We start from the raw sequence: 56,544 nt of genomic DNA on the forward strand, positions 1-56,544 counted from the left end.
GCACCACGACGAGGTGCTTGCCGCCACCAGTCACCTGCCGCACCTGCTGGCTTTCGGCCTGGTCGACTCGCTGGCGCACCAGAGCGAGAACCTGGAGATATTCCGCTACGCGGCAGGCGGTTTCCGCGATTTCACCCGGATCGCCGGCAGCGATCCGTTGATGTGGCACGACATCTTCCTCGCCAACCGCGAGGCGGTGCTGCGCATTCTCGACCGTTTCCGCAGCGACCTCGACGTGCTGCGCGAGGCGGTCGACCGTGGGGACGGGCATCATCTGCTGGGCGTATTCACCCGCGCCCGCGTCGCCCGTGAGCATTTCAGCAAAATCCTGGCCCAGCGGGCCTATGTGGACGCCATGCATTCCAACGATCTGATCTTCCTGGCCCAACCGGGCGGCAGCCTGAGCGGACGGATTCGCGTCCCGGGCGACAAGTCCATCTCCCATCGCTCGATCATGCTCGGCTCGCTGGCCGAGGGCACCACCGAGGTGGAAGGCTTCCTCGAAGGCGAGGACGCCCTGGCCACCATCCAGGCGTTCCGCGACATGGGCGTGGTCATCGAGGGCCCGCACCATGGCCGCGTCACCGTGCACGGCGTCGGCCTGCACGGCCTCAAGGCGCCGGCCGGCCCGCTGTACATGGGCAACTCCGGCACCTCGATGCGCCTGCTCTCCGGCCTGCTCGCCGCCCAGCCGTTCGACACCGTGCTGACCGGCGATCCGTCGCTGTCCAAGCGGCCGATGAACCGCGTGGCCAAGCCGCTGCGCGAGATGGGGGCGGTGATCGATACCGGCCCCGAGGGCCGTCCGCCGCTGAGCATCAAGGGCGGCCAGCGCCTGACCGGCATGCACTACGAGATGCCGATGGCCAGCGCCCAGGTGAAATCCTGCCTGCTGCTCGCTGGTCTGTACGCCGAAGGCCCGACTGCGGTGACCGAGCCGGCGCCGACCCGCGACCATACCGAGCGCATGCTGCGCGGCTTCGGCTACCCGGTCGAGGTGCAGGGCGCTACCGCCCAGGTGGAGAGCGGCCACAAGCTGACCGCCACCCACATCGAGGTGCCGGCGGATATCTCCTCGGCAGCCTTCTTCCTGGTCGCTGCCTCGATTGCCGAGAACTCCGAGCTGGTGCTGGAGCACGTCGGCATCAACCCGACCCGTACCGGGGTGATCGACATCCTCAAGCTGATGGGCGGCGATATCACCCTCGAAAACCAGCGCGAGGTCGGCGGCGAGCCGGTGGCCGATATCCGCGTGCGCAGCGCCCGCCTCAAGGGCATCGAGATCCCCGAGGATCTGGTGCCGCTGGCCATCGACGAGTTTCCGGTGCTGTTCGTCGCCGCCGCCTGTGCCGAGGGCCGCACCGTGCTGCGCGGCGCCGAGGAGCTGCGGGTCAAGGAGTCCGACCGCATCCAGGTGATGGCCGACGGTCTGCAGGCCTGCGGCGTCAAGGCCGAGCCGACGCCGGACGGCATCGTCATCGACGGCGGCCCGATCGGCGGCGGCGAAGTGTGGGCCCATGGCGATCATCGCATCGCCATGTCCTTCAGCATCGCCTCGCTGCGCGCCAGCGCGCCGATCCGCATCCACGACTGCGCCAACGTGGCCACCTCGTTCCCCAACTTCCTCGCCCTGTGCGCGCAGGTCGGCGTGCGCGTGGCTCGGGAAGGCGAGCAATGATCGGTCTGGCGCCGGTCGTCGCCATCGACGGGCCGAGCGGCTCGGGCAAGGGCACCGTCTGCAGCCGGCTGGCCCGCCAGCTCGGCTGGCACTTGCTCGACTCCGGCGCGCTGTACCGTCTGCTGGCGCTGGCCGCGACCCGTCACGGCATCGCCCTGGACAACGAGGCGGCGCTGGAGACCCTGGCCGCCAATCTCGACGTGCAGTTCGTCGCTGCGGTCGAAGGGCTGCACGGCCAGCGCATCCTGCTGGAGGGCGAGGAGGTCGGCGACGAGCTGCGCACCGAGCAGGCCGGCGCCGGCGCCTCGCAGGTCGCCGCCCTGCCGGCGGTGCGCAGCGCGCTGCTGCAGCGCCAGCGCGATTTCCGCGTGGCGCCCGGTCTGGTGGCCGACGGCCGCGACATGGGCACGGTGGTGTTCAGCGATGCGCCGCTGAAGGTATTCCTCACCGCCAGCGCCGAGGAACGCGCCCGGCGGCGCTACCTGCAGTTGAAGGACAGGGTGCCCGGTGTTACCCTGTCAAGTCTGCTAGAAGAGATACGTGTGCGTGACGAGCGCGACACGCAACGAGCTGTGGCTCCGCTGAAGCCGGCGCACGACGCCCTCCTGCTGGACTCCACCGCACTCTCCATCGAGCAGGTACTGGAGCGTATCCTCGCCGAAGTCGCAGCCCGCGGCCTGGCAGGATGACCCAGAGAGGCCGACGGAAAACCAGTCCAACTTCCGCCCGCCTCCTTATGACAACGAACCCGCACAGACTGGTGGTGCGGATCGGGCATACTTCCATGCCCTTGATCAACAGGTATAAACATGAGCGAAAGCTTTGCAGAACTTTTTGAAGAAAGCCTGAAATCCCTCGACATGCAGCCGGGTGCCATCATCACCGGCATCGTGGTCGACATCGACGGTGACTGGGTCACCGTGCATGCCGGCCTCAAGTCCGAGGGCGTCATCCCGGTCGAGCAGTTCTACAACGAGCAGGGCGAGCTGACCATCAAGGTCGGTGACGAAGTCCACGTTGCGCTGGACGCCGTGGAAGACGGCTTCGGCGAGACCAAGCTGTCCCGCGAGAAGGCCAAGCGCGCCGAGTGCTGGATCGTTCTGGAAGCTGCTTTCGCTGCCGAAGAAGTGGTCAAGGGCGTCATCAACGGCAAGGTCAAGGGCGGCTTCACCGTCGACGTCAGCGGCATCCGTGCGTTCCTGCCGGGTTCGCTGGTCGACGTGCGTCCGGTGCGTGACACCACCCACCTGGAAGGCAAAGAGCTGGAGTTCAAGGTCATCAAGCTCGACCAGAAGCGCAACAACGTTGTCGTTTCCCGTCGCAGCGTGCTGGAAGCCGAGAACAGCGCCGAGCGCGAAGCCCTGCTGGAATCCCTGCAGGAAGGCCAGCAGGTCAAGGGTATCGTCAAGAACCTCACCGACTACGGTGCGTTCGTCGACCTGGGCGGCGTCGATGGCCTGCTGCACATCACCGACATGGCCTGGAAGCGCATCAAGCATCCGTCCGAGATCGTCAACGTCGGCGACGAGATCGATGTCAAGGTGCTGAAGTTCGACCGCGAGCGCAACCGCGTCTCCCTGGGTCTGAAGCAGCTGGGCGAAGATCCGTGGGTCGCCATCAAGGCGCGCTACCCGGAAGGCACCCGCGTTCAGGCTCGCGTCACCAACCTCACCGACTACGGCTGCTTCGCCGAGCTGGAAGAGGGCGTCGAGGGTCTGGTTCACGTGTCCGAAATGGACTGGACCAACAAGAACATCCACCCGTCCAAGGTCGTTCAGGTCGGCGACGAAGTGGAAGTCATGGTTCTGGACATCGACGAAGAGCGTCGTCGTATCTCCCTCGGCATCAAGCAGTGCAAGCCGAACCCGTGGGAAGAGTTCTCCGGCCAGTTCAACAAGGGCGACCGCATCTCCGGCACCATCAAGTCGATCACCGATTTCGGTATCTTCATCGGTCTGGACGGCGGCATCGACGGTCTGGTTCACCTGTCGGACATTTCCTGGAACGAAGCTGGCGAAGAAGCCGTGCGTCGCTTCAAGAAGGGCGACGAGCTGGACACCGTGATCCTGTCGGTCGATCCGGAGCGCGAGCGCATCTCCCTGGGCATCAAGCAGCTGGAAGACGATCCGTTCTCCAACTACGCCGCCCTGAACGAGAAAGGCGCCATCGTCCGCGGTATCGTCAAGGAAGTCGACGCCAAGGGTGCCATCATCACCCTGGCCACCGAAGTCGAAGGTCAGCTGAAGGCTTCCGAAATCAGCCGCGACCGCATCGAAGACGCGCGCAACGTGCTGAAGGAAGGCGACGAAGTCGAAGCCAAGATCATCAGCATCGACCGCAAGTCCCGCGTCATCGGTCTGTCGGTGAAGTCGAAGGACGTCGACGACGAGAAGGAAGCGATGAAGGAACTGCGTAAGCAGGACGTCAGCGCTGGCCCGACCACCATCGGCGACCTGATCAAGGCTCAGATGAGCAACCAGAACTAAGTTCTGCTTGATTGAGAAAAAGGGCGACTGCGGTCGCCCTTTTTTGTGCCTGCGATTTGCCGTAGAGCGGCGGGTCATGTGGTGTTCGGGCGCTGCCTTGGCAGGCACTCGCCGATACGGCTGCGCCAGGGCCCGGGAAGCGCCCCGCGCAGCGCTCGTCAGCCGCCCAGATAGGCCTTGCGCACCTGCGGATTGGCCAGCAGTGCCGCGCCGCTGTCCTGCAGCACGATCCGCCCGTTTTCCAGCACATAGCCGCGGTCGGCCAGGCGCAGCGCCTGGTTAGCGTTCTGCTCGACCAGGAAGATGGTCACGCCATCGGCCCGCAGTTGTTCGATGATGGCGAAGATCTGCTGGATGACGATTGGTGCCAGGCCCAGCGACGGTTCGTCGAGCAGCAGCAGGCGCGGCCGGCTCATCAGCGCGCGGCCGATGGCGAGCATCTGCTGCTCGCCGCCGGACATGGTGCCGGCGCGCTGGGCGAAGCGCTCCTTCAGGCGCGGGAACAGTTCGAGGACCCGCTCCAGTTGGGCCTGGTAGTCCTCTCTGGCGGTGAAGAAGCCGCCCATCGCCAGGTTCTCCTCCACGCTCAGGCGGGCGAACACCCGTCGCCCTTCGGGAACGATGGCGATGCCCTTGCGCATGATCGCGCAGGTTTCCTGGCCGACCAGCTCCTCGCCCAGATAGCGAATGCTGCCGCCGGCTGCGCGCGGCGAGCCGCACAGGGTCATCAGCAGGGTCGACTTGCCGGCGCCGTTGCAGCCGATCAGGGTGACGATCTCGCCCTGGCGCACGGCGAGGCTGACCGTGTGCAGGGCCTGGATCTTGCCGTAGAAGGTGGAGACATCGCGCAGTTCGAGCATCGCTCAGGCTTCTCCCAGGTAGGCCTTGATCACCTCGGGGTGGCCGCGGATCTGTTCCGGGCTGCCGTCGGCCAGGGGCTGGCCCTGGTTGATCACATAGATGTGGTCGGAAATGCTCATCACCAGTTTCATGTCGTGCTCGATCAGCAGCACGGTGACGCCCTGTTCGTCGCGCAGGCGGCCGATCAGCGCCTTGAGGTCTTCGGTTTCGCGCGGGTTGAGGCCGGCAGCCGGTTCGTCGAGCATCAGCAGTTGCGGGCGGGTCACCATGCAGCGGGCGATTTCCAGGCGGCGCTGCTGGCCGTAGGCGAGGGTGCCGGCCGGGCGGTTGGCCACGTCGAGCAGGTCGACCCGCTCCAGCCACTCGGCGGCGCAGTCCAGGGCCTGGCGCTCGCTGCGGCGGAATGCCGGGGTCTTCAGCAGGCCGGCGAGGAAACCGGTGTCGAGATGGCGGTGCTGTGCCACCAGCAGGTTCTCCACGGCGGTCATCTCGCGGAACAGGCGCACGTTCTGGAAGGTGCGCACCACGCCGAGGCGGGCGATGCGATGGCCGGGCAGGCCATGGATCGGCGTGCCGCGCAGGCGGATGCTGCCGCCGCTGGGCCGGTAGAAGCCGGTCAGGCAGTTGAACACCGTGGTCTTGCCGGCGCCGTTGGGGCCGATCATCGACACCACCTGGCGTTCCGGCACGTCGAGGGACACGCCGTCGACCGCCAGCAGGCCGCCGAAGCGCATGGACAGGTCGCGCACCTCCAGCAGCGCGTTCATCGGCGCACCTCCAGGTGCGGGCGCTGCATCGGCAGCAGGCCCTGCGGGCGCCAGATCATCATCAGCACCATCAGCGCACCGAACAGCAGCATGCGGTACTCGCTGAACTCGCGCATCAGTTCCGGCAGCAGGATCATCACCACGGCGGCGAGGATCACCCCGAGCTGCGAGCCCATGCCGCCGAGCACCACGATGGCGAGGATGATCGCCGACTCGATGAAGGTGAACGACTCGGGGCTGACCAGGCCCTGGCGGGCGGCGAAGAAGCTGCCGGCGAAACCGGCGAAGCCGGCGCCGAGGGTGAAGGCCGACAGCTTGATCAGCGTCGGGTTGAGGCCCAGCGCGCGGCAGGCGATCTCGTCCTCGCGCAGCGCTTCCCAGGCGCGGCCGATGGGCATGCGCAGCAGGCGGTTGATCACGAACAGGGTGAGCAGTGCCAGCAGCAGGGCGATCAGGTAGAGGAAGATCACCTTGTGGCTGGAGTCGTAGGGTATGCCGAAGAACTGGTGGAAGGTCTGCAGGCCCTCGGGTGCGCGGCGGTCGAAGCTGAGGCCGAGCAGGGTCGGCTTGTCGATGCCGCTGATGCCGTTGGGGCCGCCGGTCAGCGAAGTCAGGTTGCGCAGCAGCAGGCGGATGATCTCGCCGAAGCCGAGGGTGACGATGGCCAGATAGTCGCCGCGCAGGCGCAGCACCGGGAAGCCGAGCAGGAAGCCGAACAGCGCGGCCATCGCCCCGGCGATCGGCAGGCAGGTCCAGAAGCCCAGCCCGTAGTAGTGCGAGAGCAGCGCGTAGCTGTAGGCACCCACCGCGTAGAAGCCGACGTAGCCCAGGTCGAGCAGGCCGGCCAGGCCGACCACGATGTTCAGGCCCAGGCCGAGCATCACGTAGATCAGAATCAGGGTGGCGATGTCCACCGCGCCGCGCGAGGCGTAGAACGGCCAGACCAGGCCGACCAGCACCAGGGCCAGCACCGCCCAGAGCTGGGTTGTGGGCCGGGCGAGGAACTGCCCGGCGCCCTGCGGCAGGCCGGGCAGGCGCGGCACGCCGGAGCAGGCGGCGACGATGCGCTGGCGAAACAGCTGCCAGAAGAACATCGCCAGCGCGCAGGCGGCGATGCTCCACAGGGTCGCGGGGCCTGCGCCATGCACCTCGACGCGGATGCCTACGGTGGTCAGCTTGAGGCCGAGCACCGGCCAGGCCACGGCGAGCACCAGCAGGGCGCTGAACAGGGCGGTTCTGAGGTTGCTGGCGGGCGTCGGGCTCATACCTTTTCCACCTCCGGGCGGCCGAGGATGCCGGTCGGGCGCAGCAGCAGCACCAGCACCAGCAGGGCGAAGGCCACCACGTCCTTGTACTGGTCGCCGAAGAAGTCGGCGCCGAATGCCTCGGCGACGCCGAGCAGCAGGCCGCCGAGCATGGCGCCGGGGATGCTGCCGATGCCGCCGAGCACCGCGGCGGTGAACGCCTTGATCCCGGCGAGGAAACCGATGTGCGGGTTGATCACCCCGTACTGCATGCCCAGCAGCACCGCCGCCACTGCAGCCAGCGCGGCGCCGATGACGAAGGTCAGGGCGATGATGCGGTTGCTGTCGATGCCCAGCAGGTTGGTCATCTTCAGGTCTTCGGCGCAGGCGCGGCAGGCGCGGCCCAGACGCGAGCGGGAAATGAACAGGGTCAGGCCGAGCATGGCGGCCAGGGTGACGGCGAAGATCAGCAGCTGCATGTAGGCGATCGACACCCCGTAGCCGGCGGCGTCGCCGAATACGAGGTTGCCCGGCAACAGGCTGGGGATCGCCTTGTCCTTGGAGTCCTGGGCGAGCAGCACCTGGTTCTGCAGGAAGATCGACATGCCGATGGCGGAAATCAGCGGGATCAGCCGGTTGCCGCCGCGCAACGGGCGGTAGGCGACTCGCTCGATGCTGTAGCCGTAGGCGCTGGTGACCACGATGCTGGCGGCGAAGGCGGCGATCATCAGCAGCGGCAGGCTGTCCAGGCCCAGCAGCGACAGGCCGACGAGGACGATGAAGGCCACATAGGAGCCGATCATGTACACCTCGCCGTGGGCGAAGTTGATCATGCCGATGATGCCGTAGACCATGGTGTAGCCGATGGCGATCAGCGCGTAGGTGCTGCCCACCGTGAGGCCGTTCAGCAGTTGCTGCAGGTAGTGATAGAGGTCGGGCATGGGGCGTCTCCTGCGTCGGGGCGCGCGGCAGGTGCCGGCCGCCTGTGGCGGCGGCCGGCCTTCCCGAGCCGCAGCGCGGGCTGCCCGTTACTTCGCTTCGCTCTTGCTACCGTCTGCATGCCACTCGTAGACGACGAAGCTGAAGTCCTTGAGATCGCCCTTGTCGTCGAAGGCGAGGGTGCCGGTCGGGGTGTCGAAGCGCATGCTGCGCAGCGCGGTAGCCACTTCCTCGGTGTCGGTGCCGCCGGTCTTGTCGATGGCCTCGGCGATCACCTGCACGGCGGCATAGGCGGGGAACACGAAGGGACCGGAGGGATCCTGCTTCTTGGCCTTGAAGGCCTCGACCAGTGCCTGGTTCTTCGGGTCCTGGTCGAAGGCGCGCGGCAGGGTGACCAGCAGGCCTTCGGCGGCGGCCCCGGCGATGGCGGAGATTTCCGAGTTGCCGACGCCTTCCGGGCCCATGAAGCGCACCTTCAGGCCCTTTTCCGCGCTCTGGCGCAGCAAAAGGCCCAGCTCCGGGTGGTAGCCGCCGTAGTAGACGAAGTCGACCCCCTCGCGCTTGAGCTTGGCGATCAGCGCGGAGAAGTCCTTGTCGCCGGCGTTGATGCCCTCGAACAGCGCGACCGGGATGCCGGCCTTCTCGACGGCGCTCTTCACCGCCGTGGCGATGCCCTCGCCGTACTGCTGCTTGTCGTGGATCACCGCGACCTTGGCCGGCTTGAGCGTCTCGACGATGAAGCGCCCGGCGGTCGGGCCCTGCAGGCTGTCCAAGCCGATGGTGCGGAAGATCATCCGGTAGCCGCGCGCGGTGATCTCCGGGCTGGTGGAGGCGGCCGTGATCATCAGGATGCCCTCGTCCTCGTAGATGTCCGAGGCCGGCTGGGTGGAGCTGGAGCAGAGGTGGCCGACGACGAAGGAGATGCCGTCGTTGACGATGCGGTTGGCCACCGCGACCGCCTGCTTGGGATCGCAGGCGTCGTCGTAGACCACCGCTTCGAGTTTCTGGCCGTTGACCCCGCCGGCCTGGTTGATGCGCTCGATGGCCATCTGCGCTCCGATGAACTGCATTTCGCCGTACTGTGCGACGGCGCCGGTCACCGGGCCGGCGAGAGCGATCCGGATGGTGTCGGCGGCCAGCGCGTGACCGGCGGCGCCGGCCAGGGCGAGGGCTGCGAACAGCCGGGAGAGCTTGCGGTTAGCCTGTTTCATAGGTGCTCCACTGTGGTCTGGTCAGCGTTATTGTTCTTCGACACGACTCGACAGCCGCAGGGACGGTCGAGGTCCTGCAGGGCAACTCAGATACGCCGTCGACGTTGCCGTGTTCCCCGGAAAAAATCCACCCCCCGCTGGGGCCGCCATCCCCGCGCGGCGGCGTTTGCCTGCCTGCCGCCCGGCGCTATCATGGCCGCCCCGATTCACAGGTGAGCCTCCATGTCTGAACAACCTAGCACCCTCTATGCCAAGCTGCTTGGCGAAACCGCGACCCTCACCTGGCAGGAACTGCAGCCGTTCTTCGCCCGCGGCAGCGTGTTGTGCGTGGCTGGCAGCCTGGATCTGGTCGGCGTGGCCGAGGCCTTGGCCGAGGATCGCAAGGAGACGGTGGGCGTCTGGCTGGCCAGCGGCGAGCTGCGCCGGATGGACGTGGCCGAGGCCGAGGATTACCAGCGCCGCACGCCGCAGCTGTGGGCGGTGGTGGTGGCGCCCTGGGTGCTGGTGCAGGAACGCGAGGCGGCGCCGGCGCTGCATTGAGGCGCGCGGCGCCCGCTGCAATGCACAAGGCCCCCGCGCAGCGCTGCTGGCGGGGGCCTTGTGTTTAGCGGCGTGCAGGCACGGCGGGCGTCAGTGGCTGACCCAGCGCTGGCGCGCCCAGCCGCTCAGCGCGTCCACCGCCAGCACCAGCAGCAGCATGGCGAGGATCACCGTGGCGGCCTGGGCCTGCTGGAACAGGCTGAGGCTGACGTAGAGCATCTGCCCGAGGCCGCCGGCGCCGACGAAGCCGAGCACGCTGGCCATGCGGATGTTGTTTTCCCAGCGGTACAGCAGGTAGGCGACCAGTTGCGGCCACACGCCGGGCAGGGTGCCGTAGACGAAGGCCGCCACGCGCCCGCCGCCGGCCAGGCGAATCGCCTCGGCGGGCTCGTGTGGGGTGTTCTCCAGCGCCTCGGCGAACAGCCGGCCAAGCACTCCGGCGGTGTGCAGGGCCAGCGCCAGGGTGCCGGCGTTAGGGCCGAGCCCGGCGGCCAGCACCATCAGCGCCGCCCACACCAGCTCCGGAATCGAGCGCAGCGCGTTGAGCAGCAGACGCGCCAGCGCTCCGGCGGCGTGGCCCAGGCGTCCTGCGGCGGGCAGTGCCAGCAGCAGGCCGAGCAGGGCGGCGAGCAGGGTGCCGATGGCCGACATGGCCAGGGTTTCCAGACTGCCGCGACCGATGGCGGCAAGGTGCGCGGAGGAGACGTCGGCGGGGAAGAAGCCGGCGGCGTAGTCGGCCATCAGCGCCAGGCTGCGCGCGCTGGTCAGCCCGGAGAAGTCCAGGCCGAGGCCGGCGAAGGACGCGCCGACGGCGGCGAGGATCGCCAGCAGCAGGCCGTAGTTGAGCGCGCGCTTCATGTCAGCCGGCTCCGCAGCAGGCGGCTGAACTGGTCGGCGAGCAGCACCAGGGCGAAGAAGGTCAGCAGCATGCTGGCCACCTCGCCACCGGCGAACATGCGCATCGACAGGTCGATCTGCTGGCCGAGGCCGCCGGCGCCGACGAAGCCCATCACCACCGAGGCGCGGATCGCGCACTCCCAGCGGTACACGGTGTAGGAGAGCATCTCCGCCGCCGCGTTGGGCAGCACGCCGTAGGCGAACGCCGCCAGCCGCGGGCTGCCGGCGGCGAGCAGGGCGCGCGCCGGGCGCGGGTCCACCGACTCGCAGATTTCCGCGTAGACCTTGCCGAGCATGCCGCCGTAGGTGATGGCGATGGCCAGCACCCCGGCGGTGGGGCCGAGGCCGACGGCGCGCACGAACAACAGCGCCCAGACGATTTCCGGGATGCTGCGCAGCACGATCAGCAGCGCGCGCACCGGCCCGCGCAGGGCCGCGCTCCACCAACGCGGGCGACCGCCGCGGGTCACGGCGGACACCGACAGCACGCGGGTGGCGGCGAGCGCGCAGGGCACGGCGATCAGCCAGGCCAGGGCCATGCCGGCGGTGGCGATGGCCAGGGTTTCCAGGGTGGCGCGGCCGAGCAGGGCGAGGAACTCGCCGCCGTGCTCCGGCGGCCAGAAGGCGGCGACGAAGCTGCCCATGGTGGCGGCGTTGCCGGCATCGAACAGCACGGCGAGATTCAGCTCGCTGAGCGACAGCCCCGGCCACAGCAGGGCAACGGCCAGCACGGTCAGCAGCAGGCGCGGCAGGGCGGCGGGGTCGTGCGGGGCGGCCGCGCCGGCGGCAGACGGAGAACGGGTCAGCATCGCGGAATGGTCACGATCTGCGGCGCAGGGGCCGGCGAGGCGGGCGATGGCTGGTCCAACTGCTCGTTGGCGTACAGGGCGTCCAGCGCCTGCGGGGTCACCTCGTGCGCCGGCAGGTCGAAGGCGATGCGCCCGTCGCGCACGCCGACGATGCGCGGAAAGTGGTTGAGCGCCAGATCGACGGCATGCAGGCTGGCCAGCAGGGTGACGCCGCGGGCCTCGGCCTCGCGGGTCAGTACGCCGAGGGTATGGCCGGCCAGCACCGGGTCCATGGCCGACACCGGCTCGTCGGCGAGGATCAGCTCGGCCTGCTGGTACAGCACGCGGGCGATGCCGACCCGCTGCAGCTGGCCGCCGGACAGCTGGTCGCAGCGCTCGAACAGCTTGTCGGCCAGATCCAGGCGCGCCAGGGCGTCGCGCACGCCGCCGGTATCCAGCGGATGGACGAGGTTGAGCAGGCCCTTCCACAGCGGCCACTGGCCGAGACGACCGGCGCTGACCGCCGCGACCACGCGCTGGCGCGGCGGCAGCGGCGGGCTCTGGTGGATCAGGCCGAGGCGCGCGCGCAGCCGCCGGCGTGCGCCGGCGGCCAGGTGCCAGGGTTCGGCGCCGAGCAGCTCCAGACGTCCTTCGCCGGGTTGCAGGCTGGTGGCCAGCAGGCGCAGCAGGGTGGTCTTGCCGGCGCCGGACGGGCCGATGATGGCCAGCCGCTCGCCGCGGCCGACCGAGAGATCCACGTCCTGCAGGGCGCGCCGACCGTTGGCGTGGGTCAGGCCCACGCCGGTCAGGCGCACGGTCACTTCAGCAGGCCGGCGGCGCGGGCGGCTTCCTCGATGCCGGCGTAGTTTTCCGGCTGGGTCTCGATGAAGCGGCTGGCGGCCTGCAGGTCGAGGATCGCCTTGTGCTCCGGGTTGGCCGGGTCGAGGGCGAGGAAGGCGGCCTTGATCTTGGCGGTCAGCGCCGGATCGAGGGTGCCGCGCACGGTCCAGTTGTAGTCGTAGTAGGTCGGGGTGGTGGCGAACACGTGCACCTTGGCGGTGTCGACCTTGCCGGCAGCGACCAGCTTGTCCCACACCGAGGCGTTCAGTACGCCGGCGTCGACCTTGCCGGCCTGCACCCAGGCCACGGTGGCGTCGTGGGCGCCGGAGAAGGCCACGCGGGAGAAGAACTGCTCGGGGACGATGCCGTCCTTCTGCATGAAGTAGCGCGGCATCAGGCTGCCGGAGGTGGAGGACACCGAGCCGAAGGCGAAGGTCTTGCCCTTGAGGTCCTGCAGCGACTTCACGTTGGCGTCGGCGCTGATGAACTTGCTGGTGAACTTCTCGTCCTGCTCGCGCTGCACCAGCGGAATGGCATTGCCGGTCTTCAGGCGGGTCTGCACGAAGGTGAAGCCGCCCAGCCAGGCCAGATCGACGCGGTCGGCGGCGATGCCCTCGACCACCGCAGCGTAGTCGGACACCGGCACGAATTGGACCGGCATGCCCAGCTCCTTCTCCAGGTAGGCGCCCAGCGGCTTGAACTTGCGCTGCAGTTCGGTGGGCGCCTCGTCGGGGATGGCGGACACCTTGAGCACATCGGCGGCCTGGGCGGCCAGGGCGGAAACGGACAGGGCAATGCCGGCGGCGAGCGCCAGGGTACGCTTGAGCATGGGGAGTCTCCGGTTCAATAGCGGAAAAGTCGGGCGCGGATTATAAGGGCAGTCGCGCGGCTTTGCTGGCCCATATGGCCGCTACAGGTCGAGCCCATGGAGCGACCGAGGCCCGCTGGCCGACGCTGGCGGACTGTCGCGGCGAGGGCGCAGCCGTCACGGCGGCGCCGGGCACTCCGGCGCTTGCCCGGGTCTTGGCGGGCAGCGACGGTCGGCCGGGCGCGGGGCTGTTGCTAAGATGCGGCTTTTCCCCGCTGCGGAGATGGACATGAGCGATACCTTGCCCGCCCTGGCCTTTGCCGGCATCGGCCTGATGGGGCTGCCGATGGGCCGCCGCCTGCTGGCCGCAGGCTTTCCCCTGAGCATCTGGAACCGCAACCCGGCCAAGTGCGAGCCGCTGGTGGACGCCGGCGCCGGGGTGGTCAACCACCCCGGCGACCTGTGCCGCGAGGCGGACATCGTGATGCTCTGCCTGGCCGACACCGCCGCCGTGCGCGAGGTGGTGTTCGGCCCCGGCGGCATCGCCGAGCAGGGCCTGCCGGGGCAACTGCTGGTGGACTTCTCCAGCTGCGAACCGGCGGCGACCCGCGCGATGGCCGCCGAGCTGGAGGCGCGCTGCGGCATGCGCTGGGTGGATGCGCCGGTGTCCGGTGGCACCCCGGGCGCCGAGGCGGGCACCCTGGCGATCATGGCCGGCGGCGCGGCGGAGGACATCGAGCGGCTGCGGCCGATCCTCGCCCATCTCGGCCAGCGTTTGACGCGCATGGGCGAGGTCGGCGCCGGTCAGGTGACCAAGGTGTGCAACCAGATGATCGTCGCCTGCAACGCCCTGGTGATCGCCGAGGTGGTGGCGCTGGCCGAGCGCGCCGGGGTGGATGCCGGGCTGATCGCCCCGGCACTGGCCGGCGGCTTCGCCGATTCGAAACCGCTGCAGATCCTCGCCCCGCAGATGGCCGAGAGCCGCTTCGAGCCGGTCAAGTGGCATGTGCGCACCCTGCTCAAGGACCTCGACACCGCGGTGAAGCTGTCCCGCGAGCAGGGCTCGTCCACGCCGCTGAGCGGCCTGGCCGCGCAGCTGATGCGCCTGCACGGCAGCCAGGGCAACCTGGAGCGCGATCCGGCCACCCTGGTCGAGCTGTATCGCGGGGAGGACGAGGCATGAAGCTCTGCGCCAACCTGTCGATGCTGTTCACCGAGCTGCCGCTGCCGGAGCGCATCGGCGCGGCGGCCGAAGCCGGCTTCGCCGCGGTGGAAATCCAGTTTCCCTACGCGCTGCCGGCCGAGGCGCTGCGCGCGGCACTGGACGCCGCCGGCCTGCCGCTGCTGCTGATCAACCTGCCGGCCGGCGATCTGATGGACGGCGGCCCGGGACTGGCGGCGGTGCCCGGGCGTCAGGCCGAGTTCGACGCGGCGCTGGCCGAGGCGCTGGCCTATGCCCGGGTGGTGCGTCCGCAGTGCGTCAACGTGCTGCCGGGGCGGCTGGCCGACGGGGTGAGCCACGCGGCGGCACGGGAAACCCTGGCCGGCAACCTGCGCCGCAGCGCCGAGGCCTTCGCGCCGCTGGGCATCCGTGTGCTGGCCGAGGCGATCAACCCGCTGGACATGCCGGGCTTTCTGGTCAACACGCCGGAGGATCTGCTGGCGCTGCTGGCGGCGGTCGACCATCCCAACTGCGCCGCCCAGCTCGACCTCTATCACATGGCTCGCCAGGGACTCGACCTGCCGACGTGCATCGCCGCGCTGGCCGGGCGTATCGGTCATGTGCAGTTCGCCGACTGCCCCGGACGCGGCGCGCCGGGCACGGGGACGATGGACTTCGCCGCGGCGCGGGCGGCGCTGCGCGAGGCGGGCTACGCCGGCTGGCTGGCCGCCGAGTATCGGCCGGGGGAGGCGGGCACCGCCGCCAGCCTGGCGTGGCTGGCGCAGTGGCTGGCGCAGTGGCAGTCGCAGTGAATCTGTAGGGGGCGCTGCGCGCAGCGCACTGACGGAGATGCGCAGTTGCGCCGCGCACGCCCTGCGAAGGAAGGCGGGCAACGCGCAGCCGGGCAGGCTAGGCAACCTGCTCCGGCGAGCGGCCACCGTCAGGTTGCCGCGCGGGCTAGGGGGAGAACGTCGCTGCGCGGGTTGTCCCGCCCGCGCAGGGGAGTCCTGCCGGAGGCCCGATCTCCGGCAGGACTCCCCTGCGGTGGAGCGTTAGAGCGGCCGATCCGCTCGTGTGGTCGCTCAGCCGGCCACCAGTACGCGGATCGCTTCCAGGCGCAGGCCGGCCTTGTCGAGCATCGCCAGGCCCAGTTCGCGCTGGCGGCGCAGGCTGTCCAGCTCGCTTTCGCGCACGCTGGGGTTGACCGCGCGCAGCGCTTCCAGGCGCGCCAGTTCCTCGTCCAGTTCGGCGGCGAAGCGGTGGGCGGCGTCGGCCACGCGCTCGGCATGGCGCGGGGCGATCTTGCCCTCGGCGACGGCGATCTGCCGGGCCAGCACCTCGCGCTGGGCCTGGACGAACTTGTTGGCGCTGGCGCGCGGCACGCTTTCCAGCTGGTCGTTGAGGGTCTCGAAGCCGACCCGCGCGGCCAGGTCGTTGCCGTTGGCGTCGAGCAGGCAGCGCAGCGCCGCCGGCGGCAGATAGCGGCCCAGCTGCAGGGCGCGCGGCGCCACCACCTCGCTGACGAACAGCAGTTCGAGCAGCACGGTGCCGGGCTTGAGCGCCTTGTTCTTGATCAGCGCCACCGAGGTGTTGCCCATGGTGCCGGACAGCACCAGGTCCATGCCGCCCTGCACCATCGGGTGTTCCCAGGTGAGGAACTGCATGTCCTCGCGGGCCAGCGCCAGCTGGCGGTCGTAGGTGACGGTGACGCCCTCGTCGTCGCCGAGCGGGAAGCCGGCATCCAGCATCTTCTCGCCGGGGCGCAGGATCAGCGCGTTGTCGGAGTGGTCCTCGCTGTGAACGCCGAAGGCGTCGAGCAGTTCTTCCATGTAGATCGGCAGGGCGAACTGGTCGTCCTGTTCGAGGATGGCCTCGACCAGCCCCTCGCCTTCGCCAGCGCCGCCGGAGTTGAGTTCCAGCAGGCGGTCGCGACCCTTGTGCAGTTCGCTTTCCAGCGCCTCGCGGGCGGCGCGGCCCTCGGCCAGCAGTTGCGCCCAGTCGCTGTCGTGGCCGCCTTCGAGCAGCGCCAGCAGGCGCGGGCCGAACTGCTGCTGCAGCGCGTTGCCGGTCGGGCAGGTGTTGAGGAAGGCGTTCAGCGCCTGGTGGTACCAGTGGAACAGGCGCTCCTGGGCGCTGTTCTCCAGGTAAGGCACGTGCAGCTGGATGGCGTGCTTCTGGCCGATGCGGTCGAGGCGGCCGATGCGCTGCTCGAGCAGGTCCGGGTGGGCCGGCAGGTCGAACAGCACCAGATGGTGGGCGAACTGGAAGTTGCGGCCTTCGGAGCCGATTTCCGAGCAGATAAGCACCTGGGCGCCGAACTCCTCGTCGGCGAAGTAGGCGGCGGCGCGGTCACGTTCGAGGATGCTCATGCCCTCGTGGAACACCGTGGCCGGGGTGCCGGCGCGCACGCGCAGGGCCTCCTCCAGGTCGAGGGCGGTTTCCGCGTGGGCGCAGATCACCAGCACCTTGGTCTTCTTGAGCATCTTCAGGGTGTCGATCAGCCACTCGACGCGCGGATCGAAATGCCACCAGCGCAGTTCGGCGCCGTCGTCCTGGGTCTGCGCCTGATAGCCGACTTCCGGGTAGAGGTCGGCATGCTCGCCGACCGGCAGCTCCAGGTACTCGACCGGGTTGGCCAGCGGGTAGGGGTGCAGGTGGCGCTCGGGGAAGCCCTGCACGGCGGCGCGGGTGTTGCGGAACAGCACGCGGCCGGTGCCGTGGCGGTCGAGCAGCTCGCGGATCAGCCGGGCGCGGGCTTCCTCGTCGCCGCTCTCGACGCTGGCCAGCAGGCTGTCGCCCTCGCTGCCGAGGAACTCGTGGATGGCGGCGCGCGCCTGCGGGGACAGCTTGCCGTGGTCGAGCAGCTCCTGTACCGCCTCGGCCACCGGCTGGTACTGGGCGCTCTCGGCGCGGAACGCCTCCAGGTCGTGGAAGCGGTCGGGGTCGAGCAGGCGCAGGCGGGCGAAGTGGCTTTCCAGGCCGAGCTGCTCGGGGGTGGCGGTGAGCAGCAGCACGCCGGGAATGTGCGCGGCCAGTTGCTCGACCAGGCGGTACTCGGCGCTGGCGCCTTCCGGATGCCAGACCAGATGGTGGGCCTCGTCGACCACCAGCAGGTCCCAGTCGGCGTCCAGCACCGCCTGCTGGGCGCGGGCGTCGCCCTGCAGCCACTCGAGAGCGACCAGCGCCAGCTGGCAGTCCTCGAAGGGGTTGTCGGCGTCGCTCTCGATGAAGCGCTCGGCATCGAACAGCGCGACCTGCAGGTTGAAGCGCCGGCGCATTTCCACCAGCCACTGGTGCTGGAGGTTTTCCGGCACCAGGATCAGCGCGCGGCTGGCCCTGCCGCAGAGCAGCTGGCGATGCAGGATCAGGCCGGCCTCGATGGTCTTGCCCAGGCCCACTTCGTCGGCCAGCAGCACCCTCGGGCTGGCGCGGTCGGCCACTTCGCGGGCGATGTGCAGCTGGTGGGCGATCGGCTGGGCGCGCGCGCCGGAGAGGCCCCACAGCGAGGACTGCAGCAGGCGCGAGCGGTGTTCGAGGCTGTGGTAGCGCAGCGCGAACCAGCCGCGCGGGTCGATCTGCCCGGCGAACAGGCGGTCGCTGGCCAGGCGGAACTGGATGAAGTTGGACAGCTGGGTTTCCGGCAGCGAGCAGGGCTCGTGCTGGGCGTTGATGCCGTGATAGACCAGCAGGCCGTCGACGTCCTCGACCTCCTGGACGGTCAGCTTCCAGCCCTCGAAGTGGGTGATCTCGTCGCCCAGGGCGAAGCGCACGCGGGTCAGCGGCGCGTTGCGCAGGGCGTACTGACGGGTATCGCCGGTCGCCGGATAGAGGACGGTGAGCAGGCGGCCGTCCTGCGCGAGAATGGTGCCCAGCCCCAATTCCGCCTCACTGTCGCTGATCCAGCGTTGTCCCGGTTGATACTGCGCCATGCCTGTCTCCCGCCACGAAAAGTGGCGTATGGTAACGGAACGCCGGAGACAGGCCAAAGACAACCGTGCGGCCTGTCGTCGCCTGCCGGCGGTTGTCCAGGGAGCGGCCCGGCGGGCATCATGCACCTCCCTCCGGCCTGCGGATTTTCGGGAGTACCGCCATGAGCGACGACACGCTGATCGATTTTTCCGCCGAACGTGAGCGGCGCATCCACGACCTGCATGAGAAACGCCTGCAGGAGATGCGCCAGGCCTTCGAGCAGGCCCTGCCGCTGGCCAAGCCCGGCAAGAAGGCCAAAAAGCGCCCGAAGAAGCGCTGAAGCACCGTCCTGCCATCCTTCCACCCGCCGGATGCCACGATGCCCGTGCGTGGCGCGCCACCGACTCCCTCCCGTTTCCGCCCGGACCGCCCCGGGCGGAGGCGTTCCGTTGACCTGCGTCAGGATTTTCCGGCCTTGGCCGGGCGGCGCTTGGCGCTTGTTGATCCCGGTCAATTTCCTGCAGCAGTGTGTGGGTAATCTGGCTTCAACACAGATTGCAAGACAGGGGAGGCTCATCATGTTTATGGATGAGGTAGTAGTTGCAGGCATCGTCATTGTGGTTCTGACAGCCGGCTTCCTGGGTGGATTCGCATATTTCGTCTGGAAGGATGCTCAGAAAGGCAAGAAGCCACACTGACCCTTTCCGATGCGTGGGCACGCAAGGCATTTGAGGCGACTTAGGTCGCCTTTTTTTTGTGCGCGAAAAAAGCCGCGCTACAGCGGAGGCCGCGATTCGGCGGCCTCCACTGCGGGACTCAGCCGACGGTGATCGGCGGCAGCTGCGGCAGTTCGATGCGCAGCTTCTCCTGCGGGGCCATCACCTCGGCCTCGCCTTCCACCACCGGCTTGCCCTGCTGGTTGATCACCCGGGTGCCGATGCGCACGCGGTTCTTCGGCAGCTTTTCGAGCACCTCCAGCTCCACGGTCAGTTCGTCGCCGAGCTTGACCGGGCGGGTGAAGCGCAGGTTCTGCCCCAGGTAGATGGTGCCCGGTCCCGGCAGGGTGCATGCCAGGGCGGCACTGACCAGCGCGCCGGTGAGCATGCCGTGGGCGATGCGCTCCTTGAAGGCGGTGCCGGCGGCGTAGTCGGCATCCAGGTGAACCGGATTGCGGTCGCCGGACACCTCGGCGAACAGCTGCACGTCGCGCTCTTGCACGGCGCGGATGAAGGTCGCCTTCTGGCCGACCTGCAGTTCGTCGTAGGGGGTGTTTTCTACCAGGCTCATTGGGGCTCCTTGTCAGCCGGTGGTTGCGAGTCTGCGCCGGATGCCGCGTGGGCAGTCGGCGGGCAGCGGCTAAGGTAGCAGGATTCCGTGTCATTCAGTGTGAGCCGACCTGCGCCGGGGCGTTTCTGGAAGGCCCCCGGGGGAGCTGTTATCCTCGCTGCAGGCCCTGACCGAAACGGACGGCGGCACCCATAACAACACCCGCCCGCGAGAGGGAGGCCGCTCTCCTCGACAGGCGCAGTCAGGCTGCTGCTCAGGAGGAACCTCCATGACCGCGAGCTTCTGGACCGACAAGTACCCCGCCGGCCTTGCCGCCAGCATCGACCCCGACTGCTACCCGAACATCCCCGCCGTCCTCGAAGACGCCTGCCGACGCTTTGCCGACTGCCCGGCCTTCAGCAACCTCGGCCGCACCCTGAGCTATGCCGAGCTGTACGAGCTGTCCGGCGCCTTCGCCGCCTGGTTGCAGGAGCACACCGAACTGCAGCCGGGCGACCGCATCGCCATCCAGCTGCCCAACCTGCTGCAGTTTCCCGTCGCGGTGTTCGGCGCCCTGCGCGCCGGGCTGGTGGTGGTCAACACCAACCCGCTGTACACCGCGCGAGAGATGGAGCACCAGTTCAACGACTCCGGCGCCAAGGCGCTGCTCTGTCTGGCCAACATGGCCCATCTGGCCGAGGCCGTGCTGCCGCACACGGGCCTTAGGGTGGTGATCGTCAGCGAGGTGGCCGACCTGCTGCCGGCGCCCAGGCGCTGGCTGGTCAACGCCGTGGTGCGCCATGTGAAGAAGATGGTGCCGGCCTACCGCCTGCCCCAGGCGGTGCGCTTCGTCGACGTGCTGGCCCGCGGGCGTGGCCGGCCGGTGCGCGAGCAGCGCGCGCGCAGCGAGGACATCGCCGTCCTGCAGTACACCGGCGGTACCACCGGGATCGCCAAGGGCGCGATGCTCAGCCACCGCAACCTGATCGCCAACATGCTGCAGTGCCGCGCGCTGATCGGCCAGACCCTCGGTGAGGGCTGCGAGACGCTGATCACTCCGCTGCCGCTCTACCACATCTACGCCTTCACCTTTCACTGCATGGCGATGATGCTCACCGGCAACCACAACGTGCTGATCACCAACCCGCGCGACCTGCCGGCGATGGTCGCGGAGATGGGCAAGTGGCGCTTCAGCGGTTTCGTCGGCCTCAACACCCTGTTCGTCGCCCTGTGCAACCACGAGGGCTTCCAGCGTCTGGACTTCTCCGCCCTCAAACTCACCCTGTCCGGCGGCATGGCCCTGCAGCGGGCGGTCGCCGAGCGCTGGCAGCGCCTCACCGGCTGCGCCATCTGCGAAGGCTACGGACTGACGGAAACCAGCCCGGTGGTATCGGTCAACCCGATCCAGCGCATCCAGCTCGGCACCATAGGCCTGCCGCTGCCCTCGACCCAGTGCAAGGTGGTCGACGACGCCGGCAACGACCTGGGCGTCGACGCGGTCGGCGAGCTGTGCGTCAAGGGCCCGCAGGTGATGAAGGGCTACTGGCAGCGCCCGGAGGCCACCGCCGAGGTGCTCGACGCCGAGGGCTGGCTGCGTACCGGCGACATCGCGCTGATCCAGCCCGACGGCTACATCCGCATCGTCGACCGCAAGAAGGACATGATCCTGGTCTCCGGCTTCAACGTGTACCCCAACGAATTGGAGGAGGTGCTGGCCGCGCTGCCGGGGGTGCAGGTCGCCGCCGCCATCGGCGTGCCGGATGCGCGCAGCGGCGAGGCGATCAAGCTGTTCGTGGTGCGCAAGCCCGGTGCCGAGCTGAGCGAGGAGCAGGTGCTGGATCACATGCGCGAGAACCTCACCGGCTACAAGGTGCCGCGCCAGGTGGAGTTCCGCGACAGCCTGCCGACCACCAACGTCGGCAAGATCCTCCGCCGCCAGCTGCGCGACGAGGAGCTGCGCCGCGCGGCCGGCGCCTGAGTCGCCCGACTCAGGGCGCCGGCCTGCCCGCGCCCAGCCCGGCGCGGGCCAGCACTCGTTCCAGTTCGACCAGCAGCTCGCGGGTCGCCGCCGTGGGATCGTGCGGCCAGATGGCATAGACCCGCCGGCTGGGCGCATCGCACACAGGCACCCGCGGCAGGCCGTGGAAGGTGGCGGCGGTGCTGGTCGGCGCCAGGCCGACCGCCAGCCCGCGGCGGACGAAGCGCTCCAGCAGGTGGATATGACTGATCTCGAAGCGTACCCGGCGGCTCAGGCCGAGGGCGGCGAAGGCCGTGTCGGTCTGCTGGCGGGCGCTGCTGCCGGCGGGGAAGTCCACCAGCGGCAGCGCCAGCAGTTCCTCCAGATGCAGGCGCGCGCGCCCGGCCAGCGGGTGGCCGGCCGGCAGCACCGCGACCAGTTCCTCCTTGGCCAGCAGGCGTTGCTCCACGCCGTCCAGCGCGGTGCTGGGCGGCACGCCGACGAAGGCCAGGTCGATGCTGCGCTGCCGCACCGCTTCCAGCAGGCTCTCGCTGTGTTCCTGGCGCAGGGCGATGTCGATCTGCGGAAAGCGCCCGTGGAAGGCGGCCAGCAGCTCGACGATGTCGAACAGGTCGAGGGAGGAGATCATCCCCAGGGTCAGGCTGCCGCGCACCTCGCCGCTGACCGCGGCGACTTCGGCGGGAATCCGCCGGGTCGCTTCCAGCGCCAGGCGCGCCTGGCCGAGCAGCGCCTCGCCGGCCGGCGTGACCCGCACCTGGCGCGGCCGGCGCTCGAACAGCCGGGTACCCAGCTCCTCCTCCAGGCGGGCGATCTGGTGGCTGAGCGCCGACTGCACCACGTTGCAGCGCTGCGCGGCGCGGGTGAAGTTGCCTTCCTCGGCGAGGGCGACGGCGAATTCGAGTTGCTTGAGGTTCATGGTTTGCATCGCGATACGAGATTGAGATCATCTTGATAATTCATTTCTGTCATCGCTGCACGGGCCCGATACTGCGCTCCCCCGATTGCGAGTACGCCGCGATGACCGACCGACCCACTCCCGCCCTGAGCCGCTGGCTGGTCCTGCTGATGGCCTTCGCCACCGGCGTGGCGGTGGCCAGCAACTACTACAACCAGCCGCTGCTGCAGACCCTGGCCGAAGAGTTCGGCCTGTCCTACGCCCGCGCCGGCATCCTGGTCACCACCGCCCAGGTCAGCTACGCGCTGGGCCTGATCCTGCTGGTGCCGCTGGGCGATCTGCTGGAGCGGCGCGCGCTGATCGTCGGCATGGCCCTGCTCGGTGCCTGCGGCCTGCTGCTCAGTGCGCTGGCGCCGAGCTTCGCGGTGCTGCTGCTGGGCACCGCACTGGCCGGGATGTTCTCGGTGGTGGCCCAAGTGCTGGTGCCCTTCGCCGCGACCTTGGCCGCGCCCGCCGAGCGCGGCCGGGTGGTCGGTACTCTGATGAGCGGCCTGCTGCTGGGCATCCTGCTGGCGCGCACCGTGGCCGGCACCCTGTCCGAGCTGGGCAGCTGGCGCGGCGTGTACTTCCTCGCCGCGGCGGTGCTGGCCGCCACCGCGCTGGCGCTGTGGTTCGCCCTGCCGCGCTACCGCCACCCGGAGCGCATCGGCTACCCGCGCCTGCTGGCCTCGGTGGCCCTGCTGTTTCGCGACGAGCCGGAGTTCCGCCTGCGCACCCTGCTCGGCGGCCTGAGCTTCGCCATGTTCGCCATGCTCTGGACGCCGCTGGCCTTCCTGCTCTCGGCCGAGCCCTACGGCTATTCCGACGGGGTGATCGGCCTGTTCGGTATCGTCGGCGCGGTCGGCGCGCTGGCCGCGAGTCTGGCCGGGCGGATGGCCGACCGGGGGCGCGGCGCGCTGGCGACCAGCCTGGGGCTGGCGCTGCTCGCCCTGTCCTGGCTGCCGCTGGGGTTTGCCGGCGGCTCGCTGGCGGCGCTGCTGGTCGGCGTGGTGCTGCTCGACCTGGCGGTGCAGCTGACCCACGTCAGCAACATGAACCAGGTCTACCGGCTGCGCCCCGAGGCGCGCAGCCGGATCAACGCCGGCTACATGACCGGCTATTTCGTCGGCGGCGCGCTGGGCTCGCTGGCGTCGGCTGCGCTGTTCGAGGCATTCGGCTGGCTCGGCGTGTGCGCCGCCGGCGCGGCGCTGGGCGTGGTCGCGCTGGGGCTCTGGCTGGCCCTCGGCCGGCGTGGCGCGGCGCCGGCGGCGCTGGCCGGTGACTGACCCGCTGGCGGGCAAATCTGCGACAATCTCCGCCCCGAATTGCCAGCCGATGTCCGCCCGATGAGTGCCGTACCCGCCTTCGACCAGCTGCTGAACAACCTCGACCAGGCGTTCAACGCCGACCGCCACCGCCTGCGCCGCCAGCTGCTCGAACTGCGCAAGCGCCCGGACGAGGCCAGGCTGGCGCAGTGGCTGGAGCGCTTCCAGGCATCCACAGCCAAGGTCGCGGCACGCCGCGCCAGCGTGCCGCGCATCCGCTACGACGACGCCCTGCCGATCGCCGCGCGTCGTGAGGAGATCAAGGCCGCCATCGCCACGCATCAGGTGGTGGTGATCGCCGGCGAGACCGGCTCGGGCAAGACCACCCAGTTGCCGAAGATCTGCCTGGAGGTCGGCCGCGGCGTACACGGGCTGATCGGCCACACCCAGCCGCGCCGCCTCGCCGCGCGCAGCGTGGCGACCCGCGTCGCCGAGGAAATCGGCACGCCGCTTGGCGAGCTGGTCGGCTACCAGGTGCGCTTCGAGGACCACAGCGGCGAGCAGTCGCTGGTCAAGCTGATGACCGACGGCATCCTGCTCGCCGAGACCCAGCACGACCGCTTCCTGGAAAAGTACGACACCCTGATCGTCGACGAGGCCCACGAGCGCAGCCTGAACATCGACTTCCTGCTCGGCTACCTGAAGAACCTGCTGCCGCGCCGCCCCGACCTCAAGGTGATCATCACCTCGGCGACCATCGACCTGGAGCGCTTCTCCAAGCACTTCGACGACGCGCCGATCATCGAGGTGTCCGGGCGCACCTATCCGGTGGAGACCTGGTACCGGCCGCTGGCCGCCGAGCAGGACGAGAACGGCGAGGCGCTGTTCGACGACCTCTCGGTGGATCAGGGCATCCTGCGCGCCCTCGACGAGATCGAGGCGCACGAGCGCGCGGTGGGCCAGCGTCCCGGCGACGTGCTGGTGTTCCTGCCCGGCGAGCGCGAGATCCGCGAGGCCGCCGAGGTGCTGCGCAAGGCCAACCTGCGCCACGCCGAGGTGATGCCGCTGTACGCGCGCCTGACCCCGGCCGAGCAGCAGAAGATCTTCAGGCCCGCCTCCGGGCGCAAGATCGTGCTGGCCACCAACGTCGCCGAAACCTCGCTGACCGTGCCGGGCATCCGCTACGTGATCGACTCCGGCACCGCGCGCATCAGCCGCTACAGCTACCGTTCCAAGGTCCAGCGCCTGCCCATCGAGGCGGTGTCGCAGGCCAGCGCCAACCAGCGCAAGGGCCGCTGCGGCCGGGTCGAGCCGGGCATCTGCATCCGCCTGTACAGCGAGGAGGACTTCCTCTCCCGCCCCGAGTTCACCGACCCCGAGATCCTGCGCACCAACCTGGCCGCGGTGATCCTGCAGATGCTCCACCTGCGCCTCGGCGACATCCAGGACTTCCCGTTCATCGAGCCGCCGGAAGGCAAGGCGATCAGCGACGGCTTCAACCTACTGCAGGAGCTGTCCGCGGTCGGCCGCGACAACCAGCTGACCGCGCTGGGCCGCCAGCTGGCGCGCCTGCCGATCGACCCGCGCCTCGGCCGCATGCTGCTGGAAGGCGCCCGGCAGGGCAGTCTGGCCGAGGTGCTGGTGGTGGTCAGCGCCCTGTCGGTGCAGGACCCGCGCGAGCGGCCGATGGAGCGCCAGCAGGCCGCCGACCAGGCCCACGCGCAGTGGAAGAACCCGGACTCCGACTTCGCCGCGCTGATCAACCTGTGGCACGGCTTCGAGGCGCAGCGCCAGGCGCTGGGCGCCAACGCGCTGCGCAACTGGTGCCGCCGCAACTTCCTCAACTACCTGCGCCTGCGCGAATGGCGCGACGCCCACCGCCAGCTGCTGCTGACCTGCCGCGACCTCAAGCTGCCGCTCAACCCGCTGGAAGCGCCTGAGCCGGTCGCCGCGCCCGTGGTGACGGGCGAGCTGGACCAGCGTGCCCGCCAGGCCGTCGCCGCCCAGGACGAGCGCCAGCAGAACGCGCAGACCCTGAAGAACTACGCCGCCGTGCACAAGGCACTGCTCGCCGGCCTGCTCAGCCAGATCGGCCAGAAGACCGAGGAGGGCGACTACAACGGCGCCCGCCAGCGCCGCTTCTGGCTGCATCCGGGCAGCAGCATCGGCCGCAAGCGTCCGCAGTGGGTGATGGCCGCCGAACTGGTGGAAACCACCAAGCTGTTCGCGCGCATGGTGGCGAAGATCGACCCCGACTGGATCGAGCCGCTGGCCCCGCATCTGGTGAAGAAGAACCATCTGGAGCCGCACTGGGAGAAGAAGCGCGGCCAGGTGGTGGCCTACGAGCAGATCAGCCTCTACGGCCTGATCATCGTCGGCCGCCGCCCGGTGCATTACGGGCCCATCGACCCGGCGGCCGCGCGCGAGCTGTTCATCCGCGAAGGTCTGGTGCGCGGCGAGATCAACAGCCGCGCCAAGTGCCTGAGCGCCAACCGCCAGTTGCTGGAGCGGCTCGACGAGCTGGAAGCCAAGGCGCGCCGCCGCGACATCCTCGCCGACGAGGAAACCCTGTTCGCCTTCTACGACGCGCGGCTGCCGCAGGACATCTACCAGACCGCCAGTTTCGAGAGCTGGTACAAGCGCGAGAGCGCCAGGGATGCGCAGCTGTTGATCATGCGCGAGGAGGACGTGCTGGCCCGCGAGGCCAGCGAGATCACTGCGCAGCAGTACCCGGACAGCCTGAGCATCGGCCGCCTGCAGCTGCCGCTGTCCTACCACTTCGAGCCCAACCACCCGCGCGACGGCGTCACCCTGCGCGTGCCGGCGCCGCTGCTGCCGCAGCTGCCGGCCGAGCGGCTCGACTGGCTGGTGCCGGGTCTCTTGGAGGCCAAGTGCGTGGCGCTGGTGCGCGGCCTGCCCAAGGCGCTGCGCAAGAACTTCGTGCCGGTGCCGGACTTCGTCGGCGCCGCGCAGGCCAAGCTGGTCTTCGGCGAAGGCTCGCTGCCCGAGGCGCTGGGCCGCGAGCTGCAACGCATGACTGGTGCCCGGGTGCCCGAGGAAGCCTGGGCGGACGCCGCCGCCCAGCTGGACAGCCACCTGAAGATGAACATCGAGGTGGTCGACGCGCGCGGCAAGTTCCTCGGCGAGGGCCGCGACCTGGCCGAGCTGACCGCGCGCTTCGCCGAGGCCAGCCAGGCCGCGCTGGCGATCCCCGAGAGCCAGGCCGAGGCCAAGCCGGTCGCCGCCCGCGACTTCGCCGCCGTCAAGCAGCAGACCCAGCAGAAGATCGCCGGCCTGTCGCTGACCGTCTACCCGGCGCTGGTCGAGGAGGGCGGCACGGTCAAGGAAGGCCGCTTCCCGACCCAGGCCGAAGCCGAATTCCAGCACCGCCGCGCCCTACAGCGCCTGCTGCTGCAACAGCTGAACGAGCCGGCCAAGTACCTGCGCGGCAAGCTGCCCGGCCTCACCGAGCTGGGCCTGCTGTACCGCGACCTGGGCCGCGTCGAGGCGCTGGTCGAGGACATCCTGCTGGCCAGCCTGGACAGCTGCATCCTCGAAGGCGAAAGCCCGCTGCCGCGCGACGGCGCCGCGCTGGCCAGCCTCGCCGAGCGCAAGCGCGGCAGCTGGGCCGAACACGCCGAGTGCCTGGCCAGACTGACACTGGAGATCCTCAAGCTCTGGCACGGCCTGCAGAAGCGCTTCAAGGGCCGCATCGACCTGGCCATGGCGGTGGCGCTCAACGACATCAAGGCGCAGCTGGGCCACCTGGTCTACCCCGGCTTCGTGCGCCAGACCCCGGCCGAGTGGCTCAGTGAGTATCCGCGCTACCTCAAGGCCATCGAGCAGCGCCTGGACAAGGTCGGCAGCCAGCTGCAGCGCGACCGGGTGTGGAGCGGCGAGCTGGCCGGCTGCTGGGAGCAGTACCAGGCGCGGCTGAAGAAACACCAGCAGGAGGGCAAGCGCGACCCCGAGCTGGCGCTGTACCGCTGGATGCTGGAGGAGTACCGGGTGTCGTTGTTCGCCCAGCAGCTGGGGACGAAGATGGCGGTGTCGGACAAGCGCCTGAACAAGCAGTGGGGGGCGGTGGAGGGCTGACGGCCCCCACTGCCGGCGCGCCGTGACGGATCAGGGCTGTTCGTAGCCCCGGACGGTGGCCTTCAACTGTTCGGCAAAGTTGAAGATGTCGTCCACGGTGTCGATGGGGTGGCGGGTTTCGGTCTTGTCGCTGTCGAAGGTGCCGATATATTTCTGCGTGCGGTTGAAATGGAGGCGGCAGATCGGCTTGCGGTTGTTGTCGTCGAGCAGCACGCCGAAGTAGCTCTGCGTGTCCCGTGGCGCCACCCGCTTCACGTCGGCCTCGGCGCGGACAATGGCGCGGACGATGTTGAAGCCGTCCAGTTCTTCCTGGGTAGTGAGGATCTTGTCCTTGAGATTGTCTTCGCCCTGTAGCGGCTCCTCTGGATTCTCCGTGGCATTCGAGGCGGCCTGCGCGGTGGCGCTGACGCCGGTGATGGCGGATTTCAGACGCTCGTTGGCCTGGTCGTTGAGGAACTGGCGCATCGCCTTGAGCATGAGCACGGCGAACTGTTCGCGCACTCGCTGGGTGATGGTGCCGTCGTAGACGCGGGTAGTGAACAGGCGGACAAAGTCGTCATCGGGCGTATTGAACTGTTTGGCCAGTTCGCGCTTCAGCTGGCTGACGTACTTCAACTCGCCGGCTGCATTGATGATGGATTCGACATCGAAGGCGGGCTTGGTGAGCTTCTTCAGTTCGGGGACGGCGTGGTCGTCGATATCCAGCAGGTCGAGAACGAGGAACGGCTTTTCATCCATCTTGTTGGGCGCGTCGAGGTCGGTGAAGAACTTGTAGACCTGACCGTTGGTAAGAATGGCAATTCGCGCGCTGGTGACGGAGAAGTAGCGGTACAGCTGCGCTGCATGGTTGATGTTCAGGTTGTCGCCGAGCTTCTTGCACTCGATCAGGATCTGTACCTGTCCGTCCTTGCAGATGGCGTAATCGACTTTTTCGCCTTTCTTGGTGCCGACATCGGCGGTGAATTCGGGAACGACTTCGGTGGGGTCGAATACGTCGTAGCCCAGCACCGCCTGTATGAAGGGCATGATGAAGGCAGTCTTGGTGGCCTCTTCGGTCTGGATGGCGTTCTTCTGCTGCTCGACCTTGGCCGCCAGGGTGGCCAGTTTGTCCTCAAATTCCATTTATATGCTCCTGGGTGCGGGGCTCGCCCGCTGACGGGGTGCTGCGTGGCGCGGTCGTTGATCCTGAGCGTGCTATTCCCGCTGCCCGGCGACACGCCAGGGTGAAGCTACAGGAAGCCTGTCGTCATGCTCAAGCCGGAGTAAGGGCGTGCCGGGTGTGGATATCCAGGCTGCCCCCTGAATATCCGTGCGCTCAGCCATAGTTGCGCGTGATGTGGCGCGGAGCGTCTCGCGGGTGACTCAGTGGTCGCGCGCCACTTCCACCATCTCCGCCGTCACCTCGATCACCCGCACACCGTCTGTCGGCGCACTCTCGACCCGCGCCAGCAGCGCCTGCCTGGCCACCTTGTAGCAGTCCTCCACATGGGCGTTGCCGAGCAGCTTCATCGCCCCGAAGCTGATCGAGGCGGCCAGCGCCTGGCCGAGGATCGGCACGAAGCGGGCCGCGGTCCTGGTGGTGACGCGCACGCCGATGCTCTTCAGCGCCTGCATGACCAGCTGGCGGGTGACCAGCTTGCCGATCAGGTTGTTGCCCAGGCTGGTGGCGGCGACCAGCACGATGCGCTGCAGCTTGGGGTCGAGGCCGCGGACCTGCTCGGCGCCGAGGCCGAACTTCTGGTTGATCGCCGGGAGCAGCTCGACCAGCAGGGCGATGTCGGCACCCAGGTCGAGTCCGGGGATCGGCAGCACCGCGGCGCCGGCGGAGAGGCCGGCGCGCTTGGTGACCATGGCCTTGCACTCGTCGCGCAGGGTGTCCAGTTCTTCGAGGGTGCGGGGCAGCATGGCGGGCTCCGGGTCGGTCGGGCGGGCCTTCAGTATGCCGCAACGCGGGGCGTGCGGCTCAGCCGGCGACGAGGCTTTCCCCGGCGACTTCGACCCGGTTGCGGCCGTGCTGCTTGGCTCGGTAGAGCGCCTGGTCGGCCTGCAGGATCAGCCCGGCGGGCGTGTGCCGCGCGCAGTCCTCGGCGTACATCAGGCCGGCGCTGATGGTGAAGCTGACCGGCTCGCCGGCGTCGGTGCGGGTGACCAGTTCGGCGACGCTGCGGCGCAGGCGTTCGGCCAGTGCCAGGCTCTGTTCCAGGTTCAGTTCGGGGAGGATCAGCGCGAACTCCTCGCCGCCGTAGCGGGCCGCCAGGTCGCCGGCGCGCTGGCAGGAGCGGGTCAGGACGGCGCCCAGATGGCGCAGACAGTCGTCGCCGAACAGGTGGCCGTAGCGGTCGTTGAGCTTCTTGAAGTGGTCGATGTCGAGAAGGATCAGGGTCAGGGCGTGGCCATGGCGGCTGGCGCGGGCGTGTTCGGCGGCGAGCATGGCGTCGAAGTGGCGGCGGTTGCTCAGGCCGGTGAGGCCGTCCTGCTGCGAGAGCTGCATCAGTTCGCGGTTGGCCAGCTGCAGCTGGCGGGTCATGTTGCTGTATTCGCGCACGCTGTGGCAGATGGTGTCCAGTTCGTGGAACAGGGTCGGCGGCGGCAGCTGCACGGGGCGCTCGCCGTTGAGCTGCTCCAGCGCCTGGTTGCAGAGCAGGATCGGGCGCAGCAGGTGGCGCTGGAAGGCGTAGAGCACCAGGACGGTGATGGCGCCGAGCAGCAGCAGGACCAGCAGGCCATAGCGGCGCACCTGGCTGGCTTCGTGCTCGACGGCGGTGGCGATCTGCTGGGTCTTCAGCGCGGTGTCGGTGTTCAGGGTGGCGGCCAGCTGCTTCTGCTGTTCGAGGGCCTGGCGGTGTTCGGCGCCGATCTGCGTTTCGAGGGCGTGCAACTGGCCGAACTGTGCCTGCAGGGCGCCGAGCAGATGCTGCGCGCCGGGCGGAGCGCCGCTGTCCGGCAGGGCCTGAGCCTGCTGCTGCAAGGCCTGCCAGTCGGAGCCGATCAGGCCGAGGTGGCTGCTGGCGGCGGCGAAGCGGGCGAGTTCGCCGCCGTCGCCCGGTAGCGCGGCGAGCAGGGCGGCGGCGCGCTGCTGCAGGGCGGCCAGGGTGTCGCGCTGGGCATCGCGCAGGCGGGCGAGGTTCTGCAGGTGCAGCAGCGTCTGGCCGGCTCGCTCGGCCAGTGCGCTGTCGGGGGCGAAGGCGAAGCTGTCTACCAGCACCTGGGCCTGCAGGCGGCTGCTGCGCGCGGCGCGGCTGTCGCTGGTCCAGTAGAGGGTCTGGATGAAGCCGTAGAGCTGTTCGACGCGCTGGGTGTTGTAGCGCCAGCGGGTCAGCTCGGGCAGGTACTCGTCGCGCACCTGGTTGGCCTTGTCGACGATGCCGCCGAGCAGCGGCATGGACAACCAGATGGCCAGGGCGAACAGCAGGAGTACGCCGAACAGGCCCAGTTGCACGGTGGTGGCCAGTTGCGGGCGAAAGCCGGATGTCGGGCCGCTGGGCGGCGGGCGCTGCGGGTGCATGGCGGCGTACTCAGTAGACGCTGAAGGGGAAGTACTGGCGGTTGATGCGGTCGTAGATGCCGTTCAGGCGGATTTCTTCCAGCGCGCGGTTGAGGCGGTTGCGCAGGTCGTCGTCGCCCTTGCGGACCGCGATGTGCGCCTTGGGGCTGAGCGCGTCGCCGAGCAGCGGGCTGCCGATGAAGTCGTAGTCGGCGGCCTCCGGGCGCTGCAGGAAGTCCAGCAGGTTGATGCTGTCGGAGAGCACCAGATCGGCCTCGCCGCGCAGCAGCTTGGCGAAGGCGCGGTCCTGGTGGTCGACCAGCAGCAGGGTGCTGCGCGGGTAGTGGCGCGCCACGTAGTCGGCCTGGATGGTGCCCTCGATGATCGCCAGGCGCAGGCCGGCGAGGGCGGCAGGCGAGGTGTCGCCGACGCTGCCGGCGCGGCCGGCGAACACCGAGTGGGACTGGTAGTAGTAGTCGCTGAAGTCGACCCGCTGCAGGCGCTCCGGGGTGCGCGCCATGCTGGCGACGATCAGGTCGACGCTGCGGTCTTCCAGGCGTGGGATCAGGTCGCGCCAGGTGATGGCCTGCACCTGGCACTGGACCTGCATCTGCTGGCACAGCGCCTGGGCGATTTCCACGTCGAAGCCGGTCAGTTGGCCGCTGTCGTCCACATAGCTGAACGGCGCGTAGTTGCCCTCGGTGGCGACCCGCAGCAGCTCGGCATGGGTGGGCTGGACAACCAGCAGGGTACTCAGCAGGGGCAGCAGCAGGATCAGGACTCGGGGCATCGGGAAATCCTTGCTCGATTGCACAGCGGGCGAACTGTCAGTTTAGCGTCATATCACATTTCTCGGAGTATTTTTGCGTCAAGTCAGTGACGTCACGGCCTGTCGCAGGCGTCGCCGGAAGCCTGCGACAGGTTCGCTCCAGGGCGATGCGGGGCTGCCGGATGCCGGGTTGTCGCGGCGACGCTGCCACCGCCTCAGCTGTCACGGTCGCCCGGCAACCGCTCTGCGCCGACCTTCTGGCTGGGTGGGGCGGGAGCGACTGTGCGTTGTGGGGGCGCTGCCCGCAAACCGCCGCGCCTCGGCGCGTAGTGGCGCCGGCGCCGGGCAGGCGATGGCGCGCCGCTTCAGTCGGCGGCGCGCTCGTCGCTCTCGAAGCGGGTGGGTTCCGAGCCGTCGGCGTTGAGCTGACGGATCGTGCGGGGTTGGCCCTGGGCGTCGAGATGCACCTGGCCGAGGCCGGCGCCGTTCCACAGGCGTTCGCCGCGCGGGCTGCGGCTGGGGATGCGCGGGGTGATCTGCAGGGTGCGGCGCTTGGTGAACCAGTTGAGCGGCGAGCGCGGCGCGTACAGCCAGCGGTTGAGGCGGTCGAACAGGTCGAGCAGACGGGCGGGGAACTCGTTCTTGATGCCGCTGCTGGTGATCTGCCAGATGCGCGGGCCGCGGTCGCGGTGGCGCAGGTGGATGTCGTAGGCGAAGGAGTAATGCACGTCGCCGGAGAGGATCACGTAGTTCGCCGGGGTTCGCGAGTGGCGGAAGATGTTGAGCATCACCTTGGCCGCGCCGCGATGGGCCATCCAGTTTTCCGCATCGACCAGCAGCGGGTGGCCGGCCCAGGTGAACAGGCGCTGGATGATCTCGATCAGCTTGACGCCGAACATCGGCGCCGGCGAGACGATGACCACCGCCGGTTCGTCGAGCAGCGCGTGCTGCAGTTCGCAGAGCGCTTCCCAGTCCATCAGGCCGGAGGGGCGGCTGAGGTAGCGTTCGCTGCGCCAGCGCCGCGTGCGGGTGTCGAGCACCAGCAGCAGCGGCTGGCCGGGCAGGCTGTAGTGCCAGTGCTCGAAGCGCAGCAGGCGCTGGACGATGGCGTCCTGGGCGTGGGCGTCGAGGCGCTGGTGCGGGTCCGGCGCGGCGAACAGGGCCTGCAGCGCGGGCAGTTCGGCGGCGAAGGCCTCGGGGCAGTTACCCCAGCCCTGGCACAGCAGATAGCCGATCAGCGCGTTGCCGACGATGCGCCGCGAGAAGGGGTGCTCGTAGGCGCTCTGTTCCCAGCGCGCCGAGAGGTTCCAGTCGTCGGTGATGTCGTGGTCGTCGAAGATCATCAGGCTCGGCAGCTGCGCCAGCGCTCGCGCGACCTGCGGCAGGTCGGCGGCGAAGGCGCGGATCGTCGTCTCTTCGCGGCGGTAGCGCTCGGCCAGTCTGGCCGGCAGCGCGGGCATGACCGGCGCGATCAGGCGCCAGGGCGTCGGCGACCAGACCAGCAGGTACATGGCCAGCACCTCGGCGCAGGTGACCAGGTGGTTGTGGGCGTTGGCGCTGGTGAACACCGGCTTCTTCACCCCGCCGAAGAAGCGCTCGCGCAGTTCCTCGTTGGCGGTGTAGGCGGGCAGCAGGTCTTCGCGCCGGTAATAGCCGTCCGGATGGGCGAGGAGCGCCTCGCTGTCGGCCACGGTGGCGCCTTCGAGGCGTTCGCCGTACAGGCCGAGGCGTTCGATCAACTGGTGGATGGCCGCCAGCATCGGTCCGGCGACGTCGTCGGCGTAGATCTGGTCGCCGCTGAGCATCAGCAGCGCCGGGCGCTCGGTGGCTTGCCCGAGGCTCGCCTGGAGCAGCTGGTCGGCCTGCAGCAGGCCGTCCCTGCCGGGGTGGTGCGGCTTGCGGCAGGAGCCGTGCAGCAGGTGGTCGAGCCGGCCGCGGCGCACGAAACTCGGCCGGCGCTGGCCGGGGTAGAGCAGGTGCGGCGCCCAGTCGGCGATGGCCCGGGTGGCGCCGGCGTCGTCGACGAGCAGGTCGTAGTGGATGAAGCTGTCGGCCGGCAGCGCCTCGTCCAGCGCCACGTCGATCAGGTGCAGGCTGGCCTGCCGGCCGAGCGGCAGGCGCTGGCAGCGGCTGGCGTCGAGCGGCAGCTCGCGTTCGACCGGCCCGCATTGCGGGTCGTCCCAGGCCAGCTGCAGGCGGGCTTCCAGGGGCCGGCTGGCGACCAGCCAGAGCACCAGGCGGCGGGTTTCGAGGCGGCGCAGCAGCGGGCCGGCGAGGACGAGAGGCAGGTCGGGGGCAGGGGCTTGGCGGGTCATCGGTCATGCAGGCAGCGGGGGACGGGCTTGCTTGGGCCGCGCGCGGCGGCGCGAGTTCACGGTGCGTCGCGCTCCGGGGCGAGGGCGAACCAGGCCAGCAGCGGGTAGGCGGTGTAATGGGCGGCGAATAGTAGCAGGCCGGCTGAGCCGGGTTCTTCCTTGAGGTGCATCATCGCCAGCAGGCCGGCATAGAGCAGACCCAGGCCCAGGGCATAGAGGCCGACCAGCACCCGGCGCTCGACCGCGAAGGGACGCCGGCCGCAGCGCCAGCGGAACACCAGGGCCAGCCCGCCGGCCACGGCGGCGGCGACCAGCAGGGTGGCGAGCGGTCCGCCGAGCTTGAACAGGCCGCGGGCCAGCAGGTTGACGACGATGCAGGCGAGGATGGCGCCGAGGGCGTAGCGGCCGAGTCGGGGGGATGCATGGGTCATGGCGGCGCCTCCGGGCTGCGCGGGGTTCGAGGTCTCTGGGGACGGTAGGGGAGCGACTGCGGCAAGGCAAGCCGGAATCCCGCGCGCAGGAATTGTGTGCCGGGGCGGACATCGGCGGGCGAATTCCGCTCGATATATTGAATGGCTAATTATGTCGGCCATTGTTTGGCGTCAATTATCTGCGCACCGCTCCGGCATTAACATGCCGGTGTGATATCGCCGCGTCATACAGGACTGCGGCTGCCGGGCTCCGCCATCGAGGCGCGCTGTCTGGCCCGCGCGACGGGTGTGATGTCGATTTGCCTGCCGACGCTATTTCAGCGTAAAAGAGACAGGATTTTGCTCGCAAAAAAACATACCCGAAAAATATAAAAACAAGGAGTTCTCATGCTATTAATCCGGCAACCCAATACCCCAAATCATGCTGCATACGCGATTTTGGGATGTCGGAAGTAGGAACGAATCCGCTCGGGCTTTGATTGAAGGCGCCGCATGACCGAGCGGACTCGGCCTTCCAACGCATCCCGACTTTTCAAACTTGGCCCGCTGCGCACCTGATGCTTGAGATCGCCATTCAGGTATTCGTCCGGGTTGAGCTCGGGGGCGTAGGCGGGCAGAAAGAACACCTCAATCCGTTCGCGCCGCCCCTCCAGCCAGGCTTTGACCTTCTTGCTGTGGTGCACGCGCAGGTTGTCCAAGACCAGGAAGACCTTGCGCCCGCTGGTATCCCGGATCAGTCGCCCCAGGAAGCGGATCAGCACGACCGCTGTCATGGTTTCCCGGTACAGCATGAAGCGCAGCTTGCCCCGGTTGGTCACCGTCGAAATCATGTTCGTGGCAAAGCGGCTTCCGCTGACTTCGCGTACGGGCGTCCGCCCTGCCGGGGCGTAGCTGCGCCCTGCATGACTGTCGCTGCGCAGGCCGGTTTCATCGCCCCAGTGGATCTCGCCGCCCTCGGCCTTGGCGCGCTGCTCGATCTTCGGATACTCGGTTTCCAGCCAGCGCTTTATCGCCTCGGGCTTCTGCTGGTAGGCGCGCTTCAACGGGCGTTGTGGGGTATAGCCCCAACGCTTGAGGTATTCACCGACTGTCCGGATAGGCATCTGAAAGCCGCAGTGCAGGGCGATCAGGGCGCGCACCGCATCACGCGTCCAGAGCGCGAAGTCCAGCTTCAACTGATCCGGCATGGTGTCGAGCAACAGGGTGCGAATCAGTGACTCCTGCTCGGAGGACAGGCTGCGTCGCTCCCCCGGCAGCGATCCGCGCTGGCCACCTTCGATCGCGGCCTCTTTGCCCTGGTGCTCCGCGATCGCGACCCAATGCGCCACCGTGCGCAGATGAACGCCAACGGCTTCGCCGATGGCTCTGTAGGTATACCCCTGCTCGCGCATGCGTAGGGCGATAGCGCGTTTTTCGCGCTGTTCCAAGGGGCTGAGGCTTCGTGCGTCGCTGGTCATGGTGAAAAACGCTGATTATGCCCTATTGTATTGCCGGATTAATATTCCGCTCCCCGGAGTCCGCCCCCAGGGGCTGCTCGAAAAGACTTTCCTATTACATCCTCGGTCTTGTGCTTCTGCCGTTGACCGCGATCTCCCTGCTGCTGGTGCTGATGAACTCGCTGGAGCGTGCCGGCGACAACGCCGCGCGCCTGCAGGAGCAGCAGCGGATGATGATCCAGCTGCGCCAGCAGGGCGTGCGCGATGTGGTGCAGACGGCGCGCACCTCGGTCAAGCACCTGCTGGCCAGCGGCCAGCCGGTGACCGAGGAGGTGCGCGAGAAGGCCGCGCAGACCCTGCGCGCGCTGCGCTTCGAGGGCGAGAACTATGTATTCGCCTTCGACTTCGACGGCGTGGCGCGGGTGCAGCCGGCCGTGCCGGATTTCGAGGGGCAGAACAAGAGCGACCTGCAGGATGCCAACGGGCGCTATTTCGTCCGCGAGCTGATCGAGGTCGGGCGTAATGGCGGCGGTTTTTACGAGTACGCTTGGAAGAATCCCAAGACCGGCAAGGTCGAGACCAAGTACTCCTACGTCGACCGGATTCCCGAGCTGGGCTGGGCCATCGGCGCCGGCATCTATGTGACCGACATCGAGCAGGCGATGCGCGAGATCGAGGCGGCCGCCCATGCCGAGCTGCGCGGCGCGATCATCCGCTCCGTGGGCATCGCCCTGGCGGTGCTGCTGGCCATCGCGCTGGCGGCGGTCTACCTGACCCGCAAGATGACCAGTCGCATCCAGGCGGCGGCCGGCGCGATCCAGGAAATTTCCGAGGAAGTCGCTCAGGGTCGCGGCGACCTGACCCGCCGCGTGCCGGTGTCCGGGCAGGACGAGATCACCGTGATGGCGGTGCAGATGAACGAATTCCTCGCCCGCGTGCAGGACATTCTCCACGAGGTGCGCGCCAGCGTGGCGGTGGTCGACGACGCCTCGGGGGCGATCTCCCACAACAGCGAGGAGTTGGCCGCGCGCAGCGAGCAGGCGGCGGCCAACCTGCAGCAGACGTCTTCGTCGATGGAGGAAATCACCTCCACCGTGCAGCACAGCGCGGGTTCCGCTGTGCAGGCCAACGAACTGGCGCTGGCCGCCTCCAGGGTCGCCGAGAACGGCGAAGCCTCGATGCTCAAGGCGGAAAGCACCATGGGCGAGATCCTCCAGGCCTCGCAGCAGATCGCCGAGATCATCAAGATGATCGACACCATCGCCTTCCAGACCAACATCCTGGCGCTGAACGCCTCGGTGGAGGCGGCGCGCGCCGGCGAGCACGGCCGCGGCTTCGCGGTGGTGGCCCAGGAGGTGCGTACCCTGGCCGAGCGTTCGCGGCTGGCGGCCCAGGACATTCGCGGGCTGATCGAGTCGACCGGCGAGCAGATCCGCCACGGCGAAAGCGTGGTCAAGCAGACCGCCGAGACCATGCGCGAGATCGTCACCCAGATCAATCATGTGACCACCGCGGTGGCCGAGATCACCCAGGCCTCCCGCGAGCAGAGCGCGGGCATCGTGCAGATCAACACGGCGGTGGCCGAGATGGACACCATGACCCAGCAGAACTCCTCGATGGTGCAGGAGCTGACCCAGGCCGCCGGCAGCATGCGCAGTCATGCGCTGCACCTGAACGGCATGCTCTCGGGCTTCGTGCTGGAGCGCGGCGCGCCCGGCAAGGACGCAGGGCGGGCCAGGGCGGCGCAGCAGTCGCCTTCGGCAGCGGCACCCGCCCGGCCGGCGGCGGAACCTGCCCGTCCGGCGCGCCAGACCGAGACCGCGCAGGCGGAGTGGGACAGCTTCTGAGCTGAACGACCGCCACGACGCCTTGCGCTGCGGGAGCGTCGAGGCGTTGCTCGGCATCTGGCAACAGCGGTTTGTTGACGACTGCAAGCCTGCGCGCCCGGCGCAGGCTCGCGGCTGCCTGTTATCAGACATTCCGGACATGATGCATGTCAGCACCTCGTTATCGCTGAAGGGGCAACATATTGATTGGATATATCAATTAAAAGAATAAGCATATAAGGACTTATTATGCTGAATAAAACGCACCCCTCCCTGCCGAAAAAAGGCAGCCGTAGCCTGTCCCGCTATATCCTGGCGCTGGTGCTGCTGCCGCTGATATCGATATCCACACTACTGGTGATCATGAACGCGCTGGAGCGTGCCGGAGATAACCGGCGCATGCTCAAGGAACAGCGCACCATGATGGTCCAGATGCGCCAGCAGGGCGTCCGCGACGTGGTACAGGTCGCCCGCACCTCGATCCAGGATGTGCTCGCCCGGCATGCCACCGTCACCGACGCGGTGCGCGAGGAGGCCGCGACCGTGCTGCGCAACCTGCGTTTCGAGGGCGAGAACTACGTCTTCGTCGTCGACTTCGACGGCGTGACCCGTGTCCAGCCGGTCGCCCCTGCGCACGAGGGCAAGGACAACACCGCCGTGCAGGACGCCAAGGGCCGCTACTTCATCCGCGACATGGTGGAACTGGCCCGCAAGGGAGGCGGCTTCTACGAGTACGCCTGGAAGAATCCGCGCAGCGGCGAGGTCGAGACCAAGTACTCGTTCGCCGGCAGCGTGCCCGAGCTGGGCTGGATGATCGGCGCCGGTGCCTATGCCACCGACATCGATCTGGCGATGGCGGACATCGAGGCGACTGCCCATGCCGATCTGCGCGGCGCGCTGATCCGTTCGGTGGCGATTTCCCTGGCAGTGCTGCTGGTCATCGCCATCGCCGCCGCCTGGCTGACCCGGCGGATGGCGGCTCGCATCGAGGCGGCGGCCGGCGCGATTCAGGAGATTTCCGAGGAAGTCGCCCAGGGGCGCGGCGACCTGACCCGGCGCATTCCGGTGTCCGGGCGCGACGAGATCACCGTGATGGCGGTGCAGATGAACGAGTTCCTCGCCCGTGTGCAGGACATCCTCCACGAGGTACGCGCCAGCGTGGCGGTGGTCGACGACGCCTCGGGCACCATTTCCCACAACAGCGAGGAGCTGGCCGCGCGCAGCGAGCAGGCGGCGGCCAACCTGCAGCAGACGTCCTCGTCGCTGGAGGAGATCACCGCGACCGTGCAGCACAGTGCCAGCTCGGCGGTGCAGGCCAACGAACTGGCGCTCGCCGCTTCCAAGGTCGCCGAGGATGGCGAGGCTTCGATGCTCAAGGCGGAAAGCACCATGGGCGAGATCCTTCACGCCTCGCAGCAGATTGCCGAGATCATCAAGATGATCGACACCATCGCCTTCCAGACCAACATCCTGGCGCTGAACGCCTCGGTGGAGGCGGCGCGTGCCGGCGAGCACGGCCGCGGCTTCGCGGTGGTGGCCCAGGAGGTGCGCACCCTGGCCGAGCGTTCGCGGCTGGCGGCCCAGGACATTCGCGGGCTGATCGAGTCGACCGGCGAGCAGATCCGCCACGGCGAAAGCGTGGTCAAGCAGACCGCCGAGACCATGCGCGAGATCGTCACCCAGATCAATCATGTGACTACCGCGGTGAGCGAGATCACCCAGGCCTCCCGCGAGCAGAGCGCCGGCGTGGTGCAGATCAACACGGCGGTGGCCGAGATGGACACCATGACCCAGCAGAACTCCTCGATGGTGCAGGAGCTGACCCAGGCCGCCGGCAACATGCGCAGCCATGCGCTGCACCTGAACGGCATGCTGGCGGGGCTGGTGCTGGACGAGGGCGACCGTCAGGCGAGTGCGGCCACGCGTCGCCTGCTGGAAACCGTGGGTCTGGCCGGCGAGCGTCCGGCGCATGGCGCCGAGGATGCGGGCGCTGTTGCAAGGGCGCGCCAGCCGGCCCGCCCGGCGCTGGCCAAGACCGAGGACGACTGGGACAGCTTCTGAGTCGGTGCCGCGCGGTTGTGCCCGGTGGCGCATGGCGCCATTGCCGAGCGCAACCGCGGCTGGCGGCAGAGGCATAAATGGCAGGCAACAAAAAACCGGCGCTAAGGCCGGTTTTTTGTGGGCTCCAGACAGGTTCGGTAGTGTCTGGAAGCCGTAGATGGTGCCCCGAAAGGGACCAGAACTCAAAGATAAAACCCTCGGAAATACTGGCTTTGCGGGAGGTGGTTGTTTCTCGATGCCCCCAAAAATGCCCCCAAAACGAAAAGTACCCCCGTTTCGTGGGGCGGATTGTGCCCTATTCGTGCCAGTGATTCCCATCTCTTGCCGTTCGTCGGATAGATCAGATCTTGGCGTAGGTGGTGGTCGGTAAAAGCGGCGGTCAGTTGGTGCTGAACGATCCCGGCGAAGATGTGCTCGTGGCGCTGTTCGCGCTGTGTGAGGCGTGGCCTGCCTCTGGTGCCAGTGCGCACGGCTTCTACGGTACATTTTCGTGCGAACCTGCGTGCGAACCTGCGCCTTGCGAACATGAGACAGAATCATGCTCTATCAGCGCCAGCTCGATAGGAGCTTTTCCGTGCGTACCAGCTTGCGTACCAACCTTGCGTACCGCCGGATGGAGCGCAAAGGATGGATGATGAAAGTCCGCAGGTGATTTCCTTTAAAGCAAGGTTTCATTTGATACGTCTGGTGTGCTTTGATCCGTGGCGGATTCAATACTCGGCGCAGGGATGCCAAGGATGACAGCGCTTCACTTTTCCTCATTGCCCCCTCATGCCCGTGCGCTCTGGGCCAAGAGTGGTGATCCCGTCGGGCACGGCCTGTTGGCCCACATGCTGGACGTCGCCGCTGCCGCCGAGGTGCTGTTGGAGCACGAGCCGGCGAGCACGCTCGAGTATTTTTCCCGTCAATTCGGCCTACCGGTCGCCGACTTCGTACGCTATGTCGCCGCCCTGGTGGGGCTGCACGATTTCGGCAAGGCCATCCCAGGCTTCCAGGCCAAGTGGCCGCAAGGTCAGCAGCAGGACGAGGCTGAGGGGCTGGGCTTCACCCGTACCTCGCTGGGGGTAAGCGATCACGCCTGCGCCAGTGCCGCGTTGCTCTGGCAGCATCTGCCGACGGCAAGCGGTGCGGAGCTGGGCTGGGTGCTTGGTGTGCTGCAGGCGATTAGCGCCCACCATGGCTACCACTTCCATCGTCCCGAGATCAATGCTGCGACCCCTTCTTTCGAGGCACCGCTGTGGGTGCAGGCACGCGAGGTGCTGTTCGATAGCTATTGGCGAGCGCTGGCCCCGGCGGGCGTGCCGGCGCTCGAGGAGCTGTCGACGCCAGCTGTGGAGTGGCTGGCCGGGCTGACCAGCGTGGCCGACTGGATCGGCTCAAATCCCGACTGGTTTCCCCTCGGTGAGCGGGAAGACTCGCTCGCCGGGCATTTCGCGGTGGCACGCGCTCTGGCGCAGCGGGCGCTGCGGGAAATTGGCTGGATGGCCTATCGCCCGCTGCTGTCCGCTCCGGCTTCGACCGACGCTTTGGTCGGGCGGATTGTCGGCCACGCGGGGATAGCCGCCCGGTCGCTGCAGGTCGAGGGGGACCGCCTGTTGCTGGAGGCGCAGGGGCCGGCGCTGCTGCTGGTTGAGGCGCCCATGGGCGAGGGCAAGACCGAGCTAGCCTTTCTCGCCCACCTACATCTGCAGGCGGGCAACGCGCATCGCGGCCTGTACGTCGCCCTGCCGACTCAGGCGACTGGCAATGCGCTGTTCGACCGTGCGCTGACCTTCCTGCAAGCCTTCAACGACGATCAGGCGCTGGACATCCAGTTGGTGCATGGCGGTGCCATGCTGGATGAGCGAGTGCCACGGTTACGAGGTATCAGCGGCGCGCGCGGTGACGATGTCGGTTCAGCCGCCTGGTTCTCGCAGCGCCGCCGACCGCTGCTGTCGCCCTACGGAGTCGGCACTGTCGACCAGGCGTTGTTCGCCGCCCTCAACGTCAAGCACCACTTCGTGCGCCTGTGGGGCATGGCCAATCGGGTGGTGGTGCTGGACGAGGTGCATGCCTACGACACCTATACCAGCGGCCTGATCGAGTCGCTGTTGCGCTGGCTCAAGGCGCTGGGGGCCTCGGTGGTGCTGATGAGCGCCACATTGCCGGCCGAGCGGCGCAGTGCGCTGCTGCAGGCTTGGGAGGTACAGCCCGATACGGTGCCGGAGCTGCCATATCCACGCCTGCTGCTGGCGGACGACCGCGGCGTGCGTGGCGCGACCTTCGCTTCGCGGCCGTTGCCCCCCATCGCTCTGCACGGCATCGACGAGGAGCTGGACTCACTGACGGCTTGCGCGCTCGATCAGCTGGAGGGCAACGGCTACGGCGCGCTGATCGTCAACACGGTGGACCGTGCCCAGAAGCTCTATCGCCAGCTGCAGACGCAGCTGGGCGAAGATGTGCGACTGATCCTGTTTCACGCCCGCTTCCCGGCCGACGAGCGCAGTGGGCGCGAGCGGCAGGTGCTGGAGGTGTTCGGCAACGGCGGCACCGACCGCTTGCGTCCCGGCCGAGCGCTGCTGGTCGCCACCCAGGTCGCCGAGCAAAGCCTCGATCTGGACTTCGATTTCCTAATCACCGACTTGGCGCCCGTCGACCTGCTCTTGCAACGCGCCGGTCGTCTGCATCGCCATAGCCGGGTGCGTCCACAGGCGCATGCCGAGGCGCGGTTGTTCGTTGCCGGGCTCGATCCGCAGCGGCTGCCTGAACTGAAGAAGACCGCTTGGGCCTTCGTCTACGAGCCCTACATTCTCGGCCGTACCTGGGCGCTGCTGTCGCGTGAGCACGGCTTGCAGCTGCCGCAGGACATTGACCGTCTGGTGCAGGCCGTCTACGGCGATGCGCCGCTGCCGGATGACCTGGAGTCTGCAGCCCGTGCCTACATCACCACGGAAGCCTATGGCCAGCATCTGGCTCATGAGCATGACGAGCGACAGAAGGCGGCGAACATCGCCATCGATCCGACCTGTGAGCCTCAGTATGCCTATGCGGACAAGCCGCGTGGCAGCGAGGAGGGCGAGGGGCTGGGGCTGACTAACCGCACCCGGCTGGGCGACGACGCCATCACCTTGGTGCCGGTCCATCGCGTGGCGGGCGGCTGGAGCGACCGGCCGGGCGGAGATGCCTTCGGTCCGCACCAGCAGTTGCCCGATGCGCTGGCCAGGCGGCTCTATGGCCGCCAGCTCAAGCTCAGCCGCAAGGAGGTGGTTGCCCATTTCACCAGACTCGAGGCGCCGTCGGCCTTCGCCGATCATCCACTGCTGCGCCACCTCAAGCCACTGGAACTGGATGGAGAGGCCGGCTGCGTCATCGGCAAACTGCGCCTGCGCCTAGATGCCCGGCTTGGGCTGGTCTACGAGGCGGCCGAGTCCGCCACTCAACCCGAGGACAAGGAATGACTCCGCGTTTCAATCTGCTCGACGAGCCTTGGTTGCCGGTGCGCTTCACCGATGGCCGGGTGCGCGATGTCGGCCTGCTCGAGGCTTTCGAGCGCGCCGGCGAGATCGCGGCGCTGGCGGAAACCGCGCCGCCCAGCCTGATCGCCCAGTACCGTCTGCTGCTGGCCATCGCCCACCGGGCTCTGACCTGGGCGCACGGCAGCTGGAAGGACAAGGATCGTGCCCGCTGGTATCGCGAGGGGCTGCCGCTGGATGCGCTGCACGACTATCTGGAGCATTGGCGCGAGCGCTTCTGGCTGTTCCATGCCGAGGTGCCGGTCATGCAGGTGGCGGCGTTGGCACAAGTCGAGGAAACCGCCGGCAAGCGCAAGCCCTGGGCACAGATTTCCCTAGCCAGCGCCAGCGGCAACACGGCGCTGGTGTTCGATCACTCCTGCGATGACCTGCCGAATCCGATCGCACCGTCTGAGGCGCTACGTTCTCTGCTGGGTTTCCTGCAGTTCACCCCGGGGGGGTTGGTCAAGACGCTACGCAGCTCCGACAAGGCCGGTCCGCTGGCCAACAGTGCCGCAGCCCTGCCGCTGGGTGACACGCTGCAGCAGACCCTGTGCCTGGCTTTGCATCCCCATTCAAGCCGGGAGGACTTGCCGAGCTGGGAGCGTCCACCGGTCAACCGGCAGGCTCTTCTGGCCGAGGCTACCCTGGCCAGCGGCCCCAACGACCGCTACACACGGCTCAGTCGCGCGGTACTGCTGGAGGAAAACGAGGCGGGGCGTGTGCAGTGGCTGCGCTTCGCGGTGGGCGTCGCCCTCGAGGACGACCCCAACGCCCCGGATCCCATGGTCAGCTACCGGGCCGGCAGCAACAGCCTGGTGCGGTTAACCTTCAATGAAGGTCGGGCGCTCTGGCGCGATCTTCCGGCGCTGGTACCGGACTCCGATGGCAAGTCCGGCCAGCCGGCGGCGGCTCTGGGCTGGGCGGCCAACCTGAATATGCAACTTGGCCTGTTCGGCAAGGAGCAGCCGCTAATGGTTGCCGGCCTGGCCAGCGACCAAGCCAAGCTCCTGCGCTGGCGCTGCGAGCGGATCAGCCTGCCGGCCGAGCTGTTGGGCAACCCACAACTGGCCGGCTACCTGCGTCAGGAGGTACGGCGCGCCGAAAGCCTGTACGAGCAGATCCGCAGCATCGCGACCGGCATGTATGCCGAAACCATGCCCGATCCGCGCAGTAAGGATACCCGAGCCCGGGGGCGGGCTGTTGTCGATGCCGGTGCTGCGGCAGCCACCTTCTTCGCGTGTGCCGAGCGTAGCCTGCCGCGGTTGCTGCAGTTGGTCGGCGCGGGCGACGGCGAGGCGGCCGACCAACACTGGAGCGCCAGCCTGCTACAGGCGGCCGAGGCGTGCTGGGAAGGCCTGCGCCGCGACCTCGGTCAGTCGCCGCTGGCGCTCAAGGCCGAGGCCCGAGCCTGGCCGCGCCTGCGTGGCCTGCTGCGCGAGCAGAAGTTGCTCGAATCGAATTCGCAACCATTCAAGGAGGCTCATGCATGAGCAATTTTGCGCAGGACTTCGTGGCGCACCTGATCCAGTTGCGCGGGCGCAATTCCGGCGCACTGGCCGAGTTGCGTCGTAGTCTGAGCTTCGCACCGGGTGCCCACGTCAAGGCGTTTCCCTACGTCGAGCGCTTCGTCGCCCGCGACAGTCACCCGCAGGACGCCCAGCGTTTGGCGCTCTATCTGGTCGCTGGATTGTTTGCCCTGCATCCGCAGCCAGCGCCACGTACGCTGGCTGCCGCGTTCGGCGAACTGATGCGCCAGCGCGACAGCGACAGTATCGAGAAGCGCTTCATCGCCCTGCTCGGAGCTGACGCCGAGAACTTAGCCGACTATCTGCGGCATGTGATCAGCCTGCTGGCGGCGGACGATATCGGTCTGGACTATGCCTCGCTACTCGATGACTTGCGCTTCTGGCTGAACCCACGTTTGGACCCTGATGCGCGCGACCGCATCCGCCAGCGCTGGGCAAGGGACTTCTACCGGGCGCTGGCCCACGACGCCGAGCCGGCGACCCACCATCAAGATTGAGAGGGACATCATGACCTTGTTCGTCGAGTTTCACCTGATCCAGAACTTCGCGCCGTCCAACCTCAACCGCGATGACACCGGAGCACCCAAGGATGCGCTGTTCGGTGGCCATCGCCGGGCGCGGGTGAGCAGCCAGTGCTTCAAACGGGCGATTCGTCTTGCCGCGAACGAGCATGCGCTGGTCGCGCCCGAGCATCGCGGCGTGCGCACCAAGAAACTGCTGGATCTGCTGCTGGCCCGGCTCCCCGGGCGTGATACTGATGAGGCCAAGGCGCGGATCGAGACCGCATTGGCTGCTGCTGGGCTCAAGCTCAAAGACGATGGCAAGACCGAGTACCTGCTGTTCCTCGGCGCGCGCGAGATCGAAGGTTTCGCCGCGCTGATCGAACAGTATTGGGACGAGCTGGCGCTGCCGGCCGGCGGCGAGAAGAAGGGCAAGAAGGAAGCCAAGGCCAGCGCGCCTGCCGAAGTAGTGAAAAAGGCCAAGGCGCTGCTCGACGGAGGCAAGGCAGTGGACGTGGCGCTGTTCGGCCGCATGCTTGCCGACCTGCCTGAAGTGAACCAGGACGCCGCCTGTCAGGTAGCGCACGCCATCAGTACTCACCGCGTCGAGCGCGAGTTCGATTACTTCACCGCGGTGGACGACGAGGGCGGACCGGAGGAAACCGGCGCCGGCATGATCGGTCAGGTCGAGTTCAACTCGGCTACCTTCTACCGCTACGCGGTGATTGACGCCCACAAGCTGCTCGGCAATCTGCAGGACGACCGCGAGCTGACTCTCTCGGCACTGGAAGCCTTCACCCAGGCTGTGGTGCGTGCCATTCCCAGCGGCAAGCAGAACACCTTCGCTGCCCACAACCTGCCGGCCTTCGTTGGTGTCTGCCTGCGCCATGCCGGTCCGCTCAACCTGGCCAACGCCTTCGAGAAGCCGGTGGCGCCCGGTCGCGAGCAGGCGCTCAGCAGCCTGTCCGTGGCCGAGCTGGCCGTCCACGAGGAGCGGCTGGCCAGCGTCTACGCCGATGGGCGCGACAGCTGGGCCTATCTGGACCTGAGCGGCGTTTGGCCGCAAGGGAAGGGCGAAGCCCTGCCGAGTCTGGCCGCACTAGCGGGCTGGGTCAAAGCGCAGGTCGCTGCCGAACTGGAGGCCTGAGCATGGCGACCTTGCTGCTGCGTCTACAGGGGCCGCTGCAGTCCTGGGGCACGACCAGCCGTTTCGACGAGCGCGATACCCAGCTTGAGCCGTCGAAGTCCGGCGTGCTCGGTCTGATCTGTGCGGCTTTGGGTCGCGACCGCCGGGAGCCGCTCGATGACCTTGCTGCCCTGCGCATGGGGGTGCGGGTGGACCGAGAGGGTGTGCTACTGCGCGACTACCAGACCATCACCGGCGTGCTTAACGCCGAGGGCAAGTTCAAATCGGATCGCACGGTCATCAGCCCGCGCTATTACCTGGCCGATGCGGTGTTCTTGGTCGGACTGGAAAGTGACGATAGCAGCCTGCTCGAGCGCATCCACGCCGCCCTGCGCGCGCCGGTCTGGCCGCTGGCGCTGGGGCGCAAGAGCTGCGTGCCGGGCATGCCGGTACAGCTGCCCGATGCCGTGCAGCCGCTCGACCTGCTGGCGGCGTTGCGAGGCTGGCCGCCTCTGGTGCCTTGGACGGGCCGTACCCTGCGGCTGGTGCTGGAGGATGACCGGGAGGGCTCGGTGCGCTTGGATCAGCCGGTCGCACCCTTTGCCGAGCGGCGTTTCGGGCCGCGTTTCGTGAAACAGGAAGTGATGCATGAACCTGACCCGATTGACGCTTGACCCACGCAGTGCTCAAGCACGCCGCGACCTGGCCGATGCCTACGATATGCACCGCACTCTGGTCCGCGCCTTCGTGGCTAACGATGGCGAAGCTCCACTGCGCTTCCTCTGGCGCTTGGAGGAGGGTGCAAATCCGTGGGCTAGTCCGACGCTGCTGGTGCAGTCCCGCGAGCCAGGCAACTGGGACACGTTGGAGTCTCTGCCGGGCTATCTGCAGAGACCTGCCGAGTGCAAGGAGGTCGATCTGGACGCCCTAGTCCGGCCGGAGCAGCACTATCGTTTCCGCCTGCAAGCCAACCCCACGGTGAGCCGTGACGGCAAGCGGTACGGCCTGGCCGGCGAAAGCGAGCAACTGGCGTGGCTGCAGCGTCAGGGCGAGCGGCACGGCTTCGCGTTACAGACCGCGCTGGTCAGCGCCAGCGACCTGTTCGACAGCCGGCGCAAGGGCGGTGCGGCGATCATCGTGCAGCGCGCCTGCTTCGAGGGGGTGCTGCAGGTAACCAGTGGTGATGCCTTGCGCGCGGCGCTGCTCGACGGCATCGGTCCGGCCAAGGCATTCGGCTGCGGTCTGCTCAGCCTGGCGCGCGCCTGATGCTGCCGCCGCTCAAGCCCCTGCCGATGAAGGACCGGGTGTCGATGGTATTCGTCCAGTACGGGCAGATTGACGTACAGGATGGCGCCTTCGTGGTGATCGACCAAAATGGAGTGAGGATGCACATCCCGGTTGGCTCGGTGGCTTGCATCATGCTTGAGCCAGGCACGCGTGTATCCCACGCGGCGGTACATCTGGCCTCTACGGTCGGCACCCTGCTGGTCTGGGTAGGCGAGGCCGGCGTGCGCGTGTACGCCAGCGGCCAGCCCGGCGGCGCCCGTGCAGACCGTCTGCTGTACCAGGCCAAGCTGGCGCTGGACGACGAGCTGCGCCTGAAGGTGGTGCGCAAGATGTACGAGCTGCGTTTTCGCGAGAAGGCGCCCGAGCGACGCAGCATTGAGCAGTTGCGTGGCATCGAGGGTGCCCGCGTGCGCGAGACCTACAAGCTGCTGGCTCGGCAGTACGGTGTGGACTGGCGATCACGTAACTACGACCGTAAGGAGTGGGATGCCGCTGACGTGCCGAACCGTTGCCTGTCGGCGGCAACCAGCTGCCTGTACGGCATCACTGAAGCTGCCGTGCTGGCCGCTGGTTATGCGCCTGCGGTGGGTTTCATCCATACCGGCAAGCCGCTGTCGTTCGTCTACGACATCGCCGACCTGTTCAAATTCGACACCGTGGTGCCGGTCGCCTTCCGCATTGCCGCCAAGTCGCCGCGCCAGCCGGAGCGTGAAGTGCGCCTAGCCTGCCGGGACATCTTTCGCTCCAGCAAGCTGCTCGGGAAAATCATCCCGACTATTGAGGAGGTATTGGCAGCAGGCGGCATCTCGCCGCCGGAAGCACCGCCAGAGTCAGTCCCGCCCGCCATCCCCAACCCAGAAAGCATCGGCGAAGCCGGGCACAGGGCGCAGTGATGGCCTTCGTCGTAGTGGTCACTGAAAACGTCCCGCCGCGTCTTCGCGGCCGGATGGCGATCTGGCTGCTGGAGGTACGTGCAGGTGTTTACATCGGCGACGTGTCCCGGCGTACCCGGGAAATGATCTGGCAGCAGCTCGCAGAAGGTTGCGAGGATGGCAATGTGGTGATGGCCTGGGCGAGCAACCATGAGTCCGGCTACGAGTTCCAGACTCTCGGCGCAAACCGGCGTCTGCCGGTCGAGTTCGACGGCCTGCATCTGGTCGCATTCCACCCTCAGGAAACCCCCGATCTTTAACAAGAAAAATCGGTAGATTTGTAGCGGCCGATTTTCTCCTTGGAGAACAATTGGTTACGCTAAGTGTGTTCCCCGCGCCTGCGGGGATGAACCGGCAGCACAAACGGGCAAAGAAGGCGCAAGGAGGTGTTCCCCGCGCCTGCGGGGATGAACCGCCGTCTATGTGCATATAGGCGGCCATGCGGGGGTGTTCCCCGCGCCTGCGGGGATGAACCGCAGCAAGGGCCGCGGGGCGACGGTCACCGTGAGTGTTCCCCGCGCCTGCGGGGATGAACCGAACACGGACGAATACTACACTGAGCGGCTGCAGTGTTCCCCGCGCCTGCGGGGATGAACCGTGGGTGGGTGTCCGCCTCAAAGAGGATCGTAAAGTGTTCCCCGCGCCTGCGGGGATGAACCGTGAACACTTTCCGCGTATAAGGAGCGACAGAAGTGTTCCCCGCGCCTGCGGGGATGAACCGGCATACCTGACTGCCCGCCTGCTGTCGCTGCAGTGTTCCCCGCGCCTGCGGGGATGAACCGAACGCCATCGCGTCCGAGCCTTGGCTAGAGGCGTGTTCCCCGCGCCTGCGGGGATGAACCGCTGTATGCCTTCGACTTCATGCGGCCAGCACTGTGTTCCCCGCGCCTGCGGGGATGAACCGTCTATCGTCCTGCTGAGGAATTGGCTGACCCGGTGTTCCCCGCGCCTGCGGGGATGAACCGGGTGCGGTGGGTGCAGTAATAGTAATAAATCGGTGTTCCCCGCGCCTGCGGGGATGAACCGCCTTACGCTTGATGCTGGCGCTATTCGCCTGAGTGTTCCCCGCGCCTGCGGGGATGAACCGTCAGGCCGGAACCGCCAGATGCGACGTTGGCAGTGTTCCCCGCGCCTGCGGGGATGAACCGTACGAACACCACGCGAGGCCTTGCGAGCGCAGGTGTTCCCCGCGCCTGCGGGGATGAACCGCGCTGATCCCATACCCACCCACCCCCGCTGCCGTGTTCCCCGCGCCTGCGGGGATGAACCGCGATGGAAGGCCAGGAAGCCGGTCTGGTCGAAGTGTTCCCCGCGCCTGCGGGGATGAACCGTGGGCATCTTCGTCGCTGTAGGCGGCCGCAAAGTGTTCCCCGCGCCTGCGGGGATGAACCGCGAGCCGGCACGATCTGGGCGATGACTTCGCCGTGTTCCCCGCGCCTGCGGGGATGAACCGTGGCCGGCGGCCTCCGACAGCAGGTACTCGGCGTGTTCCCCGCGCCTGCGGGGATGAACCGGCGACGCGGCCGTCACGGTCGTCGAGGCTGATGTGTTCCCCGCGCCTGCGGGGATGAACCGGCTGGGGCGCTGGTCGGCGCCATGGGCGGTCCGTGTTCCCCGCGCCTGCGGGGATGAACCGTCGGACGAGTGGCAGCAGCTCCCGTTCACCATGTGTTCCCCGCGCCTGCGGGGATGAACCGCGATTTTTTTGTTTCGGTTTCTTTGTTTTTTCGTGTTCCCCGCGCCTGCGGGGATGAACCGTCTGTGAACATGACCACAGGCTGCAGGGGACTGTGTTCCCCGCGCCTGCGGGGATGAACCGTTCCCGAGGCGCTGGCACAGGCCCATAGCCACGTGTTCCCCGCGCCTGCGGGGATGAACCGTATTCGTGGTCCTTCGGGGTGATCAGCACGCCGTGTTCCCCGCGCCTGCGGGGATGAACCGAGCTTGGCATGGGCGAGGAAGAGCAAAAAGAAGTGTTCCCCGCGCCTGCGGGGATGAACCGTATTCGTGGTCCTTCGGGGTGATCAGCACGCCGTGTTCCCCGCGCCTGCGGGGATGAACCGAGCTTGGCATGGGCGAGGAAGAGCAAAAAGAAGTGTTCCCCGCGCCTGCGGGGATGAACCGATATTCGCACCGCCATCATCATGGGGCCGATTGTGTTCCCCGCGCCTGCGGGGATGAACCGGTGGCCGACAAGATCCAGTCGTGCCTGCTGGAGTGTTCCCCGCGCCTGCGGGGATGAACCGCTCAGATAGCCATTCGTTGATTTCTGCCACGTGTGTTCCCCGCGCCTGCGGGGATGAACCGGAACCGAAGGAATCGCTCACCTGCTCGGCAGCGTGTTCCCCGCGCCTGCGGGGATGAACCGCACGCGGTGATCGGTGCGCTGCGTTCCATCCTGTGTTCCCCGCGCCTGCGGGGATGAACCGGCGCGTCAGCTCCGGCGACTCCCACGCCTTTGGTGTTCCCCGCGCCTGCGGGGATGAACCGCGAAGGCGAGGAAATGGCCGAGCTTGCCAAAAGTGTTCCCCGCGCCTGCGGGGATGAACCGTACGCCGATGCTACTGGCATTCTCGATCATGGGTGTTCCCCGCGCCTGCGGGGATGAACCGACCGGCTCATAGGCGATCACGCCATGGCGGGTGTGTTCCCCGCGCCTGCGGGGATGAACCGGCCGCACCCCTGAGCAGCATCAGCCGACTGTGGTGTTCCCCGCGCCTGCGGGGATGAACCGCTCCAGCGGCAAAGGCTCAGGCGATCATCGACGTGTTCCCCGCGCCTGCGGGGATGAACCGTCCCGCTGATCCACCCCGTCAACGCGGTGAGTGGTGTTCCCCGCGCCTGCGGGGATGAACCGCTCGCCATCTGCATATGCCGCAATGGCGTCACGTGTTCCCCGCGCCTGCGGGGATGAACCGGAAAAATTGCGCCGGGCCTCGCTTCGCTCTGCGTGTTCCCCGCGCCTGCGGGGATGAACCGTGCGCGCGATCATAGAGCGGGCCGGCTGGCACGTGTTCCCCGCGCCTGCGGGGATGAACCGCCGGCACCGGCGCCGGCCGCCATCGTTTTGTTGTGTTCCCCGCGCCTGCGGGGATGAACCGGGCCGCGAGTTCGACAACGAGTGGACCGCCGCGTGTTCCCCGCGCCTGCGGGGATGAACCGTGGGTGGATCTCGACATTGCCATCGCCATGTTGTGTTCCCCGCGCCTGCGGGGATGAACCGGTTAGGGAGTAACGCAGGCTGGCCAGCGATATGTGTTCCCCGCGCCTGCGGGGATGAACCGAGGGGAGGCGTTTCAGCAGCAAAAACGCCATAGTGTTCCCCGCGCCTGCGGGGATGAACCGACCCGGTGCGTTGTCATCCGCACCGGCGCTGAGTGTTCCCCGCGCCTGCGGGGATGAACCGGCGGCGCTGCACTCGGCAGAGTACGAGGTGAGGTGTTCCCCGCGCCTGCGGGGATGAACCGCACCTCAAGCTGCAGGCCAGCCCGGACGGCCTCGTGTTCCCCGCGCCTGCGGGGATGAACTGTATAGCCCCCGCACCCGTAGGGTTGAAAAGGCTCAAGCTACTGCTTTACCTCAAGCCCGACGTTGCAGTCGTGGACTACCAAGGTGGGACGCTTGCGGACGCGGCCAACCGTTCGCGGCTCGGGCAACTGGTCCGGTGGACTGGCGCGCATGCCCCCCAGCGCCAGCACGCACGCTAGTTGGAGCGGGCTGTGGAACTCCCAGCCGTCGCCGCTCTGTTCGGCACTGTTCTCCAGCCCCTCGATGGCAACCAGATCGACCAGTCTGAACCATCCGGCCCGGCGTGCGCGCTCTCGGTCCACGTGGTTGATGTTCAGCAGGTTGGCCAGCGCCTCGAAGCCCAGCGCCTTGGCATAGCACTCGCGGTCGAGCATCAGCACGCGGCCGTAGTCCTCCAGCACATCGACCACGCTCGCCAGCTCCTCGGCACGGTGGTCACGCGCCTGCTGCTCCAGGGCATCTGCTCGGCGCTGGGTGAATGGGCCGGACTGGCGCAGTTTGTGGGCCTGCCGGGATAGGGCGTGGCGCTCAGAGCGGATGGCGCTACGCAGCTCACAGAGGTGGCGGACGATGCGCCGGGTGATGGTCAGCAGGTCGCGATGGGTGGTGCCCGGCTTGCTGCCGATGCGCTCCAGGGTGCACAGGGTGTCGGCGGTCATCGGGTCGGCTCCATTGGGGTGGTGTCGTAGGTGGCGCGCAGCTCGGCGCCGACCAGGCAGTGGCGGCCTGTCGGCGCATGGCAAGTGCGGCAGCTCATGACGTGGCTCAGGTAGGTGTCACGCGCGGCCAGCCAGACCGGCGAAGCCGTGGCTGCGGTACGCATGATGCGCGGCGGCTCGCTGGCGGCCTCTGCGGCTGGCGTCAGCTGCTCGGGCTGGATCTCGCCTTGGGGTTGATGATTTAGTGAGGGAACCGGGGGAGCCGGGGGAACCGCCACGACTGGCGCGGCTTCCAGCGGTTCCCTCACGTTTTCAGCTGAGGGAACCGAGGGAACCGGCCGCCCCCGAAGCCGGCTGATCAACTGTGCGGCGCCGGCCATGCTCAGCCCTCCACCGGGCGCAGGTGGTAGAGCGCCACGGAACTGCCACCCACCTTCACCCGCTTGGAGCGCTTGCCGTCCTTGCCGCGCTCGGCGATCCACCCGGCCGCGTCGAGCACGTCCAGCACGGTGCGAACCTCGAAGCCAGGCACGGCACGGCGCAGCCCCTCGGCAGTGAACAGCCACACACACGCTTCGCCGTCCAGACGCCACCAGCCGGCGCGGTCGCGCACCTTGTCAGTCGGGATGCCCAACTCGGAGAAATGCGCCTCGCCGTGGCGGGTCACGAACTCCAACAACTGCGCCTTGATGGCGGCATCCTCGCTGCTATCGGCGCTGCGCTCGCCCTGCCACTCAGCGAACAGCGCCAGCATGGCCAAGCGCGCGCTGTCGGGCTCCATGGGCAGCAGGCCGTAGCCGATGGCCAGCTCACCGGCCAGCGCCAGCAGGGCGAAGCGATCCGCCGCGCGACCTTCCAGGCCATTACGAGCAGGATACTCGGCGCGCATCAGCTCCAGAGCCTCAGGCAGCTTATCCATGTCGCCGCTGGCGATCAGCAGGCGCACGAACTCTGGGCCGGCATGGCCGTAGTGGGTGACGCTGGCGCACTTGATGTGCTTGGACAGGGCGGCGCCATCCGGCAACCCATGAAGGCGATCCCAGCAGCCGAAGACACGGGCGGCGCTCACGTCCAGCAGGCGCACCTCCTGCCCGGCCTTGATGCGCTTGCCGGCCTCGGCGATCTTCGCAGCAAGGGTCAGCTCCCCCGACGACAGTACGGACACGCGCCAGCGGTTGGTGGTGCGAGCACCTCCGGCGCGGTTGGCGCGGGCGCGGCCGGTGCCGTTGGCCAGGGCGTACACGATGTCGCCTACCTTGGCCGGATCGGACTCGCCCAGTTCGTCGAGCACCAGCAGGGCGTCATTGCGTTGCGTGGCGATCCCCTCCAGGCCGTTGCCGGTCGCGTTCCAGGTGCGCAGGAAGTGCTCGCCATGCCCCCACACGGACGCGGCGGCCTGCTCGATGCTGCTCTTGCCGGTACTGCTCTTGCCCCACAGGTTGACGCCCCCGCTCTGCTGGCGGGTGGGGTACAGCAGCGGGCCGGCCAGGGCCGCGCAGACGCCCAGGATCAGCAACGGGTTGCCGTCGCAGTAGCGCGCCAGCTGCTCGCGCCAGCCGTCCAGGTCGCCGGCCTTGGTGAAGTCGCCCAGGTCGTGCGCCTCGGTTTGCAGGATGGCGTCCCCCTGCCCGATGTTCTGCCCCGGCATGATGAACAGCTGGGAGTCATGCCAGCCGGTGGACGTGGCGGCAGTGACCTGGCGCTTCGGGTGCTGGCTCTGGATGTAGCGGTTGAGCTGCTTGAAGCCGTCCGGGTCGATCTCCACCCCCATGCCCAGCAGCTCGCCGCGCAGGTCCTCGCCGTTGCCCTTGAGCAAGGCCATGGGCATCGCCCACTCGCGCCAGCGCCCCAGGGTGTTGCGAAAGCGCAGCAGGCGCCCGAAGTGGCCACCCTCGCAGCTGGTGATGGCCACCACATGCAGGGGGCTGCAAACCCACTGGTCGAACTCGACGGGCTCGCTGCCACCCTTGCCGTGGCGCAGGCCGTGCCAGTAGACGCCCGCGCGCAGCTTCTGGCCGGCCTGGGTAGTCATGGGCTCGTCGTACACCCGGAAGCACGGGCGGCCGATTTCCGGGGCGGTGGCCTTGGGGACCAGAGGGGTTACGTTGGTCGTGCTCATGCGTTGGCCCTCCTCAGCTGGCGCAGGTCGTTGAAGTCGGACAGGTGGAGCGGCGCATCGGCGGGCCACTCGGGCAGCACCAGGGCGCACCCCAGAGCGATGGCGGCGCGACTGGCGCTGGTCTTGCCGGGGTTGCCCTTGCCCTCGGCCTCGGTCTGGCGGTCATCGTCGCCGGCTACGATCAGCGGGTTGTCCGGGTAGCGGCGGCGCAGTTGCTCGCCAGCGGCGTACAGGTTGCCGGCGTTCAGGGCGGCGGCGACGGCTGCGCCGGTTTCCTCGCGCAGAGTGGCGGCGGTCGCCCAGCCCTCGCAGACGTACAGCGGCGCCCCGGCCTCAATCTGCCCCAAGGGCGAGTAGCAGCCCGTCACCCGGCCGCCGAACAGGAAGCGCTTGGAGCCGTCACAGGCGATGCGTTGCAGGTTCACCAGGCGACCGGCATGAACCAGCGGCGCCAGCAGCTCGCCGCCACGCTGGCGCAGGCCGTGCGGCTCCACCCCCTTGGCGATCAGGTACGGGTGGCGGGGATCGGCCGGGCGCGCGTCGCGCCACCAGCAGGCGGCCCGCTCCTCGGCGTTCGCCCAGCGGCGGCGCTGCTCAGCCTCGCGCCAGCGACGGGCCTCCTCGATGCGCTGGCGCAGCTGCTCGGCCTCGCGGTGGTCGGCAGGCTCCCGGCTGCTCCAACGGTGGACCTCGCACGTCTTCCAGGTGGCGAAGGAGCCAGCCGGCAGGCCGTCCAGGTAGAGCACATACCAGCCGTTGCGGCTTCCGGCCTTGTCGCCGGGGACGTGGAAGCGGTGAATCTCGCCGTCCGGGGTCGGCATGAAGTCCAGCGGACCGAAGGTGGCAGCCATCGCCTCACGGAACAGCATCACGGGATCAGTCATGGCGGCGGGCCTCCCGCGCGGCTTGGTGGATGATGGCGACCGCCAGCGACTCGGCAGCGTTGAGCCATGCGCTGTACGCGGCCTGCCAGTCCGGGCTGATGGCGCGGGTGTCCAGCACGCGGCGATGCGCCTCGGCAGCGGTGCGGATCAGCTCCAGTTGGTACGGGATCAGCGTTAGAGAGGCTTTCTTCAGGCATGGGGAGGCCGTCGCCGCCTGCTGGCAGCATTGAAGATCGGTCATGGGTTAGCCCTCGGAGTTGCTGAGGGCAGTGCGCTGAAGGGAGGCCAAGGCCGTTCGAGCGCGCTGGTGCTCGCTGACCGGGAGGCTGTAACGGATGACGCGGCAGGGCTCGCCGAAGCGGTTCGGCACCTTCTCCGGCTGACGCTTGAGGCTCAGACCGTGACGGTTGGCCAGCACGGCAATGGTGCTGTTCAGGCAGTGGTCGCCCAGGCGCTCGGCCTCGAAGCGATTGATGCTGGCGCCGGCCAGCAGGTGGGC

46 protein-coding genes and 1 CRISPR repeat array (2 of these 47 cut by a window edge) are annotated in these 56,544 nt (G+C 68.2%); of the genes, 21 read left to right on the plus strand and 25 right to left on the minus strand.

Going from position 1 to position 56,544, the window contains the following annotated elements:
- The 3 genes from BLU22_RS08780 to rpsA all read left to right on the plus strand — a co-directional run.
- A protein-coding gene (locus BLU22_RS08780) for a bifunctional prephenate dehydrogenase/3-phosphoshikimate 1-carboxyvinyltransferase (protein ID WP_090213705.1) crosses the window boundary here: on the plus strand, window positions 1-1,678 show its 3' portion. Its footprint begins 554 nt before the window's first position; 1,678 of the gene's 2,232 nt are visible here — the last part of the coding sequence; its start codon lies beyond the left edge, outside the window; its stop codon occupies window positions 1,676-1,678.
- Window positions 1,675-2,367, plus strand: coding sequence for a (d)CMP kinase (cmk, locus tag BLU22_RS08785; RefSeq protein ID WP_090213706.1), 693 nt, complete (start codon window positions 1,675-1,677; stop codon window positions 2,365-2,367). Before BLU22_RS08780 ends, cmk begins: the two co-directional genes overlap by 4 nt.
- 120 nt (window positions 2,368-2,487) lie before the next feature.
- The gene (gene rpsA, locus BLU22_RS08790) at window positions 2,488-4,164 is read left to right on the plus strand and encodes a 30S ribosomal protein S1 (RefSeq protein WP_090213708.1); all 1,677 of its coding nucleotides are present in this window, start codon (window positions 2,488-2,490) and stop codon (window positions 4,162-4,164) included.
- Window positions 4,165-4,322: 158 nt separating this feature from the next.
- Here the strand turns inward: rpsA and BLU22_RS08795 are convergent, their stop codons facing one another.
- From BLU22_RS08795 to BLU22_RS08815, 5 genes are all read right to left on the minus strand, one after another.
- Entirely contained in the window at window positions 4,323-5,024 is a 702-nt protein-coding gene (locus BLU22_RS08795; RefSeq protein WP_090213709.1) for an ABC transporter ATP-binding protein, read from the minus strand.
- 3 nt (window positions 5,025-5,027) lie between these two features.
- Window positions 5,028-5,792 carry a high-affinity branched-chain amino acid ABC transporter ATP-binding protein LivG gene (livG, locus tag BLU22_RS08800; protein WP_090213710.1) on the minus strand — a complete coding sequence of 255 codons (765 nt, stop codon included), beginning with the start codon at window positions 5,790-5,792 and terminating at the stop codon, window positions 5,028-5,030.
- Entirely contained in the window at window positions 5,789-7,057 is a 1,269-nt protein-coding gene (locus BLU22_RS08805; protein WP_090213712.1) for a high-affinity branched-chain amino acid ABC transporter permease LivM, read from the minus strand. Before BLU22_RS08805 ends, livG begins: the two co-directional genes overlap by 4 nt.
- Entirely contained in the window at window positions 7,054-7,977 is a 924-nt protein-coding gene (gene livH / locus BLU22_RS08810) for a high-affinity branched-chain amino acid ABC transporter permease LivH (protein ID WP_090213713.1), read from the minus strand. Before livH ends, BLU22_RS08805 begins: the two co-directional genes overlap by 4 nt.
- Before the next feature lie 87 nt (window positions 7,978-8,064).
- Window positions 8,065-9,186, minus strand: a complete 1,122-nt coding sequence (locus BLU22_RS08815; protein WP_090213715.1) for a branched-chain amino acid ABC transporter substrate-binding protein — start codon at window positions 9,184-9,186, stop codon at window positions 8,065-8,067.
- 222 nt (window positions 9,187-9,408) lie between these two features.
- Here BLU22_RS08815 and BLU22_RS08820 point away from each other — a divergent pair, with 222 nt between their 5' ends.
- A complete protein-coding gene (locus tag BLU22_RS08820) occupies window positions 9,409-9,726 on the plus strand; it encodes a DUF2288 domain-containing protein (RefSeq protein WP_090213716.1) in 318 nt (105 codons plus the stop codon).
- A gap of 90 nt (window positions 9,727-9,816) precedes the next feature.
- Here the strand turns inward: BLU22_RS08820 and phnE are convergent, their stop codons facing one another.
- Genes phnE through BLU22_RS08840 form a run of 4 tightly spaced genes read right to left on the minus strand, consistent with a single transcriptional unit; the run spans window position 9,817 to window position 13,080 of the window.
- Window positions 9,817-10,584: a phosphonate ABC transporter, permease protein PhnE gene (gene phnE / locus BLU22_RS08825; RefSeq protein ID WP_090213718.1), complete on the minus strand. Its 768-nt coding sequence runs from the start codon at window positions 10,582-10,584 to the stop codon at window positions 9,817-9,819.
- Window positions 10,581-11,432 carry a PhnE/PtxC family ABC transporter permease gene (locus BLU22_RS08830; protein ID WP_090213719.1) on the minus strand — a complete coding sequence of 284 codons (852 nt, stop codon included), beginning with the start codon at window positions 11,430-11,432 and terminating at the stop codon, window positions 10,581-10,583. Before BLU22_RS08830 ends, phnE begins: the two co-directional genes overlap by 4 nt.
- Window positions 11,426-12,232: a phosphonate ABC transporter ATP-binding protein gene (locus tag BLU22_RS08835; protein ID WP_090213721.1), complete on the minus strand. Its 807-nt coding sequence runs from the start codon at window positions 12,230-12,232 to the stop codon at window positions 11,426-11,428. The genes BLU22_RS08830 and BLU22_RS08835 overlap by 7 nt, the downstream gene beginning before the upstream one ends.
- Window positions 12,229-13,080, minus strand: a complete 852-nt coding sequence (locus BLU22_RS08840; RefSeq protein ID WP_090213723.1) for a putative selenate ABC transporter substrate-binding protein — start codon at window positions 13,078-13,080, stop codon at window positions 12,229-12,231. The genes BLU22_RS08835 and BLU22_RS08840 overlap by 4 nt, the downstream gene beginning before the upstream one ends.
- 268 nt (window positions 13,081-13,348) lie before the next feature.
- On the opposite strand from BLU22_RS08840, the gene BLU22_RS08845 reads away from it, so the two are divergent.
- Together BLU22_RS08845 and BLU22_RS08850 are read left to right on the plus strand one after the other, a co-directional pair.
- Window positions 13,349-14,242 carry an NAD(P)-dependent oxidoreductase gene (locus tag BLU22_RS08845; RefSeq protein WP_090213724.1) on the plus strand — a complete coding sequence of 298 codons (894 nt, stop codon included), beginning with the start codon at window positions 13,349-13,351 and terminating at the stop codon, window positions 14,240-14,242.
- The gene (locus BLU22_RS08850) at window positions 14,239-15,033 is read left to right on the plus strand and encodes a hydroxypyruvate isomerase family protein (protein WP_090213726.1); all 795 of its coding nucleotides are present in this window, start codon (window positions 14,239-14,241) and stop codon (window positions 15,031-15,033) included. Before BLU22_RS08845 ends, BLU22_RS08850 begins: the two co-directional genes overlap by 4 nt.
- A 270-nt stretch (window positions 15,034-15,303) precedes the next feature.
- On the opposite strand, the gene rapA is transcribed toward BLU22_RS08850, so the two are convergent.
- Window positions 15,304-18,150 (minus strand): RNA polymerase-associated protein RapA, encoded by a 2,847-nt coding sequence (rapA, locus tag BLU22_RS08855; RefSeq protein WP_090213727.1) that lies wholly within the window; start codon window positions 18,148-18,150, stop codon window positions 15,304-15,306.
- A 161-nt stretch (window positions 18,151-18,311) separates the two neighbouring features.
- On the opposite strand from rapA, the gene BLU22_RS15055 reads away from it, so the two are divergent.
- Together BLU22_RS15055 and ccoM are read left to right on the plus strand one after the other, a co-directional pair.
- Window positions 18,312-18,470: a hypothetical protein gene (locus BLU22_RS15055; RefSeq protein ID WP_090213729.1), complete on the plus strand. Its 159-nt coding sequence runs from the start codon at window positions 18,312-18,314 to the stop codon at window positions 18,468-18,470.
- Window positions 18,471-18,714: 244 nt separating this feature from the next.
- Window positions 18,715-18,828, plus strand: a complete 114-nt coding sequence (gene ccoM / locus BLU22_RS15435) for a cytochrome c oxidase subunit CcoM (RefSeq protein WP_394327551.1) — start codon at window positions 18,715-18,717, stop codon at window positions 18,826-18,828.
- Window positions 18,829-18,946: 118 nt separating this feature from the next.
- On the opposite strand, the gene BLU22_RS08870 is transcribed toward ccoM, so the two are convergent.
- Window positions 18,947-19,417: a MaoC family dehydratase gene (locus BLU22_RS08870; protein ID WP_090213732.1), complete on the minus strand. Its 471-nt coding sequence runs from the start codon at window positions 19,415-19,417 to the stop codon at window positions 18,947-18,949.
- A gap of 268 nt (window positions 19,418-19,685) precedes the next feature.
- Between BLU22_RS08870 and BLU22_RS08875 the strand changes: the two genes are divergently transcribed.
- Window positions 19,686-21,374, plus strand: coding sequence for a long-chain fatty acid--CoA ligase (locus tag BLU22_RS08875; protein WP_090213733.1), 1,689 nt, complete (start codon window positions 19,686-19,688; stop codon window positions 21,372-21,374).
- A 10-nt stretch (window positions 21,375-21,384) separates the two neighbouring features.
- Here BLU22_RS08875 and BLU22_RS08880 read toward each other — a convergent pair whose 3' ends face one another.
- Window positions 21,385-22,290: a LysR family transcriptional regulator gene (locus BLU22_RS08880; RefSeq protein WP_090216352.1), complete on the minus strand. Its 906-nt coding sequence runs from the start codon at window positions 22,288-22,290 to the stop codon at window positions 21,385-21,387.
- A gap of 101 nt (window positions 22,291-22,391) precedes the next feature.
- Here BLU22_RS08880 and BLU22_RS08885 point away from each other — a divergent pair, with 101 nt between their 5' ends.
- Both BLU22_RS08885 and hrpA read left to right on the plus strand, forming a co-directional pair.
- Window positions 22,392-23,594 (plus strand): MFS transporter, encoded by a 1,203-nt coding sequence (locus BLU22_RS08885; RefSeq protein ID WP_090213735.1) that lies wholly within the window; start codon window positions 22,392-22,394, stop codon window positions 23,592-23,594.
- Window positions 23,595-23,654: 60 nt separating this feature from the next.
- A complete protein-coding gene (gene hrpA / locus BLU22_RS08890; RefSeq protein ID WP_090213736.1) occupies window positions 23,655-27,668 on the plus strand; it encodes an ATP-dependent RNA helicase HrpA in 4,014 nt (1,337 codons plus the stop codon).
- 30 nt (window positions 27,669-27,698) lie between these two features.
- Here the strand turns inward: hrpA and BLU22_RS08895 are convergent, their stop codons facing one another.
- The 7 genes from BLU22_RS08895 to BLU22_RS08925 all read right to left on the minus strand — a co-directional run bounded on the left by BLU22_RS08895 (window position 27,699) and on the right by BLU22_RS08925 (window position 36,124).
- Window positions 27,699-28,790: a type I restriction endonuclease gene (locus BLU22_RS08895; RefSeq protein ID WP_090213738.1), complete on the minus strand. Its 1,092-nt coding sequence runs from the start codon at window positions 28,788-28,790 to the stop codon at window positions 27,699-27,701.
- A 240-nt stretch (window positions 28,791-29,030) separates the two neighbouring features.
- Window positions 29,031-29,573 carry a hypothetical protein gene (locus tag BLU22_RS08900; RefSeq protein WP_197676749.1) on the minus strand — a complete coding sequence of 181 codons (543 nt, stop codon included), beginning with the start codon at window positions 29,571-29,573 and terminating at the stop codon, window positions 29,031-29,033.
- 58 nt (window positions 29,574-29,631) lie between these two features.
- Window positions 29,632-31,173, minus strand: a complete 1,542-nt coding sequence (locus BLU22_RS08905) for a GGDEF domain-containing protein (RefSeq protein ID WP_090213739.1) — start codon at window positions 31,171-31,173, stop codon at window positions 29,632-29,634.
- 10 nt (window positions 31,174-31,183) lie between these two features.
- Window positions 31,184-31,942 carry a transporter substrate-binding domain-containing protein gene (locus tag BLU22_RS08910; protein WP_090213741.1) on the minus strand — a complete coding sequence of 253 codons (759 nt, stop codon included), beginning with the start codon at window positions 31,940-31,942 and terminating at the stop codon, window positions 31,184-31,186.
- Between the two features lie 344 nt (window positions 31,943-32,286).
- Window positions 32,287-34,236 carry an alkaline phosphatase D family protein gene (locus tag BLU22_RS08915; RefSeq protein WP_090213743.1) on the minus strand — a complete coding sequence of 650 codons (1,950 nt, stop codon included), beginning with the start codon at window positions 34,234-34,236 and terminating at the stop codon, window positions 32,287-32,289.
- 56 nt (window positions 34,237-34,292) lie between these two features.
- Window positions 34,293-34,667, minus strand: coding sequence for a hypothetical protein (locus BLU22_RS08920; protein ID WP_090213744.1), 375 nt, complete (start codon window positions 34,665-34,667; stop codon window positions 34,293-34,295).
- 419 nt (window positions 34,668-35,086) lie between these two features.
- A complete protein-coding gene (locus tag BLU22_RS08925) occupies window positions 35,087-36,124 on the minus strand; it encodes an IS630 family transposase (protein ID WP_090211663.1) in 1,038 nt (345 codons plus the stop codon).
- Between the two features lie 122 nt (window positions 36,125-36,246).
- Between BLU22_RS08925 and BLU22_RS08930 the strand changes: the two genes are divergently transcribed.
- The 10 genes from BLU22_RS08930 (at window position 36,247) to cas2e (ending at window position 49,115) form a co-directional block, all read left to right on the plus strand.
- Window positions 36,247-37,950, plus strand: a complete 1,704-nt coding sequence (locus BLU22_RS08930; RefSeq protein WP_197676750.1) for a methyl-accepting chemotaxis protein — start codon at window positions 36,247-36,249, stop codon at window positions 37,948-37,950.
- 228 nt (window positions 37,951-38,178) lie between these two features.
- A complete protein-coding gene (locus BLU22_RS08935; RefSeq protein ID WP_090213748.1) occupies window positions 38,179-39,990 on the plus strand; it encodes a methyl-accepting chemotaxis protein in 1,812 nt (603 codons plus the stop codon).
- Between the two features lie 737 nt (window positions 39,991-40,727).
- On the plus strand, window positions 40,728-43,427 hold the full coding sequence (locus BLU22_RS08940; RefSeq protein WP_090213749.1) for a CRISPR-associated helicase/endonuclease Cas3: 2,700 nt from the start codon (window positions 40,728-40,730) through the stop codon (window positions 43,425-43,427).
- Window positions 43,424-44,974, plus strand: a complete 1,551-nt coding sequence (gene casA, locus BLU22_RS08945) for a type I-E CRISPR-associated protein Cse1/CasA (protein ID WP_090213751.1) — start codon at window positions 43,424-43,426, stop codon at window positions 44,972-44,974. The genes BLU22_RS08940 and casA overlap by 4 nt, the downstream gene beginning before the upstream one ends.
- On the plus strand, window positions 44,971-45,507 hold the full coding sequence (casB, locus tag BLU22_RS08950; RefSeq protein WP_090213753.1) for a type I-E CRISPR-associated protein Cse2/CasB: 537 nt from the start codon (window positions 44,971-44,973) through the stop codon (window positions 45,505-45,507). Before casA ends, casB begins: the two co-directional genes overlap by 4 nt.
- A gap of 10 nt (window positions 45,508-45,517) precedes the next feature.
- A complete protein-coding gene (cas7e, locus tag BLU22_RS08955) occupies window positions 45,518-46,657 on the plus strand; it encodes a type I-E CRISPR-associated protein Cas7/Cse4/CasC (protein WP_090213754.1) in 1,140 nt (379 codons plus the stop codon).
- 2 nt (window positions 46,658-46,659) lie between these two features.
- The gene (gene cas5e, locus BLU22_RS08960; RefSeq protein ID WP_090213756.1) at window positions 46,660-47,310 is read left to right on the plus strand and encodes a type I-E CRISPR-associated protein Cas5/CasD; all 651 of its coding nucleotides are present in this window, start codon (window positions 46,660-46,662) and stop codon (window positions 47,308-47,310) included.
- The gene (gene cas6e / locus BLU22_RS08965) at window positions 47,285-47,902 is read left to right on the plus strand and encodes a type I-E CRISPR-associated protein Cas6/Cse3/CasE (RefSeq protein WP_090213757.1); all 618 of its coding nucleotides are present in this window, start codon (window positions 47,285-47,287) and stop codon (window positions 47,900-47,902) included. Before cas5e ends, cas6e begins: the two co-directional genes overlap by 26 nt.
- Complete coding sequence (gene cas1e / locus BLU22_RS08970) at window positions 47,902-48,816, plus strand: type I-E CRISPR-associated endonuclease Cas1e (RefSeq protein ID WP_173867171.1); 915 nt, start codon at window positions 47,902-47,904, stop codon at window positions 48,814-48,816. The genes cas6e and cas1e overlap by 1 nt, the downstream gene beginning before the upstream one ends.
- Window positions 48,816-49,115, plus strand: coding sequence for a type I-E CRISPR-associated endoribonuclease Cas2e (cas2e, locus tag BLU22_RS08975; RefSeq protein ID WP_090213759.1), 300 nt, complete (start codon window positions 48,816-48,818; stop codon window positions 49,113-49,115). Before cas1e ends, cas2e begins: the two co-directional genes overlap by 1 nt.
- A 65-nt stretch (window positions 49,116-49,180) precedes the next feature.
- Window positions 49,181-52,384: a CRISPR direct-repeat array (repeat unit 29 nt; unit sequence GTGTTCCCCGCGCCTGCGGGGATGAACCG).
- Between the two features lie 37 nt (window positions 52,385-52,421).
- Here the strand turns inward: cas2e and BLU22_RS08980 are convergent.
- From BLU22_RS08980 to BLU22_RS09005, 6 genes are all read right to left on the minus strand, one after another.
- Window positions 52,422-53,042, minus strand: a complete 621-nt coding sequence (locus tag BLU22_RS08980) for a hypothetical protein (protein ID WP_090213761.1) — start codon at window positions 53,040-53,042, stop codon at window positions 52,422-52,424.
- Window positions 53,039-53,206 carry a hypothetical protein gene (locus BLU22_RS15060; protein WP_173867172.1) on the minus strand — a complete coding sequence of 56 codons (168 nt, stop codon included), beginning with the start codon at window positions 53,204-53,206 and terminating at the stop codon, window positions 53,039-53,041. The genes BLU22_RS08980 and BLU22_RS15060 overlap by 4 nt, the downstream gene beginning before the upstream one ends.
- Before the next feature lie 218 nt (window positions 53,207-53,424).
- On the minus strand, window positions 53,425-55,161 hold the full coding sequence (locus BLU22_RS08990; RefSeq protein WP_090213764.1) for a DUF927 domain-containing protein: 1,737 nt from the start codon (window positions 55,159-55,161) through the stop codon (window positions 53,425-53,427).
- Window positions 55,158-56,045: a toprim domain-containing protein gene (locus BLU22_RS08995; RefSeq protein WP_090213765.1), complete on the minus strand. Its 888-nt coding sequence runs from the start codon at window positions 56,043-56,045 to the stop codon at window positions 55,158-55,160. The genes BLU22_RS08990 and BLU22_RS08995 overlap by 4 nt, the downstream gene beginning before the upstream one ends.
- A complete protein-coding gene (locus BLU22_RS09000) occupies window positions 56,038-56,286 on the minus strand; it encodes a hypothetical protein (RefSeq protein ID WP_090213767.1) in 249 nt (82 codons plus the stop codon). The genes BLU22_RS08995 and BLU22_RS09000 overlap by 8 nt, the downstream gene beginning before the upstream one ends.
- Window positions 56,287-56,289: 3 nt before the next feature.
- A protein-coding gene (locus BLU22_RS09005; RefSeq protein ID WP_173867173.1) for a hypothetical protein crosses the window boundary here: on the minus strand, window positions 56,290-56,544 show its 3' portion. The gene runs 99 nt beyond the window's last position; only the last 255 of its 354 coding nucleotides appear in the window; its start codon lies off the right edge, out of view; the stop codon is at window positions 56,290-56,292.

Origin of the sequence: Pseudomonas guangdongensis (assembly GCF_900105885.1) — a bacterium.
Taxonomy (GTDB): domain Bacteria; phylum Pseudomonadota; class Gammaproteobacteria; order Pseudomonadales; family Pseudomonadaceae; genus Geopseudomonas; species Geopseudomonas guangdongensis.

Coding starts and splice junctions, on each gene's coding strand:
- BLU22_RS15055 (WP_090213729.1), top strand. CDS start 18,312: ATGAGCGACGACACGCTGATCGATTTTTCCGCCGAACGTGAGCGGCGC.
- casA (WP_090213751.1), top strand. CDS start 43,424: ATGACTCCGCGTTTCAATCTGCTCGACGAGCCTTGGTTGCCGGTGCGC.
- BLU22_RS08915 (WP_090213743.1), bottom strand. CDS start 34,236: ATGACCCGCCAAGCCCCTGCCCCCGACCTGCCTCTCGTCCTCGCCGGC.
- BLU22_RS08920 (WP_090213744.1), bottom strand. CDS start 34,667: ATGACCCATGCATCCCCCCGACTCGGCCGCTACGCCCTCGGCGCCATC.
- BLU22_RS15060 (WP_173867172.1), bottom strand. CDS start 53,206: ATGCGTACCGCAGCCACGGCTTCGCCGGTCTGGCTGGCCGCGCGTGAC.
- BLU22_RS08845 (WP_090213724.1), top strand. CDS start 13,349: ATGAGCGATACCTTGCCCGCCCTGGCCTTTGCCGGCATCGGCCTGATG.
- BLU22_RS08815 (WP_090213715.1), bottom strand. CDS start 9,186: ATGAAACAGGCTAACCGCAAGCTCTCCCGGCTGTTCGCAGCCCTCGCC.
- BLU22_RS08820 (WP_090213716.1), top strand. CDS start 9,409: ATGTCTGAACAACCTAGCACCCTCTATGCCAAGCTGCTTGGCGAAACC.
- cas1e (WP_173867171.1), top strand. CDS start 47,902: ATGCTGCCGCCGCTCAAGCCCCTGCCGATGAAGGACCGGGTGTCGATG.
- cas6e (WP_090213757.1), top strand. CDS start 47,285: ATGAACCTGACCCGATTGACGCTTGACCCACGCAGTGCTCAAGCACGC.
- BLU22_RS08935 (WP_090213748.1), top strand. CDS start 38,179: ATGCTGAATAAAACGCACCCCTCCCTGCCGAAAAAAGGCAGCCGTAGC.
- BLU22_RS08880 (WP_090216352.1), bottom strand. CDS start 22,290: ATGAACCTCAAGCAACTCGAATTCGCCGTCGCCCTCGCCGAGGAAGGC.
- BLU22_RS08925 (WP_090211663.1), bottom strand. CDS start 36,124: ATGACCAGCGACGCACGAAGCCTCAGCCCCTTGGAACAGCGCGAAAAA.
- cas2e (WP_090213759.1), top strand. CDS start 48,816: ATGGCCTTCGTCGTAGTGGTCACTGAAAACGTCCCGCCGCGTCTTCGC.
- cas7e (WP_090213754.1), top strand. CDS start 45,518: ATGACCTTGTTCGTCGAGTTTCACCTGATCCAGAACTTCGCGCCGTCC.
- BLU22_RS08900 (WP_197676749.1), bottom strand. CDS start 29,573: ATGCTGCCCCGCACCCTCGAAGAACTGGACACCCTGCGCGACGAGTGC.
- BLU22_RS08830 (WP_090213719.1), bottom strand. CDS start 11,432: ATGCTGACCCGTTCTCCGTCTGCCGCCGGCGCGGCCGCCCCGCACGAC.
- BLU22_RS08905 (WP_090213739.1), bottom strand. CDS start 31,173: ATGCACCCGCAGCGCCCGCCGCCCAGCGGCCCGACATCCGGCTTTCGC.
- ccoM (WP_394327551.1), top strand. CDS start 18,715: ATGGATGAGGTAGTAGTTGCAGGCATCGTCATTGTGGTTCTGACAGCC.
- BLU22_RS08940 (WP_090213749.1), top strand. CDS start 40,728: ATGACAGCGCTTCACTTTTCCTCATTGCCCCCTCATGCCCGTGCGCTC.
- BLU22_RS08840 (WP_090213723.1), bottom strand. CDS start 13,080: ATGCTCAAGCGTACCCTGGCGCTCGCCGCCGGCATTGCCCTGTCCGTT.
- livG (WP_090213710.1), bottom strand. CDS start 5,792: ATGAACGCGCTGCTGGAGGTGCGCGACCTGTCCATGCGCTTCGGCGGC.
- BLU22_RS08870 (WP_090213732.1), bottom strand. CDS start 19,417: ATGAGCCTGGTAGAAAACACCCCCTACGACGAACTGCAGGTCGGCCAG.
- BLU22_RS08995 (WP_090213765.1), bottom strand. CDS start 56,045: ATGACTGATCCCGTGATGCTGTTCCGTGAGGCGATGGCTGCCACCTTC.
- livH (WP_090213713.1), bottom strand. CDS start 7,977: ATGCCCGACCTCTATCACTACCTGCAGCAACTGCTGAACGGCCTCACG.
- BLU22_RS09000 (WP_090213767.1), bottom strand. CDS start 56,286: ATGACCGATCTTCAATGCTGCCAGCAGGCGGCGACGGCCTCCCCATGC.
- BLU22_RS08875 (WP_090213733.1), top strand. CDS start 19,686: ATGACCGCGAGCTTCTGGACCGACAAGTACCCCGCCGGCCTTGCCGCC.
- rapA (WP_090213727.1), bottom strand. CDS start 18,150: ATGGCGCAGTATCAACCGGGACAACGCTGGATCAGCGACAGTGAGGCG.
- BLU22_RS08980 (WP_090213761.1), bottom strand. CDS start 53,042: ATGACCGCCGACACCCTGTGCACCCTGGAGCGCATCGGCAGCAAGCCG.
- BLU22_RS08885 (WP_090213735.1), top strand. CDS start 22,392: ATGACCGACCGACCCACTCCCGCCCTGAGCCGCTGGCTGGTCCTGCTG.
- rpsA (WP_090213708.1), top strand. CDS start 2,488: ATGAGCGAAAGCTTTGCAGAACTTTTTGAAGAAAGCCTGAAATCCCTC.
- hrpA (WP_090213736.1), top strand. CDS start 23,655: ATGAGTGCCGTACCCGCCTTCGACCAGCTGCTGAACAACCTCGACCAG.
- phnE (WP_090213718.1), bottom strand. CDS start 10,584: ATGAAGCGCGCGCTCAACTACGGCCTGCTGCTGGCGATCCTCGCCGCC.
- casB (WP_090213753.1), top strand. CDS start 44,971: ATGAGCAATTTTGCGCAGGACTTCGTGGCGCACCTGATCCAGTTGCGC.
- cmk (WP_090213706.1), top strand. CDS start 1,675: ATGATCGGTCTGGCGCCGGTCGTCGCCATCGACGGGCCGAGCGGCTCG.
- BLU22_RS08990 (WP_090213764.1), bottom strand. CDS start 55,161: ATGAGCACGACCAACGTAACCCCTCTGGTCCCCAAGGCCACCGCCCCG.
- BLU22_RS08805 (WP_090213712.1), bottom strand. CDS start 7,057: ATGAGCCCGACGCCCGCCAGCAACCTCAGAACCGCCCTGTTCAGCGCC.
- BLU22_RS08910 (WP_090213741.1), bottom strand. CDS start 31,942: ATGCCCCGAGTCCTGATCCTGCTGCTGCCCCTGCTGAGTACCCTGCTG.
- BLU22_RS08795 (WP_090213709.1), bottom strand. CDS start 5,024: ATGCTCGAACTGCGCGATGTCTCCACCTTCTACGGCAAGATCCAGGCC.
- BLU22_RS08850 (WP_090213726.1), top strand. CDS start 14,239: ATGAAGCTCTGCGCCAACCTGTCGATGCTGTTCACCGAGCTGCCGCTG.
- BLU22_RS08895 (WP_090213738.1), bottom strand. CDS start 28,790: ATGGAATTTGAGGACAAACTGGCCACCCTGGCGGCCAAGGTCGAGCAG.
- cas5e (WP_090213756.1), top strand. CDS start 46,660: ATGGCGACCTTGCTGCTGCGTCTACAGGGGCCGCTGCAGTCCTGGGGC.